Source organism: Nitrospirillum bahiense (assembly GCF_007828025.1).
GTDB classification, from domain to species: Bacteria; Pseudomonadota; Alphaproteobacteria; order Azospirillales; family Azospirillaceae; genus Nitrospirillum; species Nitrospirillum amazonense.
Genome location: NZ_VITO01000017.1, coordinates 114,999 through 155,978 on the forward strand (window position 1 = coordinate 114,999; position 40,980 = coordinate 155,978).

Annotated in this window: 5 protein-coding genes (1 of these 5 cut by a window edge); 1 reads left to right on the forward strand and 4 read right to left on the reverse strand. The window is 68.9% G+C overall.

Features of this window, described 5'->3' with window-relative positions:
* The 4 genes from FBZ88_RS22060 to FBZ88_RS22075 form a co-directional block, all read right to left on the reverse strand.
* On the reverse strand, nt 1-10,341 hold the 5' portion of the coding sequence (locus FBZ88_RS22060) for an Ig-like domain-containing protein (RefSeq protein WP_145619279.1). Its footprint begins 9,795 nt before the window's first position; only the first 10,341 of its 20,136 coding nucleotides appear in the window; the start codon lies at nt 10,339-10,341; the stop codon falls past the left edge of the window.
* Nucleotides 10,342-10,481: 140 nt separating this feature from the next.
* Nucleotides 10,482-11,807, reverse strand: a complete 1,326-nt coding sequence (locus FBZ88_RS22065) for an HlyD family type I secretion periplasmic adaptor subunit (RefSeq protein WP_145619280.1) — start codon at nt 11,805-11,807, stop codon at nt 10,482-10,484.
* Complete coding sequence (locus FBZ88_RS22070; protein WP_145619281.1) at nt 11,807-13,999, reverse strand: peptidase domain-containing ABC transporter; 2,193 nt, start codon at nt 13,997-13,999, stop codon at nt 11,807-11,809. Before FBZ88_RS22070 ends, FBZ88_RS22065 begins: the two co-directional genes overlap by 1 nt.
* Nucleotides 13,996-15,672: an ATP-binding cassette domain-containing protein gene (locus FBZ88_RS22075; protein WP_145619282.1), complete on the reverse strand. Its 1,677-nt coding sequence runs from the start codon at nt 15,670-15,672 to the stop codon at nt 13,996-13,998. The genes FBZ88_RS22070 and FBZ88_RS22075 overlap by 4 nt, the downstream gene beginning before the upstream one ends.
* A 1,381-nt stretch (nt 15,673-17,053) precedes the next feature.
* On the opposite strand from FBZ88_RS22075, the gene FBZ88_RS22080 reads away from it, so the two are divergent.
* Nucleotides 17,054-40,980 (forward strand): hypothetical protein (locus FBZ88_RS22080; RefSeq protein ID WP_145619283.1); only part of this gene is annotated, 23,927 nt, incomplete at its 3' end.

Consider the following 40,980-nt stretch of genomic DNA (forward strand, 5'->3'; position numbering starts at 1 on the left):
ACCCACCGACACCGGCGCCGTCAGGCTGGCGGCGATGTTCAGGGCGATGGGCTGGTCCTCCAGCCCCACCGTGGGCAGCACCACCAGGTTGGGGATGTCGGCCACGGGCAGCACCGTGACTGCCAAATTGGCGCTGGCCGTGGCGTCCGTCCCGTTCAGGTCGGCATGGGCGGTGACGGTCAGGTTCAGGCTGCCATGGTAATCGGCGGGTGGTGTCAGGGTGACACCGGTCAGCTGGGCGCTGGTGAGCGTCCAGGTGCCGTCGTGATTGTCGGTGCCGGCGGACAGGCTGGCACCGGCGGGCAGGCCGGCGACGGTGACGCTCAGCGTCTCCCCCGCCGACACCGGGGCCGCCAGGCCGGCGGTGATGGTCAGGGCGATGGGATGGTCTTCCAGCCCCACCACGGGCAGGACCGCCAGGTTGGGGATATCGGCCACCGGCAACACGGTGACGGCGACATTGGCGCTGATGGCGGCGTCCGTGCCGTTCACGTCGGCATGCGCCGTGACGCCCAGGGTCAGGGTGCCGTGATAGTCGGCAGGCGGGGTCAGGGTTAGGCCCGTCAGTTGGGCACCCGTCAGGATCCAGGTGCCGTCGTGGTTGTCGGTACCGGCGGACAGGACGGCGCCGGCCGGCAGGCCGCTCACCGTGACGGTCAGCGTCTCACCCGCCGCAGGGGTCGCCAGGCTGGCGCCGATGGTCAGTGCGATGGGCTGGTCTTCCAGGCCGACGGCCGGCAGGACCACCAGGTTGGGGATGTCAGCCACCGGCAGGACGGTGACGGTCAGGCCGGTGCTTACTGAGGCCTCGGTGCCGTTCACGTCGGCATGCGCCGTGACGCCCAGGGTGATGGTGCCATTGTAGTCGGCGGGCGGGGTGATGGTCAGGCCGGTCAGCTGCACGCCGGTCAGGGTCCAGGTGCCGTCATGGTTATCGGTGCCGGCCGAGAGGACGGCGCCGGTGGGCACGCCGCTGACCACCACCGACAGGGCTTCGCCCGCCACCGGCGCGGCCAGGCCGGCACTGATGTTGAGCGCGATGGGCTGGTCTTCCAGGCCCACCACGGGCAAGGCCACCAGGTTGGGCACGTCGGCGACGGGCAGCACGGTGACGGCGATGGCGGCGTTGGCCGTGGCCTCCGTCCCATTGACGTCGGCGTGGGCGGTGACGGTCAGGTTCAGGGTGCCGCTGTAATCGGCCGGCGGTGTCAGCGTCAGGCCCGTCAGCTGCGCGGCTGTCAGGGTCCAGGTTCCATCATGGTTGTCGGTGCCGGCCGACAGGGTGGCGCCCACCGGCACGCCGGCTACCACCAGCGATAGGGTTTCGCCCGCCACGGGGGTCGCCAGGCTGGCGGCGATGGACAGGGCGATGGGGTGGTCCTCCAGGCCCACGGCCGGCAGGGCCACCAGGTTGGGGATATCCGCCACAGGCAGGACGGTGACTGCCAGGCTGCCGCTGACCGTTGCCTCGGTGCCGTTCACGTCGGCATGGGCGGTGACGCCCAGGGTCAGGGTGCCGTTGTAATCGGCCGGTGGGGTGAGGGTGAGGCCGGTCAGCTGGACGCCCGTCAGGGTCCAGGTGCCGTCATGGTTGTCGGTGCCGGCCGACAGGACGGCGCCGGTGGGCACGCCGCTGACCACCACCGACAGGGTTTCCCCCGCCGCGGGCGTGGTGAGGCCGGCGCCAATGTTCAGGGCGATGGGCTGGTCTTCCAGTCCGACCGCCGGCAACACCACCAGGTTGGGCACGTCTGCCACCGGCAGGACGGTGACGGCGACGGCGGCATTGGCGGTGGCCTCCGTCCCGTTCACCTCGGCATGGGCGGCGACGGTCAGGTTCAGGGTGCCGCTGTAGTCGGCGGGCGGGGTGATGGTCAGGCCGGTCAGCTGGGCGCCGGTCAGGGTCCAGGTGCCGTCGTGGTTGTCGGTGCCGGCGGACAGGGTGGCACCCACGGGCACGCCGCCCACCACCACCGACAGGGTTTCCCCCGCAGCCGGCGTCATCAGCCCGGCGGCGATGGTCAGGGCGATGGGCTGGTCCTCCAGGCCCACGGCCGGCAGGGCCACCAGATTGGGGATATCCGCCACAGGCTGGACGGTGACCGCCAGGCCGCCGCTGACCGTCGCCTCGGTGCCGTTCACGTCGGCATGGGCGGTGACGGTCAGGTTCAGGGTGCCGTGATAATCGGCGGGCGGCGTCAAGGTCAGGCCGGACAGCTGTGCCCCGGTCAGGGTCCAGGTGCCGTCATGGTTGTCGGTGCCGGCCGACAGGGTGGCGCCCACCGGTACGCCGCTCACCACCACGGACAGGGTCTCCCCCGTCGCCGGCGTCGCCAGGCCAGCGCCGATGTTCAGGGCGATGGGTTGGTCTTCAAGGCCCACCGCTGGCAGCACCACGAGGTTCGGCACGTCCGCCACGGGCAGGACGGTGACGGCCACGGTGGCGCTGGCCGTGGCCTCCGTGCCGTTGACGTCGGCGTGGGCGGTGACGGTCAGGTTCAGCGCGCCGCTGTAATCGGCGGGCGGGGTGATGGTCAGGCCGGTCAGCTGGACGCCGGTCAGGGTCCAGGTACCGTCATGATTGTCCGTACCGGCGGATAGGGTGGCGCCCACGGGCACGCCGCTGATGACAACGGACAGGGTTTCCCCCGCCGCCGGAGACGCCAGGCCGGCGGCGATGGTCAGGGCGATGGGCTGGTCCTCCAGCCCCACGGTGGGCAACACCACCAGAGTGGGCACGTCGGCCACCGGCAGCACGCTGACCGACAGACTGCCCGTCGTGTCGGCGGTGGTGCCGTTGGCGTCGGCATGCGCCGCCACGGTCAGGGTGACGGTGCCGTTGTAATCGGCCGGTGGCGTCAGGGTCAGGCCCGTCAGCTGGGCGGGGGTCAAGGTCCAGGTGCCGTCGTGGTTGTCGGTGCCGGCGGACAGGGTGGCGCCGGCGGGCACGCCCGCGATGGTGATGGACAGGGTCTCGCCATCGGCCGGGGCATGCAGCCCGGCGGCGATGGTCAGGGCGATGGGCTGGTCTTCCAGGCCCACGGCCGGCAGCGTCACCAGGGTGGGGGCGTCGGCCACCGGCAGGACGGTGACCGACAGGCTGCCGCTGGCGTCGGCGCTGGTGCCGTTGACCTCGGCATGGGCGGTGACGGTCAGGGTGACGGTGCCGTTGTAATCGGCCGGCGGCGTCAGGGTCAGGCCGGTCAACTGGGCGGTGGTCAGGGTCCAGGTGCCGTCGTGGTTGTCGGTACCGGCCGACAGGGTGGCGCCTACCGGCACACCGGCGATGGTGACGGACAGGGTTTCAGCCGCCGCGGGAGCCGCCAAGCCGGCGGCGATGCTCAGGGCAATGGGCTGATCCTCCAGCCCGACGGCAGGCAGGACGGCCAGGCTGGGCACATCGGCCACAGGCGTGACGGTAACGGCCAGGCTGGCACTGGTGGTGGCTTCCAGGCCGCCCACCTCGGCATGGGCGGTGACGGACAGGGTGATAGTGCCGTTGTAGTCGGCGGGCGGCGTCAAGGTCAGGCCCGTCAGCTGTGCCCCGGTCAGTGTCCAGGTGCCGTCATGGTTGTCGGTGCCGGCGGACAGGGTGGCGCCGGCCGGCAGGCCGCTGATGGTGACATGCAGCGTCTCCCCGGCCACCGGGGCGGTCAGGCCGGCCGCCAGCGTCAGGGCGATGGGCTGGTCCTCTAGGCCCACGGCGGGCAGGACCACCAGGCTGGGCGCCTCGATACTGGCACCGGCACCAATGGAGACATCCACTGGCGCCACGGTGACCGCCAGGCTGGCACTGGTGGTGGCCTCCAGGCCGCCCACCTCGGCATGGGCGGTGACGGACAGGTTCAGCGTGCCGCTGTAATCGGCGGGCGGGGTGATGGTCAGGCCGGTGAGCTGGACGCCGGTGAGTGTCCAGGTGCCGTCGTGGTTGTCGGTACCAGCGGACAGGGTGGCGCCCACGGGAACGCCGGCGATGGTGACGCTCAGGGTCTCGCCATCGGCTGGAGCCACCAAGCCGGCGGCGATGGTCAGGGCGATGGGCTGGTCCTCCAGCCCGATGGCGGGCAGGACGGCCAGGGTGGGGGCGTCGGCCACGGGGGTGACGGTGACGGCCAGGTTGGCGCTGGTGGTGGCCTCGACCCCCGCCAGCTCGGCATGGGCGGTGACGCCCAGGGTCAGGGTGCCACTGTAGTCGGCGGGTGGGGTGATGGTCAGGCCCGTGAGCTGCACGGCCGTCAGGGTCCAGGTGCCGTCACCATTGTCGGTGCCGGCGGACAGGGTGGCGCCGGCCGGCAGTCCGCTGATGGTGACGCTCAACGTCTCCCCCGCCAGCGGGTTGGGCAGGTTGGTGGCGATGGTGAGGGCGATGGGCTGGTCTTCCAGGCCGATGGCCGGCAGCAGGGTCAGGCCCGGGGCGTCGATGCCCACGCCGACATGCACGGTGTCGGGGTCGACCGTCACCGCCAGGGTGCCGGTGGTATCGGCGCTGGTGCCACCCACCTCGGCATGGGCTGTGACGGACAGGGTCAGCGTGCCGCTGTAATCGGCCGGCGGCGTCAGGGTCAGGCCCGTCAGCTGGCCGGCGCTCAGTGTCCAGGTGCCGTCGTGGTTGTCCACGCCCGCCGACAGGTGGGCGCCCGCCGGTACACCGGCCACCGTCACCGACAGTGTCTCACCCTGTGCCGGATCGACCAGACTGGCGGAGATGCTCAACGCGATGGGTTGGTCCTCATGCCCCACCGACGCCTGCAGGCTCAACACCGGCGCATCCGCCACGGGCGCCACCGTGATGGACAGGGTGCCCGTGGTGTCGGCAGTGGTGCCATTGACCGCAGCCTCCGCCGTGACGGACAGCGTCAAGGTACCGCTGTAGTCATGCGGCGGAGTGATGGTGAGGTCGGTGAGCTGGGCGCCGGTCAGGGTCCAGGTGCCATCACCATTGTCGGTGCCGGCGGACAGGGTGGCGCCGGCGGGGACACCGGCGATGGTGACGGACAGGGTCTCGCCATCGGCCGGAGCGTGCAGCCCGGCAGCGATGGTGAGGGCGATGGGCTGGTCCTCCAGGCCCACGGCGGGCAGGATCGTCAGGGTGGGGGCGTCGGCCACGGGGGCGACGGTGACGGCCAGGCTGCCGGTGGTGTCGGCGTAGGTGCCGCCCACTTCAGCATGGGCGGTGACGCTCAGGTTCAGCGTGCCGCTGTAATCGGCCGGCGGAGTTATGGTGAGGCCGGTGAGCTGGGCGCCGGTCAAGGTCCAGGTGCCGTCGCCATTGTCGGTGCCGGCGGACAGGGTGGCGCCGACGGGGACACCGGCGATGGTGACGGACAGGGTCTCGCCATCGGCCGGAGCGTGCAGGCCGGCGGCGATGGTCAGGGCGATAGGTTGGTCCTCCAGGCCCACGGCGGGCAGGATCGTCAGGGTAGGGGCATCGGCCACCGGGGCGACGGTGACGGCCAGACTGCCGGCGGCACTGATATCCGTGTCGTCCAGCGTGGCATGAGCTGTCACACCCAAATTCAGGGTGCCGCTGTAGTCAGTCGGGGAGGTGAGGGTCAGGCCCACCAATTGATCGCCGGTCAGCGTCCAGGTGCCGTCATGGTTGTCAATGCCGGCGGACAGGGTGGCGCCGGCCGGAACACCATCGATGGTGACGCTAACGGTTCCGGAAGCACCCATGGCGGGCAAGCCGACGGAGATGGAAACGCCGATGGAGTGATCTTCCAGGCCAAGCGCAGGTGACAGCGTCAGGCTGATTGAGGCACCTGTACCTGGATCGGTGTGTCCACCGGTGCCAGGATCGGTCGTCCCACCGGAACCCGTGCCGGTGCCGGGATCATTGCCGCCGGTCCCGGTGGAGGGATCGGTGGGGGTGGAGCCCGTGCCACCGCTGCCGGTGGTGGGGTCGGTCGTTCCGGCACCGGTGTTGCCGCCGCCGGCCTCGACGCCGCCGGAGCCTGTGCCGGTGGTCGGATCAGTGCCGTGGTCGGTGCCGCCGGTTCCGGTCCCGGTGGAGGGATCGGTGGGGGTGGTGCCCGTGCCGCCGCCGCCAGTGGTGGGGCTGGTCGAGCCGGTGCCGGTGTTGCCACCGCCGGCCTCGACCCCGCCGGAGCCCGCGCCGGTGGTCGGATCAGTGCTGTGGTCAGTGCCGCCGGTTCCGGTCCCGGTGGAGGGATCGGTGGGCATGGTGCCCGTGCCACCGCTGCCGGTGGTGGGGTCTGTCGAGCCGGTGCCGGTGTTGCCACCGCCAGCCTGGGTGCCACCGGAGCCGGTGCCGGTGGTCAGGTCGGTGCCGTGATCGGTGCCACCGGTTCCGGTCCCAGTGGAGGGATCGGTGGGGGTGGTGCCCGTGCCGCCGCCGCCGGTGGTGGGGTCGGTTGAGCCGGAGCCGGTGTTGCCACCGCCGGCCTCGACCCCGCCGGAGCCCGTGCTGGTGGTCGGGTCAGTGCCGTGATCGGTGCCGCCGGTTCCGGTCCCAGTGGAGGGATCGGTGGGCGTAGTGCCGGTGCCACCGCTGCCGGTGGTGGGGTCGGTCGAGCCGGAGCCGGTGTTGCCGCCGCCGGCCTCAACGCCGCCGGAGCCTGTGCCGGTGGTCGGGTCAGTGCCGCCGGTTCCGGTCCCGGTTGAGGGATCGGTGGGCATGGTGCCCGTGCCACCGCTGCCGGTGGTGGGGTCTGTCGAGCCGGTGCCGGTGTTGCCACCGCCAGCCTGGGTGCCACCGGAGCCGGTGCCGGTGGTCAGGTCGGTGCCGTGATCGGTGCCACCGGTTCCGGTCCCAGTGGAGGGATCGGTGGGGGTGGTGCCCGTGCCGCCGCCGCCGGTGGTGGGGTCGGTTGAGCCGGAGCCGGTGTTGCCACCGCCAGCCTCGACGCTGCCGGAGCCTGTGCCGGTGGTCGGATCAGTGCCGTGATCGGTGCCACCGGTTCCGGTTCCGGTGGAGGGATCGGTGGGGGTGGTGCCCGTGCCGCCGCCGCCAGTGGTGGGGCTGGTCGAGCCGGTGCCGGTGTTGCCACCGCCGGCCTCGACGCTGCCGGAGCCTGTGCTGGTGGTCGGGTCAGTGCCGTGATCGGTGCCGCCGGTTCCGGTCCCGGTTGAGGGATCTGTGGGCGTGGTGCCGGTGCCACCGCTGCCGGTGGTGGGGTCTGTCGTGCCGGAGCCGGTGTTGCCACCGCCGGCCTCGACCCCGCCGGAGCCCGCGCCGGTGGTCGGATCAGTGCCGTGGTCGGTGCCGCCCGTGCCGGTCCCAGTGGAGGGATCGGTGGGAGAGGTTCCGGTGCCCGTACCGCCGGTACCGGTGGTTGGGTCTGTCGAGCCGGAGCCGGTGTTGCCACCGCCAGCCTCGACGCCGCCGGAGCCTGTGCCGGTGGTCGGATCAGTGCTGTGGTCGGTGCCGCCGGTTCCGGTTCCGGTGGAGGGATCGGTGGGGGTGGTGCCCGTGCCGCCGCCGCCAGTGGTGGGGCTGGTCGAACCGGTACCGGTGTTGCCACCGCCAGCCTCGACGCCGCCGGAGCCTGTGCCGGTGGTCGGATCAGTGCCGTGGTTGGTGCCGCCGGTTCCGGTTGAGGGATCGGTGGGCGTGCTGCCCGTGCCACCGCCGCCGGTGGTGGGGTCGGTCGAGCCGGTGCCGGTGTTGCCACCGCCGGCCTCAACGCCGCCGGAGCCTGTGCCGGTGGTCGGGTCAGTGCCGTGGTCGGTGCCGCCGGTTCCGGTCCCGGTTGAGGGATCAGTGGGCGTGGTGCCCGTGCCGCCGCTGCCGGTGGTGGGGCTGGTTGAGCCGGTACCGGTGTTGCCACCGCCGGCCTCGACGCCACCGGAGCCTGTGCCGGTGGTCGGATCAGTGCCGTGGTCGGTGCTGCCGGTCCCGGTCGAGGGATCGGTGGGCGTGGCGCCCGTGCCACCACTGCCGGTGGTGGGGTTGGTCGAGCCGGAGCCGGTGTTGCCGCCGCCGGCATCGACCCCGCCGGAGCCCGTGCCAGTGGTCGGGTCAGTGCCGTGGTTGGTGCCGCCGGTTCCGGTGGAGGGATCGGTGGGCGTGCTGCCCGTGCCACCGCTGCCGGTGGTGGGGTCGGTTGAGCCGGAGCCGGTGTTGCCACCGCCGGCCTCGACGCTGCCGGAGCCTGTGCCGGTGGTCGGGTCAGTGCCGTGGCCGGTGCCGCCCGTGCCGGTCCCAGTGGAGGGATCGATGGGGGTGGTAGCGGTGCCACCGCTGCCGGTGGCGGGGTCTGTCGAGCCGGTACCGGTGTTGCCGCCGCCAGCCTGGGTGCCACCGGAGCCGGTGCCTGTGGTCGGGTCGGTGCCGTGATCCGTGCCATCAGAACCGGTCCCGGTGGAGGGATCGGTGGGCGTGGTGCCGGTGCCGCCGCTGCCGGTGGTGGGGTTGGTCGCGCCGGAGCCGGTGTTGCCACCGCCGGCCTCAACGCCGCCAGAGCCTGTGCCGCTGGTCGGATCAGTGCCGTGGTCGGCACCGCCGGTCCCGGTGGAGGGATCGGTGGGCGTGGCGCCCGTGCCACCACTACCAGTGGTGGGGTCGGTTGAGCCGGTACCGGTGTTGCCGCCGCCGGCCTCGACCCCGCCGGAGCCCGTGCCGGTGGTTGGATCGGTGCCGTGGTCGGTGCCGCCGGTTCCGGTGGAGGGATCGGTGGGGGTGGAGCCGGAGCCCGTGCCACCGCCGCCGGTGGTGGGGTTGGTCGAGCCGGAGCCGGTGTTGCCACCGCCGGCCTCGACGCTGCCGGAACCTGTGCCGGTGGTTGGATTGGTGCCGTGGTCGGTGCCGCCGGTTCCGGTGGAGGGATCGGTGGGGGTGGAGCCGGAGCCCGTGCCACCGCCGCCAGTGGTGGGGCTGGTCGAGCCGGTGCCGGTGTTGCCACCGCCGGCCTCGACCCCGCCGGAACCCGCGCCGGTGGTCGGATCAGTGCTGTGGTCGGTGCCGCCGGTTCCGGTTCCGGTTCCGGTGGAGGGATCGGTGGGAGAGGTTCCGGTGCCCGTACCGCCGCTACCGGTGGTGGGGTCGGTCGAGCCGGAGCCGGTGTTGCCGCCGCCGGCCTCGACGTTGCCGGAACCTGTGCCGGTGGTCGGATCAGTGCTGTGGCCGGTGCTGCCGGTCCCGGTTGAGGGATCGGTGGGCGTGGTGCCGGTGCCACCGCCGCCGGTGGTGGGGTTGGTCGTTCCAGTGCCGGTGTTGCCACCGCCAGCCTGGGTGCCGCCGGAGCCTGTGCCGGTGGTCGGGTCAGTGCCGTGGTCGGCGCCGCCCGTGCCGGTTCCGGTCGAGGGATCGGTGGGGGGGGTAGCGGTGCCACCGCTGCCGGTGGCGGGGTCTGTCGAGCCGGTGCCGGTGTTGCCACCGCTAGTCTGGGTGCCACCGGAGCCGGTGCCGGTGGTCGGATCAGTGCTGTGGTCGGTGCCGCCCGATCCAGTCCCGGTTGAGGGATCGGTGGGGGTGGTGCCCGTGCCACCGCTGCCGGCTTCGACGCCGCCGGTTCCGGTACTGCCGGTTCCGGCCTGGGTGCCCGTGCCCGTGTTCGTGCCGGTGGACGGTGTGGTGGTGTTGCCAGTCGAGGCGTCGCTGGCGGTGCCGGTATGATCCGTGCCACCGGTGCTGGTGCCGCCGGTGGTCGTGCCCCCGCTGGTTGTGCCGGCGTCGGTGCCGGATGAGGCGGTGCCGCCGGTGGAGGACGAGCCCGACGACGCTCCGGAGGACGTGCCGCCCGTGGACGGGGTGGTCGTGGTCGCCGTGCCAGTCCCAGTGCCGGTGCCGGCACCGGTATTCGTGCCCGTGTTGGTCGTCGTGGTGCTGGTGTTCGTGTTGGTGCTGTCCAGCGCGGTCTGCTGGGTGTTGGTCTGACTGGACGGCGCGGCCACGGCGGGGGCGGATTCGGCGTGGACCGGGGTGGCGGTCGAGGGCAGGACGGTGGCGCGGGCCTGGGCCGGGGCGGCCGTGGAGGAGGTCAGGGCCGGCGCCGTGCCGCCGCTGCCCACCGGATCGCCGCCGGTATCGCCGCCGCCGAGGAAGGACGTGCCGCCACCGCTGCTGGTGCCGCCGCTGGAGATCAGGTCGGTGGTGTTCTCTTGCAGCGACGGCGCCGTGCTGGACAGGGCCGCCGTCTCCGTGACGTTGTTGGCGTAGGCGCCGGTGGCCGGCGCCTGGACGGTGCTGGCGCCGCCTTCCAGCTGGCTGCCATTATGGACGGAACTGAGGTAACCGCTTTCAGAGCGTGGGTCCCGGGCGGTATCGGCGCCCGGCCGTTCCAGCGCCTTCAATGGCCGGCTGTTCTGCTGCGTGGCGGCTTGGTCGCGAAGGGCTTGGGTCTTGGCGTTCGACGACGACTTGTCGCTCTGCTGAGCCATGGCGGTGTTCCCGTCATAAGGGGGGCCGGAATGAGACGGGTGCCGGGCACCCGCTCGCGGTCGTTGAGGCGGAAAAAGCGGGGCGGTCGCGGGGGCGGCGGTGTCGAGGCCGCTCCCGGATCCGCTGTCAGGTGGCGGGCTCAGCGCTCATGGAAGGCGCTGTCCACTGTCGTGTAGATGGGTTTCAGCAGGTATTGGAATACCGTCTTCTCGCCCGTGGTGATGTCGGCCTGAACCGTCATGCCGGGCACCACCTGATAGCGTTCCTTGTCATGGCCGACGTAGGAGGCGGCCAGCTTCACCCGGGCCAGGTAGTAGGGGTTCTTCTGCTCGTCCATGAAGGTGGTGGGCGAAACGGTGTCCAGCGTGCCGTCGATGCGGCCGTAGCGGGCGTAGTCGAAGGCCTGCACCTTCACCTTCACCGGCTGGCCGGGGCGGACGAAACCGATGTCGCGGGTGGAGACGCGCACCTCGGCCATCAGCTCGTCATCCACGGGTACCAGGCGGGCAACGATCCCGCCGGGGGCGACCACGCCGCCGATGGTCTTGACCGGCAGTTCCATGACGATACCGCGCACGGGCGCCACGGTGACCAGGTGGTCCACCCGGTCCTCCTGCCCCTCGATCAGCTTGTTCAGTTCCGCCAGCTGGGCGCCGGTGGTCTCCAGCTTGTCCAGGGCCTCTTGCCGCAGGCGGCCGTCCAACTCTGACAGGCGGGACCTGTTCTCACCCAGGCTGTGCTGGGTGCTGGCGATGACTCCCTCAAGGCGGGCTTTCTCCGACTGGGCGCTGGCCAGGTCGCGCTGCGCCTCCAGCAGGTTCAGCTTGGAGTTCAGCCCCTTTTCCACCAGATCCTTACGCAGTTGAACCTTATGCTCGGCGATGTCCAGGTCGGTCATGACCGAGGCCAGCTGCAGCTTGCTGGCGGTCAGCAAGGCGGCCGCCTGCTGGCCCTGGTTCACCAGCACGGCGCGCTGGTTCCTCTTGGCCTCGATCTGGGCGGCCAGCAGCTGGCGGTTGTTGTCCACCACGTCGGGCTGGCTGGCATAAGGCGTGAAGTCGGCCGGCCGGTCCTCGGCGAAGGCCTGCAGCCGTTCCATCTGCGCCTGCAGGGCGATGCGCCGGGCGGTGTACTGGTCGCGGCTGGAGCGGGTGGTGGCCCCCTCGAACCGCACCAGGGGCTGGCCGGCTTCCACCAGCTGGCCCTGTTTCACCAGGATCTCGGCGACGGTGCCGCCCTCCAGGTGCTGGGCCACCTGGACCGAGCGGGAGGGGACGATCTCGCCGAACGACGTGGCGACCTCGTGCACCGGGGTCAGCACCGCCCAGGCGATGGCGGCCGTCACGCAGAGGCCGGCCACCAGGATGGTGCTGCGCGTCAGGGGCGAGATGCCGGGGTCGGTGACCAGTTCGTCGGAGGCGAACTCGGGCAGGCGGAACCAGTTGGGCAGGGCTACGGCGCGCATCAGATCATGCCTCTCGGAATACGGTCGCGAACCTTTTCGGCGGTCCCGAAGTAACGGGTGGTGCCGTTCTCCAGGATCAGGACCTTGTCGGCGATGCCGAGGTGGCCTCGGCGGTGGGTGGCGAAGAAGACGGTGGACCGCTGGCGCAGCATCTCGATGGCCGACATGAAGGCGAACTCGCCCTCGAAGTCGAAGCCGCTGATGGGCTCGTCCAGCAAGACCAGCGGGGTGTTGCGCAGGTAGGCGCGGGCCAGCGACAGGCGGGCCAGCACGCCGGTGGGCAGGGGGGCGGAGTGCATGTCGAAGCGGGTATCCAGCCCGTCCTTCAGGCCCTTCACCGTGTCCAGCGCGCCGGCCTGGTCCAGGGCGTCGATCAGCTCGGCGTCGCTGGCCAGGGGGGCGGCCAGGCGCAAATTGTCGGCCAGAGAGCCCTGGAAGAACTGCGGCACCTGCGTGACGAAGGCGATGGAGCGGCGCAGCTGGATGGGGTCGAACTGGCGGATGTCGCGGCCATCGATGCGGACGGAGCCGCCCTGGGCCGTGTACAGGCCGCTGATCAGCTTCAGCACGGTGGACTTGCCGCCGCCGCAGCGGCCGACGATGGCCACCACCTCGCGCGGCGCCACCTCGAAACCCACGTTGGCCAGGATGGGCTCCGGCTCACGGTGATAACGGAAGGTGACGCGGGTGAAGGAGACGCGGCCCTGAATCTCGGCCACGCGGTCCGGCCGCACCGTCTCCGACCGTTCCGGCGGCGTGGCCATCAGGGTCTCGATCTGGCGGATGGAGGAGCGGATCTGCCCCACCCGTGCGCTGGCCATGAAGGCGGCCTGCAGGGGCCCCAGCATGCGCCAGATCAGCATCATGCTGGCGATCAGGCCGCCGGTGGTCAGGTCGCCGGCCAGCACGCGATGCACGCCGAACACCAGAGTGACCAGGGCGGTCATGGTGCCCAGGATCTGGCTGATGGTGCTGGTGGTGGCCGATGCCTGGCCGTAGCGCAGATTGGCTTCCGCCGCGTTTCGGGCCACGGTGTCATAGCGGTCGCGCCAGATGTCCACCAGGCCCAGCGTGCGGATGGACCGCATGCGCTCGATGATCTCCAGCGTCAGTTCCTGGCGACGGGAATTGGCCACGGCGGCCTGGGTGACGCGATAGCGGGTGACGGCGTTGGCCACGAAAGCCAGCAGGCCATAGACGCCGACCGCCACCAGCGGCACCAGGCCCAGCCAGCCGCCCAGCACGAAGATGGCGGCGATGAACAGAAACATGAAGGGCAGGTCCAGCGTCGCCTGGGCCAGCGGGCCGGTCAGCAGGTCGCGCACCCGGTCGATGTCGCGCACGCGGGCCACCTGGGCGGCAATGCTGACCCGCTCGGTCAGGGCGCTGGGCAGGCTCAGAAGGCGGCCGAACACGGCGTTGCCGACGACATATCCCAGGCGGGCGCCGGCATGGGCCATGGTGTGGCTGCGCAGCCGGCGCATGGTCAGTTCGAAGAGGGAGGCGCCGATGGCGCCGATGCCTAGCGGTACCAGCAGCCAGGGGGTGTTGGCGGCGATGACCTTGTCATAGACGGTCATCACGAACAACGGGTTGGCCAGGGCCAGCAGGTTGGCCATCAGGGTCAGGGCCATGCTGGCGAAGATCAGCGGCGTGCTCTCGCCGATGCGGCTGCGCAGCCAGCCCTGACGTTCCGTCCCGCTGTGGGGCAGGGTGCCGGGGCGCACGGTCACCAGCGTGCCGGCGGGCAGGGCGTCGTCGCCCCCGGCGGTCGCTGGCGTGGCCTCGGCCTGCGGCCGCGTCACGACGAAGCGGTTCTCCAGCACCTCCACCAGCGTGGGGGGCGCACCCAGGGGAATGTGCAGCATGACGCCCACGGCCTTGTCTGCCGGTCCGGCGATGCGGCGCAGATCATCCAGGGAGAACCCATCGGCGGTGTGCAGGGCGCTGACGTAGCCCAGGCGGCCCAGGATGTCGCGCAGATCGGCCATGGGGTTGGCCCGCGCCTCGGCCGGCAGCGCCTCCAGGATCTGGCGGCGGGAGCCGGACCAGCCATGGCGGTTCAGCAACTGCGCCAGCGGGTCCAGAAATTCGGTCCAGTTCACGCTGACCGTGGCGGCGGGCACCGGCAGGGCCGGGGGCCGGAGCATGGGGTCCCGCTGGGACGTCCCGCTGTCGAGGAGAAGCGTCATAATGCGAACTCCAGGGTGCGATCCAATTGGCCGTCGGCCAAGCGGTAGATGCGGTCGGCCAGCTTCAGGACGGCGGGCCGGTGGCTGACCAGGACCAGCGCGCATTCGGTGCGCAGCTCGTTCATCAGGCCGAACAGGTGGCGGTCGCCCTCGTCATCGACGGCGGAGTTGGCATCGTCGAACAGGATGATGCGCGGTTTGTGGATCAGTGCGCGGGCCACGGCGATGCGCTGGGCCAGGCCGCGGGGCAGGGGCTCGGTGGCGCCGTCGCCCACGAAGGTGGCGAAGCCGTGGGGCAGGGCGTGGATGAGATCGGAGATGCCCGCCCGCTCCGCCGCCACCAGGGCCAGCTCGTCATACTCGGGCCGGAACAGGGTGATGTTCTCGGTGATGGTGCCGCGGAACAGGATCTCCTGCTGCGGCAGGAAGGCGATGGCCTCACGCACCGATTCCGGATCGTACTGGTCCAGATCCAGGCCGTCCAGGGTGATGCGGCCGCGGCTGGGCTGGTAGAAGCCGCCCATGAGGGACAGAAGCGTGGTCTTGCCGCTGCCGTTGGGACCCACCAGGGCGATGATCTCGCCCTTGCTCAGTTCCAGGTCGATGCCGCTCAGCACCTCCTGCTCCGGCTTGAAGCCGAAGGACAGGCCGCTCAGCACCATGCGCGGCTGCGTCTGGTTGGCGTCGGCCGTGCCCATGGCGCGGCGTTCGCGCGGCATGGCATACAAGGCGTCCATCTGTTCGCGGGCGATGGCGGCCTGCTGCAAGCGCGACCACAGCTGCAGGATGTTCTGCATGGGCGACAGGGCGCGGCCGACCAGCAGCACGCAGGCCGACAGGCCGCCGACGCTGAGCTGGCCGCGCAGCACAAGTAGGCTGCCGAAGCCCACGGTCAGCAGGCCCGCGACCTGCACCACGCATTGCCCGATCTCACCCAGGTGCTGGGCCGACAGCTCGGCGCTGCGGTTCTCGCCCAGGCGGCGCTCCTGCAGCTTCTCGTACCGGCGCAGCAGCGGATGCTCCAGCGCCATGGCCTTCACCGACTGGATGCCGCTCAACAGGCTGATGATGAAGCTGAGGCGCTTGTCCTCCGCATCCGCCACGCGCAGCAGCGAGGTGCGCGCCATGCGGATGGCCGGCAGGGCCAGCAGCACGATGGCCAGTATGCTGACCAGCGGCACCAGGGTCAGGATGCCGCCGATGTAGAGGATGATGCCCAGGTAGATGACGACGAAGGGAATGTCGTACAGGCTGACCATGATCTGGCCGGACGCGAAATCCCGTAAAGACGCGATGGAATTCAACCTTTCCATGTGCGCGCCGGAGGTGTGCGCCTGAAACGCCTGTATATCGCTGTCCAGCAGATGAAAAATGGCGCGGCGACTTTCCGATATTTCATACTGGGCACTACGCGCACTGAAGATCCGCTGCCGCGCAATTCGTAGGAACAGCTCCATCAGCAACGCGGTAACAATTCCGCCCGCCAACATGAACATCGTATCAATGGTGTGGTTCGGCAAAATACGATCATATACCTGTAGCAAGGCGATCGGCATCGCTAAGGACAGGATATTAATCGTGATGCTTGATGTCATTATATAGGCGTTATGTGGAATTTTAACGCCGCCAACATTCATGGATACTGATGCGGTTCTGCTCATGGCTTTCACCATTTGATTCGATGGCGCATCCTGATTATGTGTAACTTAAAAAAGTGTTAAATGCTATTTGTTGGTTTGTATTGGTATTTTCCAGATATGTGCAAATACTTGACCCTATTCAAAAGGTGATGTGGCTGCAAAATTAAAAGTTGTGTCCGCGTGATTGTACCCGGCGTCACAATCCAGACGTCGGTGTTGCGCATTAAAACGCCGCACTCCATGGGCCGAGACTGCCGGCAAGCTGCACAGGAGTGGATATGGGACGGCCCCCGGCCTGGGGCACCGCCTGCCCCCCTATAGCATTGTTCCGAAAAGAAGATTCGCAGTATAGCTACGTAAGTATGCCGATATGCGGCTGTTTCGAATGATCGCGATTTTTTGCCAATTCTCGAAATCGACTTGTCGCGACTGGCCGTGATTACGCAGGTATGAGCAGAAGTGATTGAAATGAGAAAAGTGGAGTGGTCGAAAAATGGCCCGGCGGTCTGTTTGGCCGCAAAATTAATGCTACAGGATAGGCTATACTCAGGGATTAATACCTCCCCGAGCATTTACACCCTGTTAATGCGGGCGTAGCCGGGCCTCTCCTTTTGGTAAGAAGCAACCTATTGGTGGGGATTGCCCCATTTGCCGGCCGCCCTGTCGAGGTGCCTCCGGAGTCCGCCGATGCATCCTCGTTCTCCGTTCGACGGGGGGCGGGCCGGGCCAAGCCGGATCCATCACCCTACCCTTTTGGGCAGGTGGGGTTCGGAGCCTTCCTGATCCCAGCGTCTCCTCCTTATGTAAAACACGGGGGACGCGATCTTATTTCCGGTAGCTGCGCATATGCTCACTCGCCGCCAGCGGCGAGGTCGAAGTCAGGCTGTCAGGGCGTTGGTGCGCCGCAAGAAAACCCAGGCTCGGCGCCCCTTTAAGGGGCAGCTCTGCAATTGGCGCATGATGAGAGGATGGTGCTCTCGACAGCGCTTTACGCCTTATTTCCGCGCCAATCTCCCGCCGCTGCAACGTCGGGTACCAAACGTATGCGCCGGCAATATGAATAAATCATTTGGCCGATTTCCAGAGAACATATTCCCATATAGGGTCGTATACCGCTGCACAGATATGGCCAAACTGTGCATTTTTTGGCAAATTGTTCAAAGTGAACGAGTTTTACGTTCCCCATACAATATTGGCAACTGAGATATATTTTCCCAATTTTGCCATTTATGTCCGGTAAACATAGCTTGATGCTATGCCTGATGATTATGCATCTACTATCTTGATGCAAATCTCCAACGAAGGGGTTACTCGGGTATTCAGATGTGCTGGGACCGCTGTCCCCTGCGCGCGTCCCGGCGCGTGGGGATGGCAACCGGCGTAACGCCGGTTTCTGATTTGGGGGAGTGGGCTTATGGGCAAGATGCTGCCGGACGTGCGCAGGGACCTGGATACACAGGGCCAGGACACGCGGACGCGGCCGTCGCGCGCACGGCCGTCGCGTACGCTGCTGCTGGCGGGCACCTCCCTCCTGGCCATGGGCACGGCCATGACGGCCCCCCAGGCGACGGCGGCCGACACCACCATCACCGGCGGCAGCACGTCGTTCGTGGCGACCCAGTCATCGGGCAACCTGACCCTCACCAACAGCGGCACCCTCAGCGGCGCCACCGCCCTCAAGTACACCGATGGCACCAGCTTCCTGATCAACCAGGGCCTGATCCAGGGCAGCATCCGCGGGGCGTATCTGGCCGGCACCCAGGCCGCCGGCTACGTCACCCTGACCACGCTGGTGAACACCGGCAGCATCGTCTCCGCCGGCAACGCCATCGAAATCGGCCTGGGCAACACCCTGGTCTCGCTGGTCAACAGCGGCATGATCCAGGGCAACCTGCTGCTGGGCGGCGACAGCGCCGTCACCATCTTCGGCGGCACGGGCGGTGCCACCGGCACCTTCACCGGTGTGGACGGCACCACCCAGGGTATGATCACCAGCGGCGCCGACCTGACGCTGGCCAGTGGCAGCCTGCTGCTGAACGACGCCGTGACCATGGGCGGCAACACGCTGGTGAACAGCGGGGCGAGCGTCATCCTGTCCAGCATCGTCAGCGTCACCGGCAATTACCGTCAATCGGCCGGCGAGCTGGCCCTGGGCAGCAATGGTGAACTGGTGGTCAGTGGCGCTGCCACCGTCACCGGCGGCACCGTCTCCGCCTTCCTGGGCAACCTGTCGACGTCGGGCAACTACGTGGCGGGCGACACCCTGGCCACGCTGATCGCCGCCGGCAGCGGCAGCTACAGCGGCATCACCGCCAACCTGGGCAACGGTCTCCCCCTCCTGTTCACGGGGCAGGGGTCGGACGGGTCCAACCTGCTGGCCATGGCCAACAGTGATTACATCGGCGGCACGCTGGGCAGCGTCACCAATACCGGCAGCATCAGCGCCCTGTACGTGGCCGCCACGGGCAGCCTGGGCGGCTTCCGGAATGAGACCACCGGCACCATCAGCGCCGACGCCGGCATCACCATCCTAGGCACCGTCGGCACCCTGGACAATGCCGGCCACATCTTCATCACCGGCACCAGCGGCTTCGTCGCCAACGGCAGCATCGGTACGCTGATCAACAGCGGCGTCATTTATAGTCCAGACACCTTGTCCGGTGTCGGCCTGGCGATCCGTGGGACCATCGGCCAGCTGGTGAACCAGGCGGGCGGCAGCATCAACAACGGCATTGTGGGCGTTTTCGTCATCGGCCCCAGCTCCAACCACGGCACCGCCGCCATTATTAACACGCTCAGCAATAGTGGCTTCATCGGTGGCACCATCGGGGCGGTCTATGTTGACGGGACCATCGGCCTGCTGGAAAACCAGGCCGGCGGCACCATCACGGGCGGCAACACCGCCGGCATCCTGGTCTATGGCGGCATCAGCACCCTGACCAACACCGGCCTGATCCAGAGCAACTATCACGCCATCGATATCGCTGCCGCCCAGTTCATTGGCGGGACCATCGGCCTGCTGGACAATCAGGCCGGCGGCACCATCGTCGGATCCCAGGTTGGTGTCGCCAACACCGTCGTCGTCCATACCCTGGTGAACAGCGGCATCATCGCCGGCGGCAACCAGGGCGTCTTCAACCAGGTCATCATCGGCACCCTGGAAAACCTGGCTGGCGGGACCATCACCGCATCGGGCGGCGGCACCTCGACGGCTATCCGCAACGTCGGCATCATGGGCACGCTGACCAACGCCGGCCTGATCGCCGGCAACTATGGCCTGTACGTGGGCGCCGGGGGCACGCTGGACGCCTTTAGCAACAGCGGCACCATCGCGGGTCAGTTCGCCGTCAACATCCAGGGCGGCACCGTCGGCACCCTGGACAACAGCGGCACGATCACCGGCACCTATGCCGTGGTGATCAACGGCACCATCGGCACCTTCATCAACGGCGGCCTGGTCCAGGGCACGGTGCTGAATGGCGCCAACAACGACCTGACCATCCAGGGCGGCGCCGGCGGCACGGTGGGCACCTTCACCGGCCAGGACGGCGTGTCCAAGGGCATGATCGTCAACCAGCAGAGCGATCTGACCTTCAGCGCCGGCAGCCTGTTGCTGAATGACGACATCGACGCCACCGGCCATACGGTCGCCAACGCCGGCGCCAGCCTGCAGATCGCTACCCTGGTCACCATCACCGGCGCCTATGACCAGGCGGCGGGCACCCTGGTGCTGGGCGCGGCCGGCGGCCTGTCGGTCACGGGTGCGGCCACCGTGGGCGGCCTGGTGCAGGCCGACCTCGCCGGCATGGCCACCGCCAACTTCCTTGTGGGCGATACCGTTGCCACGCTGGTGCATGCGGATGGCGGTCTGGTGTGGAGCGGCAGCCTGGGCCCCAGCGCGCTGGGCGGCCACCTGGCCGTCGGCGATGCCACCACCAGCACCGATTTGATGGCTCTGGCCGCCAGCGATTATATCGGCGGCACTTACGGCACCCTCAGCATTGGTGGCGGCACGCTGCTGTCGGCCCCCACCGCGCTCTACATTGCCGGCACGGGCACCCTGGGCGCACTGGCCAACAGCGGCACCATCGCCGGCGACATCACCAACGACAGCGCCCGCGACCTGACGATCCTGGGCGGCGCCGGTCTAACCATCGCTACCCTGACGGGCAGCAGCCTGACCAACCAGGGCACCATCACCAGCACGCTGGCCAACGTGGTGCTGGGCGGCGGCAACCTGGCATTGAACGACGCCGTCAATGTCGGCACCGGCACCCTGGTCAACAATGGCGCCAATCTGACGCTGTCCACCCTGGTCAATGTCAGCGGCAATTACAACCAGGCGACCGGCGGCCTGGAACTGGGCGGCAGCGGCACGCTGGCGGTCAGCGGGGCCGCCAGCATCACCGGCGGCAGCCTGGTGTCGGGGCGTCCGCTGTCCGCCACCGGCAACTACCTGGCCGGCACCATCCTGGACACCCTGGTGACGGGTGGCGCGGGGTCCAGCTATGACGGGGTGACGGTTACCAACAACAGTGCTGTGGTGGGGGGCATCGGCGGCATCGTCTCCGGTGACGACCTGCTGCTGGGCGCGACCGGCAACTATATCGGCGGCACCTATGGCAGCTTGGCCAACACCGGTACCTTGTCGGGTGCCTTTGGCTTGGTCGTGGGCAACCTCGGCACCCTGGACACCTTCAGCAACAGCGGCCTGATCTCCGTCACGGGCACGACCCGCATCGGCATCTACGACCGCGGCGGCTCTCTCGGCCAGCTCGACAACAGCGGCACCATCATCGTCCATAGGGGCGTCCAACTCGACACTGGCGCGACCGTGGGCACGATCGCCAACAGCGGCAGCATCGGCGCCTCTGCCTCCGCCATCGAGCTGTATAACGCCCGGGCCGGGCTGATCACCAACACCGGCACCATCGCCGGCACCGCTACGTTCGGCGACGGCATCATCCTGCTGCAAGGCGCCAGTGTCGAAACCGTCGACAACGCCGGAGTGATCAGCGAGACCGGCTACGGCGGCAACGGTATCGTCAACTATTCGGCCAGCACCATCGGCACCGTGCTCAACAGCGGCACCATCATCGCCGGCGGCCTCGGGATCGGGAACTTCAGCAGCAGCGCCAGCATCGGCACCCTGGTCAACAGCGGCCTGATCAGCGGCGGCACGGGCGCCATCCTGAACGGCGACACCGCCACCATCGGCACGCTGATCAACACTGGCACCCTGCGCGCCGCCAACGGCAGCGGCTACGCGCTGGCCAACCACAACGGTGCCGTCATCGGCACGCTGATCAACGCCGGTGTCATCGCGGGCACAGTGACGGGTGCCCTCTACAACTCCGACACCATCGGCACCGATTTCACCATCCAGGGCGGCGACACCGGCACGGTGGGCACCTTCATCGCCTGGGACATGTCTGCTAAGGGCATGATCTACAACACGCTGGGTAACGTCACCTTCACCTCGGGCGCCCTGCTGCTGCACGACGACATCTACGTCCCCGGCTATTCCGTCACCAATGTCGCCGCCGCCCTGGCCCTGGACACGCTGGTCACCATCACCGGCGCCTACAGCCAGTTGGGCGGCACCCTGTCCATGGGCACCGCCGGCGGGCTGTCGGTCACCGGCAGCGCCGGGCTGGCGGGCCTGTACCAAGTCACGCTCAGCGGCAATGCCGGCGCCAACTATGTGGTGGGTGACGCCGTCGGGACCGTGGTGCAGGCCGATGGCGGCGTATCCTACAGCGGCAGCCTGACGGGCACGGCGCTGGACGGCCACGTGGTCCTGATCAACGGCACCACCAGCAACCAGCTGCTGGCCCTGGCGGCCAGCGACTATATCGGTGGCAGCTACGGCACGATCAGCGTCACCGGCCTGCTGGCGGCACCCACCGCCCTGTACATCGCCGGCACGGGCAGCCTGGGCGCCCTGGCCAACAGCGGCACCATCGCCGGCGACATCGTCAATCTCGGCACCGCCGACCTGACCATCACTGGCGGCACGGGCGGCGCGGTCGGCACCCTGACGGGCGCCAGCCTGACCAGCCAGGGCACCATCACCAGCACTCTCGCCAACGTCGTGCTGGCCGGCGGCAGCCTGCTGCTGAACGACGCCGTGAACGTCGGCGCGGGCACGCTGGCCAACGCCGGGGCCACCGTATCCCTCTCCACCATCGTCAGCGTCACCGGCAACTACAGCCAGGCGACCGGCACACTGGCCCTGGCCACGGGGGCGGAACTGGTGGTCAGCGGGGCCGCCAGCATCAGCGGCGCCACCGTCACCATCGCCCGCCAGTCCACCCTGGGCAATTATGTGGCCGGCAGCGTCTATGCCACCCTGGTGGCCGGTGGTGCGGGGTCCAGCTATACCAGCGTCGCCGTCACCACCGGCAGCCACGCGCTGGGCTTGGCCGGCACCGTGTCAAACAACGGCCTGCTGTTGGGCGCCACCGGCGACTATATCGGCGGCAGCCTGGGCAGCCTGGCCAACAGCGGCACGCTGGCGGGCCATGTCGGCCTTAGCATCGCCCAGGGCGGCCAGCTTGGCACCTTCACCAACGACGGCCTGATCAGCATTGGCGGCGGTGTGGCCGTCGAAAACCGGGGCAGCATCGGCCTGCTGGAAAACCTGGCCGGCGGCACCATCACCGGCACGGTAGGCCTGTACAGCGGCAACAGCGGCACCCTCAGCACCTTGGCCAACGCCGGCCTGATCAGCGGCACCTACGGCGTCTACCTGGAATACGCCCAGGTCACGCTGCTGACCAACAGCGGCACACTGGAGGCCCTGGCCGGCGCCGGCGCGCCGGTCGCGCTGAACCTGTCGCAGAGCACCCTCAGCACCCTGGTGAACAGCGGCCTGGTCAGCACCGACGGGTATGGCTATGGCGTCAATCTCAACTTCGCCACCATCAACACGCTGGTCAACCAGGGCACCATCGCCGCGGGCATCGGCATCAGGATGGCCTACGCCAGCCTCACCGCGCTGGGGAACAGCGGCACCATCAGCGGCACCACCGCCATTCAGAACAGCTACGGCGTCGGCATCGGGACCCTGGTCAACAGCGGCACCATCATGGGCGTCAGGGCCTATCTGGGTTTTGCGAACGCCAGCCTGGGCACGCTGGTGAACAGCGGCCTGATCCGGGGCGGCATCTACAACGGCAACACCGACTATGGCGACACCGTCGCCGCCGACCTGACCATCCAGGGTGGTGCCGGCGGCACGGTGGGCACCTTCACCGGCCAGGATGGTGTCTCCACGGGCCTGATCTTCAACAGCCTGAGCAACCTGGTGTTCGCCAGCGGCGCCCTGCTGCTGAACGACGACGTCCGGGCCAACGCCCATACCGTGTCCAACACCGGTGCCGCCCTCACCCTGGTCAACACCATCAACCTGACGGGTGCCTACAGCCAGTCCGCCGGCACCCTGGTGCTGGATGGGGCGGCGCAACTGAACGTCATCGGCGTGGCCAGCATCGCCAGCCAGGTGGCGGCCTCGGTCGCCGGCGACGGCACCGCCAATTACCTGGTGGGCGACACGGTGGGCACCCTGGTGCAGGCCTCGGGCGGCCTGACCTACGCCGGCACCTTCGTCAACGATGGCGCGCTGGATGGCCATGCGCAACTGACCGTGGGTACCAGCGGCAGCGAACTACTGGCGCTCGCCACCACCGACTATATCGGCGCCGGCTACGGCACGGTCAGCGTCACCGGCCTGCTGACGGGCCCCACCGCGCTGTACATCGCCGGCACGGGCAGCCTGGGCGCTCTGGCCAACTCCGGCACCATCGCCGGTAACATCGTCAACGCCAGCGCCAACACCCTCAGCATCACGGGTGGCACCAGCGGCACGGTGGGCACCCTGACGGGCGGCAGCCTGACCAACCAGGGCACCATCACCAGCACGCTCGCCAACGTGGTGCTGGCCGGCGGCAGCCTGCTGCTGAACGACGCCGTGAACGTCGGCACGGGCACGCTGGCCAACGCCGGGGCCGCCGTATCCCTGTCCACCATCGTCAGCGTCACCGGCAATTACAGCCAGGCGACCGGCACGCTGGCCCTGGCCACGGGGGCGGAACTGGCGGTCAGCGGGGCCGCCAGCATCGGCGGCGGAACCGTCGCGGTCGCCGCTCTCTCCGACACCGGCAACTATCTGGCCGGCAGCATCTACGGCACCCTGGTGGCCGGCGGCGCCGGGTCCGACTTCAGCGGCGCCACGGTGACCGGCAGCGCCATCCCGGGCATGGGCAGCACCGTGACCGGCAACAACCTGGCGCTGTTCGCCACCGGCAACTACATCGGCGCCAGCTATGGCAGCCTGTCCAACAGCGGCACGCTGGCGGGGGCCGTGGCCCTGCAGGTCGGTGGCCTCGGCAGCCTGGGCACCTTCCGCAACAGCGGATTGGTCACGGGCGCCTATCGCCCCATCCTGAACTACAACACCTTGGGCCTGCTGGAAAACCAGGCCGGCGGCACCATCACCGCCGCCGCCGCCGGCACCCTGCACCAGGACACCGCGGCCATCTACAACGGCCAGTTCAGCTCTATCGGCACCATCACCAACGCCGGCCTGATCGCCGTCGCCAACGATCCCGGTGATTTCAGCGTCTATCAAATCTACGCCATCTCCAACAATAGCGGGACCATCGGCCAGATCACCAACTCCGGCACCATCACCGGTTTCAACGCCATCTTCAGCAGCGGCACCGGGAACGTCATCGGCACCATTGACAACCAGGGGGTGATCAGTGGCCGGGCCAATATCAATCTTGCATTCTCTCGGGTCGGCTTGGTGACCAACAGCGGCACCTTGAGCGGCTATGGCACCACCTCAGCCGGTCTCGTGCAGATCTCCTACGCCACCGTCGGTACCATCGCCAACAGCGGGCTGATGGCGGTGGACCATAACGGCGGCGCCATCTCCAACACCTACGGCACCATCGGCACGGTGCTGAACCAGGGCACCATTCGCATCAGCGGCAGCGGCACGGCCATCAACAACTACGGCATACCGGGGACGATCGGCACCATCGTCAACTCCGGGACCATCCTGGCCGACAACGTGGCGATCCAGGAGGCCTACGGCGCCGCCCTAGGCACCGTGATCAACACCGGCACCATCGCCGCCGGCGTCGTCATCCGCTCCTACGGCAATTCCGGCCTGGGTACCGTGGCCAACAGCGGCCTGATCCGGGGCAACCTCATGAATGGCGACGCCACGGGGACGTGGACGGGCCAGGTGGATACCGCCGTCGGCGACCTGACCCTGCTGGGCGGCACCGGCACCCTCGTGGGCACCTTCACCGGCCTGACCGGCAAGGGCCTGATCGACAACAGGGTAAGCAACCTGTCTATCGCCGGCGGCAACCTGCTGCTGAACGACGACATCCTGGCCACCGGCCACAGCGTCGTCAACAGCGGCGCCGCCCTGACCCTGGGCAGCGCCATCACCGTCACCGGCACCTATGCGCAGAGCGCCGGCAGGCTGGTGGTGGGCAACGGCAACACCCTGCAGGCCGACAGCGCCACGGTGACCGGTGGCGAGATCGGCCTGGATACCCTGGGCAACTATATTGTCGGCCAAGCGCAGACCGTGATCGGCGCCGCCACCGGCACCTACAGCGGCGCCACCCTGAGCGGCCTCGGCACGGGCTCCGCCAGCGTCCAGGGCACCCTGGTGCAGAGCGGCGGCGCGCTGCTGGCGCAGTTCAGCAGCGACTACGTCGGCGGCAGCCTGGTGACCCTGACCAACAGCGGCACAATCACCACCGGCCTCGCCGGCATCCTCGTCGCCCGCACCGGCAGCGTCGGCACCCTGATCAACGACGGCAGCATCAGCGCCCCCTCGGCCATCGCGCTGGTCGGCACCGTGGGCAGCGTGCTCAACACCGGCGTCGTCCGTGGAGCTATCGGCCTGTTTGGCGACAGCACCACGCGCTTCGCCAACAGCGGCACCATCACCGGCGCCTACAATTCCTTTATCGGAGTTTCCTACGCTGGTTTGATAGTGGCCTCCAGCATCGGCACGCTGGTCAACAGCGGCACCATCAGCGCCCAGTACGCTCTGCTGATGGCGGGTAGCCAGGGCGGCGCCAGCAGCATCGGCACGCTGGTCAACAGCGGCGTCATCGCCGGCAATATCGTCAACGGCAACGGCGGCGTCCTGGGTTTCCTGCCCAGCGACACCGTCGCCGGCGACCTGACCATCCAGGGCGGCACCGGCGGGACGGTCGGCACCTTCACTGGCCAGTCCGGCACCGGCCTGATCCAGAACAAGCTGAGCAACCTGGTGTTCAGCGGCGGCAGCCTGCTGCTGAACGATGACGTTGACGTCACCGGCCACACCGCGCTCAACAGCGGCGCCAGCCTGACCCTGGCCAACACCATCGATGTCACCGGCACCTACGTCCAAGGCAGCGCCGGCGCGCTGGTGGTGGGCAAGGGTGGCCAGCTGGCCATCGACGGCCAGGCCACCATCGCCGGCCAGCTGCGCGCGGGCCTGGCCACCGACAATTTCCTACCGGGCCAGCAGGCCACCCTGGTGACCGGCAGCGTGGGGTCGGACTACAGCGCCGCGACCATCGCCAGCAACCTGGCGCAGCTGGCGCTGAACAACACCATCGTGAACAACGCCGTGGTGATCACGGCACAGAACTACTACATCGGCGGCAGCCTGGGCGCCGACATCACCAACACCGGCACCGTCAGCGCCGCCACCGCCGTCTACATCGCCGGTGGCGCCACGGCCGTGGGCACCCTGGTCAACAGCGGCGTGATCGCCGGCAACATCATCGACGACCGCGCGGGCGCCAGCCTGCTGCTGGCCGGCGGCGCCGGCATCGGCACCTTCACCGGCGGCACCATCACCCACACCCTGGGCGACATCCACGTCACCCAGGGCACCATCCGGTTGAACGATTCCGTCAACGCCGGCACCGGCGCGCTGTTCATCGACAGCCCGGCCTTCGTGACATTGGGCGGCACCGTCGCCGTGACCGGCACCCTGCGCATGGCCGGCGGCCTGCTGATCGGCACCACCACCGGCCTGCTGACGGCCGACAGCGCCACGGTCACGGGCCGGGTGCTGACGGACGCTCGGGGCAACTACCTGGCGGGCGACACGCCCACCCTGATCCAGGCCGCCACCGCCGACTACAGCGCCGCCACCCTGGCCAGCCTGTTCGGCCTCAGCGGCAGCGTGGCGCAGGACGGCGGCAACCTGGTCGTCCATTACCTGAACGACTACGTCGGGGCCGGCCTGGCCACCCTGAACAACAGCGGCACCCTAACCAGCGGCGGCTATGGCGTGTACGTGGCCGGCACCGGCAGCATCGGCACGCTCAGCAACAGCGGCGTGCTGGGGGGCGTGACGGCGGGCGTGGTTGGCAATGGTGGCACCATCGCCACCCTGGTCAACACCGGCACCATCAACGCCGCCTACGCCCTGGGCCTGGGCGGCGGCGCCACGCTCGGCACCCTGGTCAACAGCGGCGTCATCGCCGGCACCATCGTCAATGGCGACAACAACTTGGTCGGCCTGGGCGTCGACACGGTGGCCGCCAACCTGTCCATCCAGGGCGGCGGCGGCGCCCTGGTCGGCACCTTCACCGGCCAGAACCTGACGGCCAAGGGCAGCATCCTCAACCGCCTGAGCGACCTGCTGTTCACCGGCGGAAACCTCTGGCTGAACGACGACATCGACGCCACCGCCCATACGGTCGGCAACCTGGGCGCCGACCTCACCCTGACCAACGCCATCACCGTTACAGGCGCCTACAGCCAGGCGGCCGGCGGCACGCTGGTGGTGGGCACGGCCGGCCGACTGTCCGTCACCGACGCCGCCACCGTGGCCGGCACCGTCGTGGCCGGCCTGGCGACCGAAAACGCCGCCCTGGGCCAGATCTCCACCCTGGTCACCGGCGATTCGGGCAGCGACTACAGCGCGGTGAACGTCGCGACCGTCACCGGCATGGGCGTCACCGCCAGCATCAGCGGCGGCAGCCTGCTGGGCATCCATACCAACTATTACGTCGGTGGCAGCCTGGGCAGCCTGGCCAACAGCGGCAGCATCAGCGCCGCCACCATTCTCTATATCGCCGCCACCGGCACGCTGGACACGCTGACCAACAGCGGCACCATCGCCGGCAACATCATCAACCGCAGCGCCCGCATCCTGTCGATCAGCGGCGGCACCGGCGGCGCCGTCGGCAGCTTCACCGGCGGCACCATCACCAATACCGCCAGCGACCTGGCCCTCGTGTCCGGTGACCTGTCGCTGGCCGACGCCGTCAATGTGACCGGCCATACGTTAGTCAACAGCGGCGCCAATGTCACAGTGGCCGGCGCCGTCAGCGTCACGGGGGACTACGGCCAGTCCGCCGGCACCCTCCTGCTGCGGCCCGGCACCGACAGCCTGAACGTCAGCGGCAACGCCCGCCTGACGGGTGGCACCGTGGCCATGGCGGGCTTCAGCGTCACCGGCAACTATTTTGCCGGTACCCTGGGCACCCTGGTTCATGCCGGCGGCACTCTCGCCACCGGCGCCACCGTTATCGCCGACGGCGTGGGCAACCTGAACATCGCCAGCAGCGTCAGCGGCGGCGACCTGCTGGCCCTGATCGGCAACGACTACATCGGCGGCACGCTGGGCAGCCTGGTCAACACCGACACCATAATCAGCCGCACCGCCCTGTACGTGGCCACCAGCGGCGGCGTCGGCAGCCTGGCCAACAATGGCACGCTGACAGGCCAATACGCCGGCCTCAGCAACGCCGGCAGCATCGGCACCCTGGTGAACACCAGCATCATCAGCCAGGGCGGCGGCACCTTCAGCAGCGCCATTGGCGCCTCTGTCGGCATCCGGAACACGGGTGTCATCGGCCGCCTCAGCAACAGCGGCCTGATCAGCGCCGCCAACACCGGCCTGAACAGCCAGGGCAGCATCGCCACCCTGTCCAACAGCGGCACCATCACCGCCACCCACTTCGGCCTGCGCAATAACAGCGTCATCGGCAACATCGGCGTCATCGATACCCTGACCAACACCGGCTGGATCTACGGCCGCATCACCGGCATGGTGCAGAATCAGGGCAGCATTGACCTGCTGGACAACAGCGGCACGATTTCCGGCTACGTCGACGCCGTTGGCGTGACCGGTGGCACCATCGGCACCTTGCTGAACAGCGGCACGCTGTCCAGCAGCCTCGCCGGCGTGGTGGAGCTTTCCAACCGGGGCAGCATCGCCATCCTTGCCAACGGCGGCCTGATCAGCGGCAGTGGCAATGCCATTACCATTGAGAGCGGTGCCACCCTGGGCCTGTTGATCAACAGCGGCACCATCGCCGGTGCCATCTGGAACGATGCGGCCCGCGACCTGACCATCCAGGGCGGCAGCGGCACGGTCGGCACCTTCACCGGCGCCACCGGCCACGGCCTGATCAGCAATACCGCCAGCAACGTCGTGTTCTCGGCCGGGAGCCTGCTGCTGGATGACGACATCGACGCCACCGGCCATACCGTGCTGAACACCGGCGCCGCCGTCACCCTGGCGGCACCCACCCACGTCACCGGTGACTATGGCCAGAGCGGCGGCACCCTGTCGCTGAACACGGCCAACGCGCTGGGCGCCAGCGGCACGATCAGCATCAGCGGCGGCTATGTCCAGGTGAACAACCTGACGGCCACGGTCAATTACGTCCACACCACCCTGGGCGTTCTGGCCACCGGCAACGCCGCGTCCGACTACAGCGGCGCCATTTACCTCAACACCGTCGATGGCGTGGTGGTGGGCGGCGTGGCCGCCAACGGCACCCTGACCGGCGTGGTGCTGAACGACTATATCGGCACCACCTACGCCACGCTGGTGAACAGCGACAGCATCCAGGCGACGCTGGGGGCGGCGCAGCTGTACGTCACGGCTTCGGGCAGCCTGGGCGGCTACACCAACACCGGCACCCTGTTCGGCGGCGGCACGGACCTGGTGCATGTCGGCGGCAGCGTCGGCACCTTCAGTAACGCCGGCGTCCTCAACGCCTTCAGCAAGGCGATCCACCTGGCCGGTGGCAGCATCGGCACCCTGTCGAACACCGGCGGCATCTTCGCGAACACGGGTGTGTCGGTGGACGCGCCCGGCACAATCGGCGTGCTGAGCAACGCCGGCACGATCTGGAGCCAGCGCACCGCCGTTTACAACCTGGGCAGCATCGGCAGCCTGGCCAACACTGGATCGATCGCCACGCTGGTCAGCGGCGGCACCACCGGCCTGCTGGACAATTCCGGTTCCATCACCGCCATCCAGCTAGGCGTAAGCATCAACGGCACCAGCCCCACGGCATGGATCGGCACCCTGCTGAACAGCGGCCGGCTGGGCGGCGGCGATACCGGTGTGTCCATCGCCACCGGCGGCACCATTGCCCTCCTGTCGGTCACCGCCGACGGCCTGATCACCGGCAGCCGGTACGGCGTCTACAGCGATCAGTCCATTGGCACCCTGGCCAATCAGGGCACGATCTTCGGCCAGCAAGCGGGCATCAATAACAATGGGATGGGCAGCATCGGCCTGCTGACCAACGACGGCACCATCCAGGCCCAGTCCGGCTATGGCATCAACAACGACGGTGGCACCCTCGGCACGCTGGTGAACAGCGGCCTCATCCGGGCCGAGGCCCCCTTGGGCACCGGCATCTATGGCGGCAGCATCGGCCTGTTGTCCATCGCCGGCGGCGGCCAGGTCATTGGTGCCCAGGGTGTCTACGCCGGGGTGATGAACACCCTGGCCAACAGCGGCACCATCGAGGCCAGCACCATCGGCGTCCGCGCCAATACCCTGGATACCCTGGTGAACGACGGAATCATCCAGGGCGGGACGCTCACCGCCGGCATGACCGCCGGCCAGGGCGTCATTTACAACAACGCCGTCGGCCTGCTGCGCAACAGCGGCACCATCAGCGGCGGCTATGCCGGCGTCAGCGCCGGCGGCACGACCGGCACGATCCTCAACAGCGGCAGCATCCTCAGCCGCTTTGGGGCCGTAGGCGTCAACGGCCTGGACCTGCTGAACAACAGCGGTCTCCTCAGCGGCGGCACCGGCGTCTTCAGCAACAGCGGCGTCGGCAGCATGATCAACACCGGCACCGTGGTCGGTGGCACCGTCGCCCTAAACGGCGCCTTCGGGTTCATCGACAACGCCGGGCTGATCCAGGGCCCGGTGGCGGCCCGGTTCAGCAACCAGGTCATTGGCTTCACCAACAGCGGCATCGTGGCCGGCGACATCGTCGCCACCATCGGTGATCTCAGCATCACCGGCGGCAGCGGCACGCATGTCGGCACCTTCACCGGCTATGCCGCCAACACGCAGGGCACTATCACCGTCACCGGCGGCAACCTGCTGCTGGCGGGGGGCAGCCTGGCCCTGAACGACCAGGTGCAGGCCAGCGTCGTCAATACCGGCGCCAACCTGACCACCGCGTCGGCGGTGACCATCGCCGGCGCCTACACCCAGGCCGGCGGTACCCTGCAGCTCAACACCGCCACCCCGCTGCAGGTGGCCGACCAGGCCACCATCGCCGGCGGCGTGCGGGTGGGCCAGGCCACGGCCAACTTCACCGTCAACCAGACCACCACCCTGGTCAGCGCGGCAGCAGGCTCCGACTACAGCGGCGCCACCGTGGGCGGCCTGGCGGGCATGGATGTCGCCGGCACGGTGGACGGCGCTGGCCGTCTGATCGCCGCCTTCCAGAACGACTATGTCGGCGGCACGCTGCTGACCCTGTCCAACACTGGCAGCATCAGCGCCAACACCCGCGTCTATGTGGCGGGCACGGGTAGCCTGGGCACCCTGGTCAACACCGCCCGCCTGTTCGGTACCCTGGCCGCCGTCTCCATCGCCGCCGGCGGCGTGCTGGACGTCATGGACAACGAACAGACGGTGGACGGCAACGTCATCAACGACGGCAGCCATGGGCTGACCATCGTCGGCAACACCAGCCAGGCCAGTTCCTTCCAGAACGGCACCATCCGCAGCCGCGGCGCCGACGTGGTGCTGGCCGCCGGTCGCCTCTCCATGGGCGACGTCGTCGACGTCGGCGCCCTGACGCTGCGCAACACCGGCGCCACCATCCTGTCCAACGCGCCGCTGAACGTGCTGGGCAACTACCGCCAGACGGCGGGTGAACTGGATGTCGTCGCCAACAGCGGCGCCCTGCGGGCCAGCGGCAATGTCGACTTGGCGGGCCAAGTGCTGGTCTACGCCGGCAACGCCAACATCCTGGCCGGCGATGTCAGCACCATCGCCCAGGCGGGCGGCACGCTGGGTGTCAGTGGCGCCACCGTCCAGGGCTGGAACCTGTCCATCACCAGCGCCGTCAGCGGCGGTGCGCTGCTGGCCACTGCCCATACCGATTATCTGGGGGCCTCGACCACCAGCGTGCTCACCACGGCGGACATCGACGGCACCGCCGTCGCGGCCTATGTGGCGACATCCGCCACCATCGGTACCGTCACCAACCAGGGCACGCTGTCCGCCCGGTCCAACACGGCGGTGCAGCTGAACGGTACCATCGGCATCCTGGCCAACACTGGCCTGATCGCCGGCCAGGACAACGCGCTGTCCATCAGCGGCAATCTCTCCACCCTGGCCAACGCCGGCACCATCGCGGGTGATATCCTCAACACCACCAGCCGCGCGCTGGTCATCACTGGCGGCAGCACCGGCACGGTGGGTACCGTCACGGGCTATGCCGGCGGGCGGGGTACCATCACCAATGTGCTGAGCGGCCTGACCTTCGCCGCCGGCAATTTGCTGGTGAACGACGATATCGACGCCGCCGGACAGACGGTGACCAACAGCGGCGCCACCCTGACGCTGGGCAACGGCACCATCACCGGCGCCTTCGCCCAGACGGGCGGCACCCTGTCCATCACCAGCCTGACGGTCAGCGACGCGGTCAGCCTGACGGGCGGCGTGCTGGTGGCCCAGGGCGTCACCGCCAGCGGCAACTATCTGGCCAGCACCCTGGGCACCCTGGTCACGGCCGGTGCCGCCTCCAGCTACGCCGGCGTCACGTTGGCGTCCGACCTGATCGGTCTAAACGTCGTCGGCCAGACGGTGGGCAACGACCTGCTGCTGGTCGCCAACAACGACTATGTCGGCGGCACCCTGGCTACGCTGACCAACAGCGGCACCATCACCGCCGCCACCGCCGTCTATATCGCTGCCACCGGCAGCCTGGGCACCCTGGTCAACACGGGCACACTGTCGGGTGACATCCGCAACCTGTCGGCCAACGCGCTGGCCATCGCCGGCAACACGGCCGGCGGCACGGGCCTGCTGACCGGTGGCACCATCCGCAACACACAGTCCGACCTGACCTTCACCGAAGGCGCCTTGCGGCTGGAGGACGCCATCGACGTCACCGGTCATACGGTGGTGAACAGCGGCGCCAACCTCACCATCGGCGGCACCATCGCCGTGACCGGCAACTTCAGCCAGACCGGCGGCAGCCTGCTGATGGACCTGTACGGCAGCCAGCTGACCGTGTCCGGCAGCGTGGCCATGGCCGGCGGCGCCCTGACCATCACCGGCGCCAGCAACCTGGCCAACTATACCGTCGGCTCCGCCCTCTCCACCCTGGTGGCCGGCGGTGCCGGCGCCGATTACGCCGGCCTGTCCATCACCACCGACCTGACAGGTTTCGACATCGACAGCAGCATCGCCGGCAACGCCCTGGTCGCCGTGGCCTTCAGCGACTACATCGGCGGCACGCTGGGCACCCTGAACAACACCGGCACTATCAGCGGTGTCGCGACCGGCCTTTACGTCGCCAGCACCGGCAGCCTGGGCACCTTCACCAATACTGGTGCCATCAACACCAGCAGCCGGGCCGTGGCCATCAGCCCCTACGGCACAGCCGGCCGGGTGGACACCCTGGTCAACCAGGGCGGCATCACCGGCCAGACCGCCGTCTTCGTCGGCCAGGGCGGTATCCTTGGCACCCTGGTCAACAGCGGCACGCTGGCCGGAACCGGCTATGCCGCCATCAGCAACTTCGCCGGCACCATCGGCCTGATCCAGAACAGCGGCACCATCGCGTCCTCCTACCCCTATTCGGCCCTGGCCAACAACTGGGGGGCCGTGATCGGCACCGTGTCCAATACCGGCGTGCTGCAAGGCCTGTACAACGGCGGCACCATCGGCCTGGTCAGCATCGGCACCGCCGGCACCATGCACGGCTGGTTCACGGGCCTGGCCAATGCCGGCACGCTGGCGGCCGTGATCAACGACGGCCAGATCTCCGGTCCTATCGGCGTGCAGGTTGGCGGCAGCAACGGCAACGCCGGCGGGGGCAGCATGGGCACGCTGACCAACGCCGGAACCATCAGCGGCACCTCGCGCGGCCTCGACAACTTGGTGAGCGGGGCCCTCAGTCCCACCATCGGCCGGGTGGACAACAGCGGCCTGATCGCCAGCACCAACGGTGCCGCGATCTTCAACGAAGGCTCGGCCAACGCGCTGGGCACCCTCGGCACCCTGGCCAACCGCGGCACCATCCAGGGCGCCTACGGCGTGGCCAACGACGGCGTCCTGGGCGCCCTGCTGAACGGCGGCACCCTGGCCGGCAGTGCTGCGGCCCTGACCATCGGTACGCTGGGCACCCTGGGCTATTTCCGGAACGATGGCCTGGTGGCGGGCGATATCGTCAACCTGGCCGCCCGGGACCTGACCATCAACAACGCCGGATCCATCGGCACCTTCACCGGCTACGGCGCCGGCACCCAGGGCACCATCCGCAACGCCGGCGGCAACGTCGTGTTCGCCTCCGGCGCCCTGACGCTGAACGACGCCATCGACGTGGGCAGCCACACGGTGGTCAACAGCGGCATCGCCCTGACCCTGGCCGGCACCGTCAGCATCACCGGCAACTATGCCGAGGCCGGCGGCACCGTCACCATGGCTCCGGGCAACCAGCTGGCCGTCAGCGGCGTGGCCAGCATCAACGGCGCCGTCTTCTCCCTGACCGGCCAGACGGCCACCGGCAACTATCTGGCCGGCACCTTGGGCACGGTCGTGGCCGGGGGCGCGGGTTCCGACTACAGCGGCACCTCGCTCACCTCCGGCTATCAGGGTGTGGCCGCCATTTCCACCGGCGGCAACCTGGTGGCCGTGGCCACCAGCGACTACATCGGCGGCAGCCTGGCGTCGGCCGGCAACAGCGACACCATCGTCAGCAGCTTGGCCTCCAGCTTCCTGACGGTGGCCAGCACTGGCACCCTGGGCAGCTTCACCAACAGCGGCATGCTGACGGGCGGCGTCTTCCAGGTGGACGTTGCCGGTGTCATCGGCACCTTCGTCAACGCCGGCAGCCTCAGCGGCAACAGCCTGGCCTTCCATGTCGATACCATCGGCAGCGTCGGCACCCTGTCCAACAGCGGCGTGATCGGCACCGCCGGCAACCAGGTGCGCATCGCCGGCACCCTGGGCCTGCTGTCCAACAGCGGCACCCTGGGCGGCGTGTCCGTGGGCGGCACGGGTACGCTGGGTACCGTGGACAACAGCGGCCGCCTCGCCAGCGTGCTGGTCGCCCTGGGCGGCCGCCTGGACAGCCTGGTCAACACCGGCTGGATGGGCAGCCTGGGCGCCAACGGCCTGGTCGCCCTCATCAGCAACGGCGGCACCATCAGCGGCGGCTCCACCGGGATCAACCTGACCCAGGCCAGCATCGGCAGCCTGTCCAATACCGGCACCATCAGCGCCGTTGTCGCCGTCGCCGTTGACGGCAGCAGCACCATCGGCGCCCTGTCGAACACCGGCCGGATCAGCAGCCTGGGCGACAGCGGCACCATCGGCGTCCTGGACAATGCCGGCTCCCTCACCGAGGTGGACGTCAGCGGCCGGGTGCTGTCCCTGCTGAACAGCGGGTCCATCGGCGGCAACGCCAACGGCATCTACCTGGCGCAAGGCGGCACCATCGCCAGCCTGTCGATCAGCGCCGGTGGCGTGCTGGCCGGCACCCAGCTGGGCCTCCAGAGTGAGGAGCGCATCGGCACCCTGACCAACGACGGCCTGATCCAGGGGGCCGGCGCGGGCATCAACAACCGCCGCACCACCAGCACCATCGACCTGCTGAACAACCGCGGCACCATCTGGGCCACGGGCAGCACCGGTTTCGCCATCAACAACGCCGGCACTATCGGCACCCTGCTGAACAGCGGCGTGATCCGCGCCGAGGCGCCCCTGGGCACCGGCATCTATGGCGGCAGCATCGGCCTGTTGTCCATCGCCGGCGGCGGCCAGGTCATTGGCGCCCAGGGTGTCTACGCCGGGGTGATGAACACTTTGGCCAACAGCGGCACCATCCAGGGCGGCACCATCGGCGTCCGCGCCGACACCCTGGATACGCTGGTGAACGACGGAATCATCCAGGGCGGGACGCTCACCGCCGGCATGACCGCCGGCCAGGGCATCATGTACAACAACGCCGTCGGCCTGCTGCGCAACAGCGGCACCATCAGCGGCGGCTATGCCGGCGTCAGCGCCGGCGGCACGACCGGCACGATCCTCAACAGCGGCAGCATCCTCAGCCGCTTTGGGGCCGTGGGCGTCAACGGCCTGGACCTGCTGAACAACAGCGGTCTCCTCAGCGGCGGCACCGGCGTCTTCAGCAACAGCGGCATCGGCAGCCTGGTGAACACCGGCACCGTGGTCGGCGGCACCGTCGCCCTAAACGGCGCCTTCGGCGTCATCGACAACGCCGGCATGATCCAGGGCCCGGTGGCGGCCCGGTTCAGCAACCAGATCATTGGCTTCACCAACAGCGGCATCGTGGCGGGCGACATCGTCGCCACCATCGGCGACCTCAGCATCACCGGCGGCAGCGGCACGCATGTCGGCACCTTCACCGGCTATGCCGCCAACACCATGGGCACTATCACCGTCACCGGTGGAAATGTGGTGTTCGCCGGCGGCGGCCTTTGGCTGAACGATCAGGTGGCGGGCAGCGTGGTCAACGCCGGTTCCGACCTGATCCTGACCAGCATTGTCAGCATCAGCGGCGCCTACAGCCAGACCAGCGGCACGCTGGATCTCAGCCGGGGTGCGGGCCAGCTGGTGGTGGCCAATGCCGCCAACATCACCGGCGGCACAGTCCTGGCGAGCGTCAGCGCCGGCGCCAACTACCTGGCCGGCACGCTGGGCACCCTGGTTGCCGGCGCGGCGGGTTCCACCTACACCGGCGCCACCATCGTCACCGCCGTCACCGGCCTGGCGTCCAGCGGCATCACCGCCGGCGGCGACCTGCTGCTGATGGTCGATAACGACTACATCGGCGGCACCCTGGCCACGTTGACCAACAGCGGCGCCGTCACCGCCGCCACCGCGCTCTACATCGCCGCCAGCGGCAATCTTGGCACACTGGTCAACAGCGGCACCCTGACCGGCAACATCCGCAACCTGACGACCCATGACCTGGTGGTCGTGGGCGGCCCCGGGGGCGGCGTGGTGGGTACCCTGACCGGCGGCACCATCGTCAACAGCCTGTCGGGCGTGTCCTTCATCGCCGGCAACCTGCTGCTGGCCGACGCCATCGATGTCGGCGGCAACACGGTGGTGAACAGCGGGGCCAACTTGACCATCGGCGGCACCGTTGCCATCACCGGCAACTATAGCCAGACCGGTGGCGGCCTGGTGCTGTCGTTGGGCGGCAGCCAGCTGGCGGTCGGCGGCAGTGCCGCCCTGACCGGCGGCGTGGTGACCATCACCGGTGCCAGCAGCCTGGCCAACTACACCGTGGGCTCTGCCCTTGCCACCCTGGTGTCCGGTGGGGCGGGATCCCGCTACACCCTGTCCATCACCAACGATCTGACCGGTTTCGACATCGGCAGCACGGTGGTGGGCAACGATCTGCTGGCCGTGGCCCACAGCGACTATATCGGCGGCTCCCTGGGCAGCCTGTCCAACACCGGCACGGTCAGCGCCACTACGGCCTTGCTCATCGCCAACACCGGTTCATTGGGCAGCTTCAGCAACAGCGGCAGCCTGTTGGGTGGCGCCTATGGCGTGTTCAACAACGGCACCCTGGGCACGCTTCATAATGCCGGCCTCGTTTCCGCCACCTTCTCCGGCGTTATCAATACCGCCCTGCTGGGCACCTTGGTCAACGACACCACCGGCACCGTGATGGGGCAGGCGGATGGTGTCTTCAACCAGGGCAGGGTGGGCCGCGTGGCCAACGCCGGTCTCATCACCGGCGCCACAGCCATGGTCAACGGTGGCGCCGGCACCATCGCCACCATCGCCAATAGCGGCCTGATCCAGGGTGCTCAGATCGGCCTGCTGAACGCCGCGACCGTCGGCTTGCTCGATAACAGCGGCACGCTGGCCGGCATCACCGCCCTGCGCAACGCGGCGAGCGGTACCTTCGGCGCCATCGTCAACAGCGGCCTGATCCAGGGCGACATCATCAACCTGGCGACCAGCGGCCTAACCATCGGCGGCAGCGGCACCCAGGTGGGCACCCTGGCCGGCGGTACCATCACCAGCACCGCTGCCGACGTAACTTTCAACACAGGCACGCTGCTGCTGGCCGACGCGGTCACCGTCACCGGCCATACTCTGGTCAACAGCGGCGCCACCCTGGTGCTCAATAGCATCGTCGCCGTCACCGGCAACTACAGCCAGACGGGCGGCGTCTTGGGCCTGACCGCCGGCAGCAGCGGCCTGGCGGTCAGTGGTGCCGCCACCCTGTCGGGCGGCATCGTGGCGGCCGCCTATGACGCGGGCGTCAACTACTTCGGCGGGTCCATCGCCACCCTCGTGTCGGCGGCGGGCGGCCTCAGCGTCTCGGCCTCCATCACCAACACCGTGACGGGCCTGGCCATGGTGACGCGGCTGTCGGGCACCGACCTGACGGCCAGCATCGCCAACGACTACATCGGCGGCGCGTTGGGCAGCCTGGCCAACACCGCTGCCCTCGGCGGGCCCACCGCCTTCTACGTGGCGGCGGCGGGCAGCGTCGGCACCCTGGTCAACAGCGGCACCCTGTCCGGCACCCTCATTGGCCTGGCAGTGGCCGGTGGCCAAATGGGTCAAGTTACTAACGCCGGCCTGATCCGCGGCTCCTCCACCGCCGGTGTGCAGGTGGGCACGGGCGGCCGTCTCGGCACGCTCAGCAACAGCGGCACTATCGCCTCCGACATCGGCTCGGGCGTGCTGGTCCAGGGCAGCCTGGGCAGCCTGGACAACAGCGGCCAGGTGACCGGCGGCGGCGTGGCTTTGGGCATCGCCAATGGCGGCATCGTGGGTTCGGTCAGCAACTTGGCTGGCGGCACGCTGGCCGCCGGCACCGTCGCCGTCCTGGTGGCGTTGGGCGGCACCCTGGGGGGCTTCAGCAACGCCGGTGTCCTGACCGGCGCCCGTCTGGCCGATGTCGCCGGCAGCGCCGCGCTGATCGGCAATAGCGGCACCTTGACTGGCGGTGCCTCCACCGCCTTCCGCGTCAGCGGCACGCTGGGCACCTTGGCCAACAGCGGCCTGATCACCGCCGCCCACGGCGTGCTCAGCATCACCAGCAGCGGCGTGCTGGACCTGCTGGCCAACAGCGGCACCATCATTGGCGACATCACCAACGCCGGCGCCCGGGACCTGACCCTCACCGGTGGTGGCACCGTGGCGGGCACCTTCACCGGCGGCACCCTCACCAACCTGACCAGCAACGTGGTGCTGGCGGGGGGCGGCCTGGCCTTCAACGACGCCGTGAACGTCACCGGCCATACCCTGGTCAACAGCGGCGCCAACGTCCTGCTGTCCAGCACCCTGACCATCACCGGCGCCTATAGCCAGACCGGCGGCACCCTGGCCCTGGCCGGCAACCATTTGGTGGTCAGCGGTGTCGCCAGCCTCAGCGGCGGCACGGTCAGCACCAGCATCGCGGCGGCGACCAACGTCAACTATCTACAGGGTGACATCCTGGGCACCCTGGTGGTCGGCGGCGCCGGCTCCAGCTACGCCGGCGTCTTCACCCAGGTGAACGTGACGGGCCTGGGGGCGGCCGCCAGCGCCGTGACCATTGGCGCCGACACCGACCTGGTGGCCACCGTTTCCAACAACTACATCGGCGGTTCCCTGTCCTCGCTGGGCAATGCCGGTACCATCGTTGCCGTCACCGCCCTCTATGTCGGTAGCGGCGGCAGCGTCGGCAGTGTCAGCAACAGCGGCACGCTGTCGGGCAGCGTGGTGGGCGTGGTCAACAACGGCACCGTCGGCACGTTGACCAACAGCGGTACCGTCACCGGTTCCATCGCCGGTGTCGCCAACGCCGGTTCCGTGGGCAGCTTCGGCAACGACGGCTCGGTCAGCGGCTCCATCGCCGGTGTGGTCAACAGCGGCACCATCGGCACCCTGGGCAATACCGGTACCGTCACCGGCAGCGTCACCGGCCTGGGCAACCAGGCGGGCGCCAGCATCGGCACGCTCAGCAACAGTGGTACAGTCGCCGGCCAGATGGCGCTGAACAACGCCGGCACCATCGAGGTGGTCGTCAACAATGGCGCCTTGATCGACGCCGGCGCCCCCACGGCCGCCGGCCTGTACAACACGGGCAACATCGCCACCGTACTGAACGGCGGCACCATCCTGGGCGCCACCTACGGTGTCTACAACGCCGGAACCATCGGCACCCTGGCCAACAGCGGCCTGATCACGGCGCCGACGGCCCTCTATCTCGACACAGGCGCCAGCCTGGGCGTTCTGGCCAACAGCGGCACCGTCACCGGCAACATCCTGAACCTGTCGGCCAACACCCTCAGCATCACCGGCGGCAGCGGTGCGGTCGTGGGCACCCTGACCGGCTATGCCGCCGGTAGCCAGGGGACCATCACCAACACCCTAAGCAACGTGGTGTTGGCCTCGGGCAACCTGTTGCTGAACGATGCCGTGAACGTGACCGGCCACACCCTGGTCAACAGCGGCGCCTCGGTGATCCTGGACAGCCTGGTCAGCGTCACCGGCGCCTACAGCCAGACGGCAGGCACGCTGACACTGACGGATCCCGCCCATGGCGGCTTGGCCGTCAGCGGGGCCGCCAGTTTCAGCGGCGGCACGGTCGTCGCCCAATACAGCGCCACCGGCAACTACCTGGCCGGCGTGGACACGCTGGTCGCCGGCGGCACCGGCTCCAGCTATAGCGGCGTGGCGGTGCAGGGCTCCCTGACCGGGCTGTTGGTGAGCCAGGGTGTCGTGGGCACCAACCTGCTGGCGGTGATCGGCAACGACTATGTCGGCGGTACCCTGGGCAATCTTTCCAACACCGGCACCCTCACCGCCGCCACGGT

Coding starts and splice junctions, on each gene's coding strand:
- FBZ88_RS22065 (WP_145619280.1), bottom strand. CDS start 11,807: ATGCGCGCCGTAGCCCTGCCCAACTGGTTCCGCCTGCCCGAGTTCGCC.
- FBZ88_RS22070 (WP_145619281.1), bottom strand. CDS start 13,999: ATGACGCTTCTCCTCGACAGCGGGACGTCCCAGCGGGACCCCATGCTC.
- FBZ88_RS22075 (WP_145619282.1), bottom strand. CDS start 15,672: ATGGTGAAAGCCATGAGCAGAACCGCATCAGTATCCATGAATGTTGGC.